The following is a 56661-nucleotide window of genomic DNA, read 5'->3' on the forward strand; positions in this document are numbered from 1 at the left end:
AACTAAACGGCAAACTCAGTGGCCAGAGCCATGATGAGTTACACCACTTCCTGGGACACGATCAACACGAGAGCATGACAATTGGTTCTACACACAACCACCCCGCCGATCTGACCATCGACCCATCACTGCCGATGCAGCCGTGGGCCGCGCGTTTCCCTAATCCCCCAGATCTCTGCTTTGACTACCGCCGCCTGATCGAACAAGAGGGAGGCGTTGCACGGGCCACACAGCCCGAACATCGCATTTGTATTGTCGGTGCCGGCGTTACCGGATTGACTGCGGCCCGGGAATTATTGCGCTGTGGTTTTAGCCGTATCACCTTGATCGAGCAGTCCCGGCGTGTAGGCGGGCGACACCTGACAGTCGTGAACAGCTCTGCAAGCGGATGATGCAACGAAATTGGCAGCCTTCTCTGATGAGGAGTTGGCGACCAAGTGCCTGAAGGAGCTCGATAGGATCCTTCTGCGGTGCACCAATGTGGGTGAGGCGATATCGCCCTACATCGATACTCGAAACATTCGCATACAGCGTTGGAGCACAGACCGAAATGCGCTCGGGTGTGCGAAATTGTATAGGGCAGGTACCTACTTTGATGCGGTAAACCTGATGAAATACAACCGGGATCTGAGCGCGAGCTCAGGGTTGTATCTGGCTGGAGAGTCCTTCTCAGTTGACGCCGGGTGGACAGAGCCGTGTTTGCGCACGGCAATTGATACGGTCATCAACCTCTGCAACAACACTTCAGCGCAATTCAATGGTGGCTTTACCCTTGAGCACTACCCACATTATCAGGTTGGGAAATAGCGGCGTACGGGGCATTTTGTAGGGGGAGTCCTACTGCGATCATGTGATTTTCCTTCGGTCCCATAGGACCCCCCTGACTGTCCCTCCCAGGCCCAACATCGCTTTACTGGCGTCCTTCCAAAACAACCACAAAAAGGAAGCCGCCATGTCTGAAACCTGTTCCCCCGTCAGCCCTGTACGTATCGCTGTCATCCAGTACGATCCCCAGGTCGGTCTTGAGCATTGTGAGCGAAACCTGGATAGAGGGCTGGCACTGGCCCGGCGCGCAGTAGGCGAAGGCGCCAACCTGATAGTGTTGCCTGAGCTGGCCAATACCGGCTATGCCTTCAACTCCCGCGCCGAAGCCTATGCCCATGCAGAGACGCTGCAGGACGGCCCCAGTCTGAAAGCCTGGGCGGACTTCGCAAAGGAGTACCAAGTTTACCTGGCCGCCGGTTTTTCCGAGCGCGACGGGCTGAAGCTCTACGACAGCGCCGTACTGTTTGGCCCTGAAGGCCGGCTCGGGCACTACCGTAAGGCTCATCTCTGGAACCAGGAAAAACTCTGGTTCACCCCCGGCGATCTGGGATTCCCGGTATTCGAGACGCCGATCGGCCGTATCGGCCTGCTGATATGCTGGGACATCTGGTTCCCGGAAGTCCCGCGTCTGATGGCGGCGCAAGGCGCCGACATCATCTGCAGCCTCAACAACTGGGTATGGACCCCGCCACCATTGTTCGATGAAGCAGGGCGCTGCATGGCCTCGTACCTGACCATGACCGCAGCGCATGTCAACAACGTTTATATCGCCGCCGCGAACCGTGTCGGGAGCGAGCGGGGCGGGCGCTTCCTGGGGTGCTCGCTGATCGCCGGTACCAATGGCTGGCCGATTGGCGAAGTGGGCAGTGCAGAGGCCGAAGAAATTCTCTATGCGGATGTAGATCTGAGCAGTGCACGCTCGGCGCCGATCTGGAACACCCTCAACGACCTGCCACGAGACCGGCGTACCGACCTCTACGATGCCAGTCTTGGCTACCGCTTGCACGGGCCCATGCCACGTTGAGGAGTCGTAAATGAACACGCTACTCTTCTCAGGACAGCAGCGTTGGCCTGTGTTGATTTTTGCCTGTGTGCTGCTGGTGCTCGCTGCGAGCCTTGCCCATGGCCAATGGCCGGATTATGCAGTTATGGTGGCGACGCTCGATCAGCCGCTGAGCCGCTTGCGCTGGATCGTCGGTGATATCAGCGAAGTGGCATTCTACAAGCACGAGCTGCCCGCACTGGGCTTGCTGCTTGGCGCTTGCCTGGCGCACTGGGGCCACGTGCGAGGGTATCGCTGGCAGGGCTTTGCCATTTGCTATGGCAGCGGACTATGGCCATGGGTGTTCACCAGTTCGTTCCTGGGCTTGGTGCTTAGCCACGCGTTGTGGGGGTGGACCTTGGCCAGTGGCAACTGGCAACCCACCTTCGTCGCCTTCGTGTCATTGCCGGCCGCTATGGTATTGCTGTTTGGTGCGGGCTGGCGGGTGACGATCACGGGGGCGGTACTGGGTGCTCTACTGGTAACACCGGCCAGCCTTCTGATAGTCAACTACCTGTGCTATCCCCTGCAGTTGCCCGTAGTAGTTGGCAACGTGAGCGGCATGGCGGTTGCCAGTGTCGTGGCCTTCAGCCTGTGCAAGCGCTTTCCTTCATGGGTACGCCAAAGCCGTGTGGCCACCGCAGTGGCGCCGGTCGTCAACCTGCCAGACTACGGTGTGGTCTGGACGTTGCGTCGGGTCCTGGCCGATTTCAGCGAAGCGCCATTTTTCGGTAATGAGCTGGCCAGCCTCGGGCTACTGCTGGGGGTGTTGCTGGCTTACCTGTTAGCTCCGGCTGCACCGTCCTACGGTTCAATGCTGGTGATGCAGATAGTGGCCGGCCAGGCCTTGGCATCGTTGGTTGGGGTCGTGTTCTGGCGTGGACAGTGGAAAGCCCGGGGGTGGTACCCTACCTACATTCCGATTGTCTCGATCGTTCCGGCCGCAGTGCTGACGCATGGCGGCAGCTGGCAGGTGGTGGTGGCCAGCGCAGTGCTGGGGGCGCTGGTGGCTCCGCCGCTGGCAATGGCGATCACCCAGCGGTTGCCGGCTTATGTGCATGGCTACGTCGGCAACGTGATGTCGATGGCCATCAGCACCCTGGGGATCGTGCCTCTGATCGGCTTACTTGCGGGGGGAAAAGCATGATTGAACATTCGAGCCTGCCCAGGCTGTCGATCGCTAGCCTGGGGGGCACGGTCAGTATGCAGGCCCAGGCTGTTGGGTGTGGTGTGACGCCAACCCTTGACTGCGAGCAGCAACTGCTTCAGGTGCCACAGTTACGCCAGATGGCGCAATTGAATGTTGCTTCATTGTGCCTGGTCCCTAGTGCATCGCTGGACTTCGCGACGTTGCTGGATGTGCTGGCATGGGCCCGGTGCGAGGTGGAGCGCGGAGCCCAGGCCTTGGTAGTGAGCCAAGGGACCGATAGCCTGGAGGAATCGGCTTATTTCCTGGATCTGCTGTGGCCATTCGATGCGCCATTGGTGATGACCGGTGCCATGCGCTCGGCCAGCCAGCCGGGCAATGATGGGCCGGCCAACTTGTTGGCTGCGGCTCAGGTTGCATTGGCACCAGACAGCTGCGGGCGAGGTGTGCTTGTGGTGATGAATGACCAGGTCCACCGCGCGGCAAGGGTGCGCAAGACGGCCAGCATGGCGATAGCCGCGTTCGAGTCGCCGGGATGTGGCCCATTGGGCGAAGTGGTAGAGGGGGAAGTGGTCTATCGTCATCCGCCAGCACGACGGGAAGTGCTGCCCATACCGCATCGCACCGACCAGCGCGTTGCCCTGCTGGAAGCCTGCGTGGACGCAGACACGGCGCTGCTGCAGGCTGTGGCTACATTGGGTTATGAAGGATTGGTCATTGCCGGCTTCGGCGCTGGGCATGTTGCTGCTAGTTGGTCCGAGGTGCTGGAACACCTGGCGCCCACCTTGCCAGTAGTGGTTGCCACGCGCACAGGTAATGGGCCAACCGCGCGGACAACCTATGGGTTTGCTGGTGCAGAAATCGACCTGCAGAAAAAAGGCGTATACATGGCAGGGCAGCTCTGCCCGCGCAAATGCCGAATCTTGCTGTGGCTGTTGATTGGCACCGATAGGCGACATGAGTTGCGGGACTGGTTGTTGCACTACTGAACCATCTGCCCGCGCGGTAGTTCACGCGGGCAGCCCTTCCGGCGTTGCTGTGCTAGGGTGCACACACTTTTGCTTCCCAGGATTCTCACCCATGCTCCCCGTACTCAGCGAAAAAGAACTCGACCGTCTCGAAGACCTGTTGATCACCTACGGCAACGACTATTCCGTGCTGAACCTGGCCGAGCTCAATGGCTTTTTCACCGCGCTGGCCAGTTCGCCGGTCGCTGTCTTCCCGGAGCAATGGCTGCCCGCAGTGGCCGGTGGCAAGGTGCCGAAGTTCAAGAAGCCAGCGCATGAAGAAGCGTACACCGCGTTGATGTTGCGCTATGCGAATCAGGTGAAAGAGGCATTGACTGATGACGTCGACCACTTCGAGCCGCTGTTCGAGGAAAGCGAGGGCGAGGTGGGCACTGTCATCGTCATGGAGGAGTGGTGCTTCGGCTACATGCGCGGCACCCAGATTGCCGGGTGGGGTGAGTTGCCGCAGGAGCAGGACCAACTGTTGAAGGTCATTTCCCTGCATGGGCTTGAAGATAACTTCGAGCTGCTTGATCAGATGTCCGAGCAAGATATTCAGGCGTGCGTGCCGAAAGTGATTGAGGCAGCACGCACGATTTTCCGTTTCCACCGGCTGCAAAACTGAAATTTATGAGTAAGGCGATCACTGACCAAGAGTTGGACGAACTGGGTGAGCTGCTTTTCAAGTATGGCAATGATGACGCCATACTTGATATCAGCGAACTCGACGGTTTTATGAATGCCTTGTGTAGCTCGCCGCGCCTGGTGCCCCCGAGTGAGTGGCTGCCTGAGGTTTCCGGTGGCAAGCTGCCTGCGTTCAAAACGCAAGCACAGGCTCGACGCTACACGGACTTGATCATCAAGTTCTACAACACTGTAGCGGTCATGCTCAGCGAAGCCACGGATGAGCTGAACCTGCTCTTTGAGGTCAGAGACACGGAGCAGGGCGAAATCGTGGTGCTTGAAGAGTGGTGCTTCGGGTATATGCGCGGCGTTCGTTTGGGAAAATGGACAGCGTTACCTGTCTCACTTCGAAAACATCTCGACGCTATTGCCCTGCATGGTCAGGAGGAGGGTTTTGCCATTCTCGACACAATGAGCCTGGAGGAACATCAGGCCACCGTTCCGCAGGTGGTTGAGGCAGTGCATGTCCTTTACCTCTACCAACGCCAGCAGCGATTTGGCTGAGTGTTCGCATAGCGCCAGATGTGCTGCCTGGGCGGTAGCGCGTTTGGTGTGGGGCCGCTTTACGGTCGGCTCGGCACCTGGCAAGGCAGCCCCACGTAATAGCTGCCGGCCTTGAATGTGTCATTATTGCGCCCCGCGAAATTATGGTTTCCCTTACGCACTGATTCTGCTGCCTGCTGATCCAGTGCAGCATAGGCTCCACCAGCCCATCCCGGTGCTGATCAGGAGCCAAACCCATGTCGAACCCGATCAAGCTCTACAACTTCCCCAAGTCTGGCCACGCCCATCGCATCGAATTGATGCTGTCGCTGCTCAACCTGCCCACCGAGCTGGTGTTCGTCGACCTGGCCAAAGGCGCGCACAAGCAGCCGGATTTTCTGGCCCTCAACCCGTTCGGCCAGGTCCCGGTTATCGATGACAACGGCACGGTGATCGCCGATTCCAATGCCATCCTCGTCTATCTGGCCAAAAAGTATGACAACGGCACCTGGTTACCCGAAGAGCCCGCTGCCGCCGCCCGTGTGCAGCGCTGGTTGTCGGTGGCTGCCGGCCCGCTGGCCTTTGGCCCCGCTGCTGCGCGCCTGGTGACCGTGTTCGGCGCTGCGTTCAACACAGACGAAGTCATCGCCCGTGCCCATACCCTGCTCAAGGTGATCGACGCCGAGCTGGCCAAGGCGCCATTCCTGGCGGGCAGCACGCCCACCATCGCCGACATCGCCAACTACTCGTATATCGCCCACGCGCCAGAAGGCAACGTGTCGCTGGAGCCCTATGCCAACGTGCGCAGTTGGCTGGCACGGATCGAGTCGCTGCCGGGCTTCGTGGCCATGCCGCGCACTGTGATCGGGCTGCAGACCAGCGCCTGATACCTCGCCTTCGAGAGGAACGCCACCATGCAACAGCCCCCGGACCACCGCCCCTCGCCCTGGCATGCGGGCGAGAAAACCCTGCAGGAAAAGGTCGGTGTAGCAGAACGCATGGAGGCGTTCGGGCAAAAGGTCATTCGTGACTACATGCCCGACCAGCACCGTAGTTTCTATCACCAGTTGCCGTTCATGGTGGCCGCCAGTGTGGACGTTCTTGGCCGGCCTTGGGCCACCCTGCTGGAAGGGCCGGAAGGGTTCGTCAGCTCGCCCGACCCTCGCGTGCTGACGATCGACACCACGCTGCCAGCAGATGACCCCGCCACCCCGGGGCTGGTAGCCGGGCAGGCGGTCGGCCTGCTGGGTATCGAACTGCACAGCCGTCGGCGCAATCGCATCAACGGGCAGATCCGCCAGGCTGCAGAAGGACAACTGCAGGTTAGGGTGGAGCAGTCGTTCGGCAACTGCCCGCAGTATATCCAGTTGCGTGACTACACCCGCGTTGCCGAGCCCGCCCAGGCGCGTGTCGATGCGACCACACTGGATGCCACATGTGTCAGCCTGATCCAGGCTGCCGACACGTTCTTCGTCGCCAGCTATGTCGAGCAAGGTGACGGCCAGCGCGCTGTGGATGTTTCTCACCGTGGCGGCCGGCCAGGGTTCGTCAAGGTCGAGGGCAATCGGCTGATCATTCCGGACTACGCGGGCAACCTGCACTTCAACACCTTGGGAAACTTGTTGGTGAACCCGCGGGCCGGCTTGCTGTTCATCGATTTCCGCAACGGCAACGTGCTGCAGCTGTGCGGGCGTGCCGAGGTGCTGCTGGACAGCCCGGCCATCCAGGATTTCGAAGGCGCCGAGCGGCTGTGGACGCTGGAGGTGGAGCAGGTAGTGTGGCGCCCGGCTGCGGTTTCCCTGCGCTGGGCGTTCAAGGAATACGCACCGACCAGCCTGATGACTGGCACCTGGGCCGAGGCCGACGCACGCCTGCAGCAACGCCAGCGACAGCGCCAATGGCAAGCCTGGCGTGTGCTGCGGGTGGAGCAGGAGAGCCGCGATATCCGCTCGTTCTACCTTGAACCGCCCAGCGATAGCCGCGTGGTCTTTGCGCCAGGGCAACACATTCCGGTACAGGTTCAGATCGATGGTGAGGCCGCGATGATCCGGACCTACAGCTTGTCGAGCGCACCGTCCGATGGCTACCTGCGTATCAGCGTAAAAGCGCAGGGCCCCGCCTCTCGGCACCTGCATGAGCGCGTCAAGCCAGGGGATGTGCTGGATGTGCGCTCGCCTATGGGCAGTTTCACGCTGGATGAGCAGAGTACCCGCCCGCTTGTGCTGATTGGCGCCGGCGTAGGTATAACGCCGTTGCTGGCCATGCTGCGTGAGCAGCTGAGTAAAGGGCAGGCACGGCGCATCCATTTATTCCATGGCGCTCGCACCCTGGCCGACCTGCCATTCGGGCAGGAGCTGGCAAGCTTGCGGCAACAGGCTGGCGGCTTGCTGCACGTTCATCGCGCCCTGAGCCAGCCAGAAGACCATGCCGTGGCCGGGCAGGATTATGAGTTTACCGGCCGGCTGGGCATCGAGCAGGTCAAGGCGACGCTGGCGCTGGATGACTACGATTTCTACCTGTGCGGCCCGGGCAGCTTCACTCAGGACCTGTATGAAGGGCTGCGCACGGTGCATGTGCCGGATGCGCGCATTCACGCTGAAGCCTTTGGCCCGTCAACGCTGCGGCGCCACACGGATGCCGGCCAGCCCACCTTGCAACAGCCGCCTGCGGCCAGCGAGCCAGTACCTGTGTACTTCGCGGCGTCGGCCAAGGAGGCGCGCTGGGCACCAGGCAGCGGCACCCTGTTGGAACTGGCCGAGGCGCGTGGGTTGGCGCCGGATTTCAGTTGCCGGGGTGGGTCGTGCGGTACCTGCAAGACCAGGCTGGTGAGCGGCCAGGTGCATTACCCGAACCCACCGGCAGAGCTCCCGGAGGCGGGGTCGGTGCTGATCTGTTGTGCGGTGCCGGCGCAGGTTGAGGAGGGGATACAAGCGCTGGTGCTGGATATCTGATATCCCTGTCCTGGCCTCTTCGCCGGCAAGCCAGCTCCCACAGGGATCGCACATACCTTGAGTTCAATGCGGTCGAGGTGGGAGCTGGCTTGCCGGCGATGAGGCCAAGGCAGGCAGCACAAAGCGCCCGGATAACCGATAATCCCGGCACCCCCAATTACCCAGGAGCCCGCATGGACCAGATCCACCTGATGAAGGTGTTCGTCGCGGTAGGTGAGCTGGAGAGCTTCGCCGCCGCCGCGCGCCGCCTGGACATTTCCCCGGCCGCCGTCACCCGCGCCGTTAGCGCCCTGGAAGACCAGCTTGGCGTGAAGCTGCTGCTGCGCACCACCCGCAGCGTGCGCCTTACCGAAGCCGGTGGCCGCTACCTGGAGGACACCCGGCACATCCTGGCCAGCATCCACGAGGCCAACGAGGCGGCCGCTGGCATCAACGCCACCCCCAAAGGCGACCTGGCAGTTACCGCCCCGATCCTGTTCGGCAAGAAGTTCGTCATGCCCTGTATCGTCCGCTACCTGCAGCAGTACCCGGACGTCGATGTTTCCGCCTACTTCCTCGACCGTGTGGTGAACATGGTCGAGGAGGGCATGGACGTGGCCGTGCGCATCGGCCCGTTGCCCGACTCCGGGTTGAAGGCGTTGCGGGTCGGCAGGGTACGGCGCATGTTGTGTGCGTCCCCCGACTATCTGGCGCGGCATGGCGTGCCGAAGCATCCCTCCGACCTGGCCGGGCATTCGGTGATCGGCACCACCAACCTGTCGCCCCGTGCCGGCTGGCGCTTTGGGGTGACAGAAGAGCCAACCCTGGTGCGTATGAAGCCGCGCCTGACGGTGACCAGCAATGACGGGGCGATCGCTGCCGCCAGCGGCGGGCTGGGGATTGCCCGCCTGTTGTCGTACCAAGTGGCCGATGAGCTGGCCAGTGGGCAGTTGCAGGTGATCCTGGCGGAGTACGAGGAGGCGCCCTGGCCGATTCATGTGTTGCATCGCGAGAGCAAGTACGGCTCTGCCAAGGTCAGGGCCTTCATCGACATGCTGGCGCAGGCGCTGCGGGCCCAGCAGCTGGACTGAGATCGTACAACGCAGGGTGAAACATTAAGAAATAATAAGTGTTGTACGATGACCTATGACGTGGCACTCTTTCGCCTGAAACAATTTGTCGCAAATGCCTCTGCCGGTGTTCGCGCCAATCGCTCGCCACACTAAAAACAAGAAATTCAGGTGAACCATGAAGATGAAAGGCATGCGTTGGTGGATGGTCAGCCTTGTCACGGCTGGGCTCGTCGTCAACTACCTCGCCCGCAACACCCTCTCGGTGGCCGCCCCCACCTTGATGACCGACCTCTCCATCAGTACCGAGCAATACGCCAAGATCGTTGCCAGCTGGCAGGTGTGCTACGCCCTCATGCAGCCGGTAGCCGGCTGGTTCATCGATTTCATCGGCACCAAGCTGGGCTTTGCCGTGTTTGCCATGGCCTGGTCGCTGGCGTGTGCTGGCGCGGCCTTGGCCACCGGTTGGCAGAGCATGGCGTTCATGCGCGGGCTGCTGGGCATGACCGAAGCCGCTGGCTTGCCGGCCGGGGTCAAGGCTACCACTGAGTGGTTCCCGGCCAAGGAGCGCTCGGTGGCGATCGGCTGGTTCAACATCGGCTCGTCGCTTGGCGCCTTGCTGGCGCCGCCGCTGGTGGTGTGGGCGATCCTGCACAGTGGCTGGCAGCTGGCGTTTGTGATCGTTGGCGCCTCGGGCATTGTCTGGACCCTGCTGTGGATGCTGTTGTACAAGCACCCGCGTGACCAGAAGCGCCTGAGTGATGAGGAGCGCGACTACATCCTGGCCGGGCAGGAAGCGCACTTCAAACAGGACAGCCGCGAGAAGGGCGCTTGGAAGCGCATCTTCAAGGCCCGCAACTTCTACGCCATCGCTTCGGCGCGGATCCTCTCCGAGCCGGCCTGGCAAACCTTCAACGCCTGGATTCCGCTGTACCTGATGACCGAGCGGCACATGAACATCAAGGAAGTGGCGATGTTCGCCTGGCTGCCATTCCTGGCTGCCGATATCGGCTGTGTGCTGGGCGGGTATCTGAGCCCGCTGTTCCACCGCTACTTCAAGGTGTCGCTGTTCACCTCGCGCAAGATGGTGCTGGTGTTCGGTGCCAGCTGCATGATCGGCCCGGCCTGCATCGGCCTGGTGGAAAGCCCGTATACGGCGATCCTGCTGCTGTGCATTGGCGGGTTTGCCCACCAGACGCTGTCAGGGGCGTTGTACTCCATCACCTCCGACTCGTTCAGCAAGGACCAGGTGGCCACGGCGACCGGCATGGGCGGCATGTGCGGTTACCTGGGGGCAGCAGCGTTTACCCTGGTGTTCGGCATTCTGGTCACGCAGATCGGTTACAGCCCGCTGTTCGTGGTGCTGGCGGCGTTCGATATCGTGGCAGCAGTGCTGGTGTGGAAGGTAGCGCGGGAGGTGCGTGGCGAGCCTTCGGTCACGCCGATGGCGAACCCGACCGGGGCATTGGCATAAGGCTTGAAATTCAGGGGCCGCTTTGCGGCCCATCGCCGGCAAGCCAGGCTCCCACAGGTACTGCACAAGGCTTGAGGTCTATACGATCAAGTGGGAGCTGGCTTGCCGGAGATGGGCTGCGCAGCAGCCCACATCAAGGCAACACAATCAAAGGGGTCGATACTGCATCCTGAACCCCAGGCTCATCCCTTCCCCCTGCTGCAACAACCGCAACCCAGGCCGCCCTGGCAGGTGATGCGCATTGACCGGGTGGCTTACCGGTTCAAAGCAGAAAAAACCTTGCCCCTGCGGGCAAAACAGCAAAAAGTGTTCAGCCCCGCTGGCACTGCACGCCAGTCGATAACCCGCGCTTGGCTGTTCGATCACACACTCTCCCGGCCAGCCACTGAAGGCGTGATCGACCACCGTGTCGGGCAACCGGCCCAAGGCATTGAAGCACCACTGCTCGGGCACCTCGGCCTGGTACGACGGCAACCGCCCATGCTCGGCCAGCCACACTTTGCGCGCCGCGGCATACAGCTGGGTATCGGGGTATCGCGGAAAGTAAGGATGCAACCCCAACCCATACCAGGTAGCCGGCCCATCCAGGTGGGTTACATGCAGGTCCAGGTTCAGGCACCCCTCATGCAAGTGCACATCCAGCGTTGCCTGGTAGGCAAACGGCACTTCACTGTGCAGCCTCAGGCGCGCGCGTCGCTCGCTGTGGTGCTCCACCTGCCAGGCCTGCTGCCAGGCGCTGCCATGAATCGGGTAGGGGTCGTGCCCGGTATTGGGCGTTAGCGCCTGCCAGCCATCCCGGCGAGCGAAGCCACCCCCGGCAATGCGGTTGGACCATGGCGCCAGCGGGTAACAGGCCAGGCGTCGCGGGGTGCCACTGGCCAGCGCGGCCGGGTCAGAATGGCGCAGCAGCGCTTGCCCGGTCGCTTTCACTTCCCAGTTGACCAGGCTGGCGCCCAGCTCCGGCGCCAGGCTCAGGCGGGTCAGGCGGTCCTGCAGGTGCAGTTCGGTCACAGCCATTCAAGGCTCCTTTCACATGAACAATCAACTGGCCCGACGGTAGGTGAGCAGCACGATGCCGCACACCACCACGGCGCCGCCGAGTAATTGCAGGTTGCCGAGCTGCTGGTCGAGCAACGCCCAGCCCAGCAACAGCGTGGCGATGGGTTCGACGTTCATCACCGGCGCGTTCTGCGCCATGTTCAGCCTTGGCACACACACGAATAGCAAGGTAAAGGCCAGGCCATACAGCACCACCAGGCTGGCCAAGGCCACCCAGCCGGCGCTGCTGCCAGGTAGTGACAAGCCGGACGGCATCACGCCGCTTGCGCCTGCAACCAGCATGCTGGAGAACACGATCAGCAAGGTCAGCAGGCTGCGCACAGGGCCGCGCACGCTGGCCAGCTTGTGGTCGGTGATCCACAAGGCGCAGGCAAAGGCACAGGCGGCGCCGAAGGCCAGGCCGACCCCTAGCGCCCAGTGCGGGTTGGCCGTGCCGCTGTCGGCAAGGCGTGCCGGCACATCCAGCGCCAGCACCAGGCCGCACAGGATCAGGCCCATGAACAGCACGGTGCGGCCGGTGGGGCGTGCGCCACCCAGCGCCCAGGTGAGCAGCGCCAGCAGCATCGGGAAGGTGTTGCCCACCAGCAGCGCCAGGGCTACCGGAATGCGCGCCACCGCCGAGTACAGGCACAGGCTTTGGGTGGCGATCAGCAGGCCCAGCAGCAGCTGCCAGTGCCGCGTGCCTGCCGGCAGGCCCAGCGCCTGGCGTTGCCACAACAGCAGGCAGGCCAGTACCAGCAAGGTGATGCCTGAGCGGCAGAGAATCGCCAGCAGCACGCCGGTGCCGTCATCGAAGGCGATGCGCGCGGCGATGTGGTTGCCTGCGAATGAACAGGCCAGCAGGGCGAGCAGGGCGATGGCCAATTTGCGCGGGAATAGAGGTACTGCCGAGGAGGGAACAGCCATGTGCAGGATCCATTTGCAGAAAGAACCAGAGGGCTGCTTTGCAGCCCATCCCCGGCAAGCCAGCTCCCACAGGGGGTGCGCAGGGCTGGAAGGCTGCACAATCCTGTGGGAGCTGGCTTGCCGGCGATGGGGCGCAGAGCGGCCCCGATTACAGTTACAGCACCACGCTAGGCAGCCACAGGGAGATGGCGGGAATGTAAGTCACCGCCATCAGCACCAGGAACAGCGCCAGGTAGAACGGCAGCAGCGCCTTCACCGTCGACTCGATGCTCACCTTGCCGATGGCCGAGCCCACGAACAGCACGGCGCCCACCGGTGGCGTTATCAGCCCGATCCCCAGGTTCACCAGCATGATCATGCCGAAGTGCACCGGGTCTACACCAATACCGGTAATCACCGGCAGCAGGATCGGCGTGAGGATCAGGATCAACGGCGCCATGTCCATCACCGTACCCAGCAGCAACAGCATGAAGTTGATGCACATCAGGATCACGTAGCGGTTGTCCGACAGGGTCAGGAACGCCGTGGTGATCTTCGACGGGATCTGCATCAGCGTCATCACGTAGCCGAAGCTGGCGGCAAAGCCGATCAGGATCATCACGATGGAGATGGTCCGTACCGTGCGGTGCATCAGCTTGGGCAGGTCGCGCCACTTGTAGTCGCGGTAGATGAACATGGTCACGAAGAATGACCACACCACTGCCACGGCTGCCGATTCGGTCGCGGTGAACACGCCCGACAGGATGCCGCCGAGGATGATGACCATGGCCATCAGGCCCCACAGCGCCTCACCGGCAATTTTCAACGCCTGGCGCAGCGGGATCACTTCGCCCTTGGGGTAGTTGCGCTTCTTCGCGAAGATCAGGCACAGGCCCATCATCACCGCGCTCAGCAGCAAGCCGGGCATAACCCCCGCCATGAACAGCGAGGCAATGGATACCGTGCCGCCCGCCGCCAGCGAGTACAACACCGAGTTATGGCTGGGTGGGGTCAGCAGCGCCTGCACCGAGCCACTGACGGTCACGGCGGTGGAAAATTCACGCGGGTAGCCTTTGCGCTCCATCTCCGGGATCAGCACCGAGCCCACCGAGGCGGTGTCGGCCACCGACGAGCCGGAAATCGCACCGAAGAAGGTCGAGGCCATGATGTTGACCAGCGACAGGCCGCCACGCACGAAGCCCACCAGCACCCCGGCAAAGGCCACCAGCCGCCGTGACATGCCGCCTTCGGCCATGATCGCGCCGGCCAGCACGAAGAATGGAATGGCCAGCAGCGAGAACTTGTTAACCCCACTGGCCACCTGGATCATCATCGCCTGCAGCGGGATGTCGATCCACCAGGCGCCGATCAGGGCCGACAGGCCCAAGGCGTACGCTACCGGCATGCCGATCAGAATCAGCACGATGAAACTGCCCAACAGAATGAACGCTTCCATTTACGCAGCTCCTTCGTTTTCTTCGACCAGATCAAAGCGCACGACCTTGCGGTTGCTCTGATCGCCCAGCAGGAGTTTTTCCAGCACGAACACCAGCGTCAGCACGCCGCCGACCGGGATCGGCGCGTAGGTCATGCCCACCCGCACGCCGGGCAGCGAGGCCAGCGACTGGTTCCAGGTGGTGATGCACAGCCGGGTGCCGTAATAGGTCATGAACACGCACACCACGATCATCAGCAGTTGTACCAGCAGGGCGACCAGCTGGCGCTGCAGCGGCGGCAAGCGGTCGGTAATCATCCCCACCGCCATATGCGCGCCAGCGCGATAGCTGGCGGCGGCACCAACAAAGGTGAACACCACCATTAGCAGGATCGAGACTGGCTCTGGCCAACTGGAGCCGGTGCCCAGCACGTAGCGGGCGAAGATGCCCCACGGGATGATCAGCGTCATGGCCAGGATCGACAGGCCCGCGATCCAGATGCAACTGCGGTACAGCGTGTCGTTCACGCTCAGGAAAAGCGATTTCATAGGCATCACCAAAGCGGCAGGGCGGCGGGCGCCGCACTGCCGAGGTCGTCTTGGAAGGGGCTGGTATTACTGGACGGCGTCGATACGCTTCATCAGGTCGGCGTACGGCGCGCCGTACTTCTCGCGTACCGAAGCGGTGGCGTCATAGAACGGCTTCTTGTCCACGGTAATGAACTCGACACCAGCGGCCTTGAGTTTCTCTTCGCTGGCGGCGGACTTGGCGTCCCACAGTGCACGCTCTTCCATCTGCGCCTCACGCGCGACCTTCTTCACCAGTGCCTGCTGCTCGGGGCTGAGCTTGTTCCAGGTGGTCTTGGACATCACTACAGGTTCCGGCAGGATCAGGTGGCCGGTCAGGGTGTAGTACTTGGCGCTCTGGAAGTGGTTGTGCTCAAGGAGGGTAGGCGGGTTGTTCTCGGCGCCATCGATCACCCCTGTCTGCAAGGCGCTGAAAATTTCCCCGGTGTCCATGGCGATGCCGTTGCCGCCCATGGCGTTCATCATGTCGATGAACAGCGGGTTGCCCTGCACGCGAATCTTCATGCCCTTGAGGTCTTCCAGGCTGCGTACCGGTTTTTTCGTATAGATGCTGCGCGAGCCACCGTCCATCCAGGCCAGGGCCACCAGGTTGAAATCGGAGTTGGTGATCTTGTCGAGGATTTCCTGGCCGATCTCGCCGTCGATGATCTTGCGCATGTGATCATGGTCACGGAACACGAACGGCATGTTGAACACGTTCACATCCGGTACTACCGGGCCGACGATCCCTAAGCTGACACGGGTCATCTGCACGGCGCCGATCTGTGCCTGTTCGATCACTTCCTTTTCCGAGCCCAGCACACCGCCGGCGAACATCTTGAAGGTGATGTCGCCATTGCTGGCCTGTTCCAGCTTTTTACCCATGTTCTGTTCGGCGACCACGGTCGGGTAGCCGGCTGGGTGAATTTCGGCGAACTTGATGTCCAGTGCCGAAGCAGGCATGGCCACGCTGAAGGCGAAGGGGAGGACGGCAAGGAGCAGCTTGCGTTTGAACGTCATGATGAAACTCCGTGGTTTTTATTATCCGGTTTCGGGCGTGCAAGTGTGGGTGTGGCAGTGGGGCTCAGCCCCGGTAGGCAGGTTCCTCCAGGCCCTTGGTGCCAGGGTTGAGCGCAAATACCCCGCCAGCCAGGGGCTGGTCGCTGAGGTCTGTGCCTGCGGGGCGGATGGAGGTGACGTACAGGGTGTCGAGGTTGGCGCCGCCAAAGGCGCACATTGCCGGCTTTTTCACCGGCACGCTCAGTGAGCGGTCAAGGCGGCCGTCAGGGGTGAAGCGATGGATCTGCCCGGCGTCATTACCGCAGATCCAGTAGCAGCCATCCTGGTCGATAGCGGCGCCGTCGGGGCGCCCGGGGTAGCCGCGCATGTCGACGAACAGCCGCTTGTTGTAAGGCGTGCCGCTGTCGATGTCGTAGTCGAAAGCCCAGACCTTCTGCACGTTTGGGTGCGAGTCGGACAGGTACATGCGCGTGCCGTCGGGGCTGAAGGCCAGTCCGTTGGGTACGATCATGCCGTCTTGCTGCAGGTGCAGCTGGCCCTCTCCATCATGGCGGTACAGTGCACCCACGTGAGCACCTTGCTGCATGTCCAGCAGCATGGTGCCGGCCCAGAAGCGGCCCTGGCGATCGCAGCGGCCATCGTTGAAACGCATGCCGGCCTGGGCGTGCGGCACGGTGCTGAGCAGGCGGCTATCAAGGCTGCCGTCGGCCTTGGGCTGGAGCTGGAAGATGCCGCTTTCCATGCCGGCCACCCAGCCCTGGCCGCTGCGGGCGATGCAGGCCAGCATCTCGTCGCCCTGCCAGACCTGGTGCTTGCCATCAGTCGCCTGCCAGCGGTGCAGCTGGCGGGCAGGAATGTCGACCCAATACAGGGCCTGTTCGCTGGCGTGCCACACGGGGCTTTCGCCGGTGCCGTTGCGGGCGTCGACAATCAGTTCGCAGTTCATGGCCGTGCCTCCTGGCGTGCGTGGGTTTAGTTGAACGGGCCGGCCACGGCGAAGGCGCCGCCCTGGTAGACCATGCTCGGGTCATCCGCGGCGGGCGCCGGCTGGGCTTCCACAGCGGCGCGGAAGCGCTCGGAGCTGTCCTTGGGCTCATAGCCAAGGTGCTCGGCATAGCGGTTGTCCCACCACACGGTGCGGTTATCGGAGGCGCCGTAGACGATGGTGTGGCCAACGTCGGGCGTGAACAACCCTCGCTCGATAAGCTGCACCAGGTCGTCGTAGCTCAGCCAGGTGCAGAGCATGCGCGGGTTTTGCGGTTGCGGGAACGAAGAGCCGATGCGAATGCTGACGGTCTCGATGCCGTAGCGATCGAAGTAGAAACTGGCTACATCCTCGCCGTAGCACTTGGACAGCCCGTAGTAGCTGTCGGGGCGGCGCGGCGAGTGGGCGTCGATGCGCTCGTCCTGGCGGTAGAAGCCAATGGTGTGGTTGGAGCTGGCGAAGATGATGCGCTTCACGCCATGCTTGCGTGCGGCCTCGTAAACATGGAACACGCCGCAGATGTTTGGCCCGAGGATGTCTTCGAAGGAATGCTCGGTGGACACACCGCCGAAGTGGATGATGGCATCAACGCCGTCAACCAGCGCATGTACCGCAGCCTTGTCGGCCAGGTCGCAGGTAATCACCTCTTCATGCGGGCCTGAAGCAGGTGCCATCGGGCTGATATCGGAAAGGCGCAGGACCTCGGCGTAGCCTTGCAGGCGTTCGCGAAGGACCTTGCCCAGGCCGCCTGCGGCTCCGGTGAGCAGCAGGCGATTGAGGGGGGTAGTGGTCATGGCCGGCTCTTGTTGTTAATTGTTGTAGGTTGTCGTATGACTTTGCTAATTATTGGCGGTGGGTTCGATTGTTGTCAATGAGGCCTGCATCTCTTTATGGCCTGTCAGGGCTCTATCGCCGGCAAGCCAGCTCCCACAGGTACTCCACTTGGCTGGAAATTACCGCGGCCTGGTGGGAGCTGGCTTGCCGGCGATGGGGCGCAAAGCGGCCCTAATTTCAATCAGTGCCGGGCTTCTCGGTTACAAGAGCGATAACGGGTAATTGAAGATCAACCGGTTCTCATCGAACTCGTTATTGCTGTAATCCCGCCGAATCGACGAATTTCGCCACTTCACACTCAAATCCTTGAACGCCCCGCTCTGGATCACGTACGCCAGCTCGGTCTCACGCACCCATTCCTTACCATCGGTCACCACCCCGCTGTGCACGTCGCGCCCGCTGATATAGCGGTTCATCAAGGTCAGCCCCGGCACCCCGACGGTGACAAAGTTGAAGTCATGCCGCACCTGCCACGAACGCTCGTTGGCATTGTCGAAGCTGGAGTTGTAACTGTCGTTGGCCAAGGTCCCGCCACTGGTGCCGTTGACCCGCATCCAGGTATCGCCATCGACTTTCTGCAGCCCCACCCAGAACGTGCTGCCGCCGTACTTGGCCGAGAACATCCCCGAGTAGGTTTTATTGTCCAGTTCGCCAGCGCGTTCGGAGCCGTCCTCATCGCCATGGAAGTAGCCCAGGTTGGCACCCAGGGTCCAGTCACCCACCGGCTGGCTGTGGCTCAGTTGCAGGTACTGTTGCTGGTACACGTCCTTCAGCACCGCATTCCACAGGCCCACCAGCGTGCGGTCCTGGTTGAACTTGTACTCGCCGCCGACGAAGTTGAACCGGTCCGACACGCCAGCGCCGTAGCTCATGTCTTCCATGCTGGCGTCGTTACGCGGGCTGTTGCCGCGGAACTGGCCGCCGTACAGGGTCAGCCCTGCGATTTCATTGGAGGTGACCTGCCCGCCACGGAATGTCTGCGGTAACGAGCGACCGTCGTCCGAGCGAAGAATCGGCAGCACTGGCATCCACTCACCAATCTTCAGCTCGGTCTTGGAAATACGCGCCTTGCCCGCCACCGCCAGGCGCCCGTAGTCGTCTGCCGGCTTGCCATCGTCATGGCGGGGCAGCAACGCCGTGCCGTAGGTCCCGCCGCCGCCGTCGAGCTTGACCGACCACAGCCCCAAGACATCCACGCCGAACCCGACCGGCCCCTCGGTGAACCCCGAACGGGCATCGAGAATGAAGCTTTGCGTCCACTCCTCGGCCTTGCTTTGCGGGTTGCTGGGGTTGGTGAAGTTACGGTTGATGTAGAAGTTGCGCAGCCCGAGGGTGGCCTTGCTGTCCTCGACAAAGCCCGCAGCCAGGCTGGTGCCCGGCAGGCCGGCGATGACCCCGGCGCCGAGCAGGGCGAAAGGAAGGGTATGGCAGATTCTCATTATTGTTGTGCTCCCGAAGGGTATGGCAGCCCGTCCACCGGGCACGCACAAGCGGCCTGCGGCAGGGGGCGGGTAGTTAACGAGCCGGTCAGGGCCAGGGGTGAATGCGCGGTAACCCGTCGCTACGTACTGGCAGGTGTACGCGAGCTGGCCGGGCGAAGAGGGGTATGCAACAGACGTGGGTGGAGCGGGATGGGTGTCGACATGGGATCGTCCACTGATTGTTGTTTTTGTTATGTGTTGTCGTACAACTGTGGGCGATTATTAGCAAGGGGGAGGCGGGCTGTCAACGGCTGATAGCTGAGCCGGGAGGGTCCCGGTTGCTGCATTCCACGCCCCATACGCGGGACATGGTTTACAAATCAAATCCGATTGGCTGTGGACCCTGCCGCTAGCCTGCGCTATCTTCAGATCTGGCCCCGCCCTCGACCACCTAGACTGGCATGTCCAGTCCCGGCATCCTAGTTGGTGCCGTACCCCTCCTGTCGGCGTGGGCGGGGCCTCTTCCTTTTTCGCAATGCTCCCCGGCTAATATCGAGCGTCGGTGGGAGCGGGCATGCCCGCGAAGAGGCCAGCACAGGCGAAACCGTCCGCTGACATGCTATGCTTCCTCTACCAATAAAAAAGGCTGCCAAACGGCAGCCTCCTCGATGTTCAGCCCGGACAATCAGTCCCAGCTCAAAGCACCACCCGTCTGATACTCAATCACACGGGTCTCAAAGAAGTTTTTCTCTTTCTTCAAGTCCATGATCTCGCTCATCCATGGGAACGGGTTGGTAGTCCCTGGATACTCTTCCTTCAGGCCGATCTGTGTCAGGCGACGGTTGGCAATGAACTTGAGGTAATCCTCCATCATCGCCGCGTTCATGCCCAGCACTCCGCGTGGCATGGTGTCTCGGGCGTATTCGATCTCCAGCTGGGTCCCTTGCAGGATCATCTGGGTCGCTTCTTCCTTCATCGCCGCATCCCACAGGTGCGGGTTCTCGATCTTGATCTGGTTGATCACGTCGATACCGAAGTTCAGGTGCATCGACTCGTCACGCAGGATGTACTGGAACTGCTCGGCAACGCCGGTCATCTTGTTGCGGCGGCCCATGGACAGGATCTGGGTGAAGCCGCAGTAGAAGAAGATGCCTTCCAGTACGCAGTAGTAGGCGATCAGGTTGCGCAGCAGCTCTTTGTCGGTTTCGACGGTGCCGGTGTTGAATTCCGGGTCGGAGATGGCGCGGGTGTACTTCAGGCCCCAGGCGGCTTTTTTAGCGACCGACGGGATCTCGTGGTACATGTTGAAGATCTCGCCTTCATCCATGCCCAGCGACTCGATGCAGTACTGGTAGGCGTGGGTATGGATCGCCTCTTCAAAGGCCTGGCGCAGGATGTACTGGCGGCACTCCGGGTTGGTGATCAGGCGGTACACAGCCAGGGCCAGGTTGTTGGCAACAAGCGAGTCGGCGGTGGAGAAGAAGCCCAGGTTACGCATGACGATGCGGCGCTCGTCTTCGGTCAGGCCGTCCTGGCTCTTCCACAGGGCGATGTCGGCGGTCATGTTGACCTCTTGCGGCATCCAGTGGTTGGCGCAGCCGTCCAGGTACTTCTGCCAGGCCCAGTCATACTTGAACGGCACCAGCTGGTTCAGGTCGGCGCGGCAGTTGATCATGCGCTTTTCGTCTACCGCGACACGGGCCGATGAACCTTCCAGCTCGGCCAGGCCTTCGGCCACGTCGAGGGCGTCGAGGGCAGCTTTGGCACGTTTGACGGCTTCGGAGTCAGACGCGGTAGCAGCGCGAGCTTCCAGAGCGGCGGCACCACCGGCGCTGTCGAGCTTGTCGAGGGTGGCGGCGGCAGCGGCCTGCGCAGGGGTGTTGCCTTTAGCGGCTACTTCGCCGTCTTCGTTATCGAATTCGTCCCAGCTCAGCATGGTTTGGCTCCTGCTTGAGGGTCGCCCTGGGGCAACCGGTTGGATTTTAAAAAATGTGATGCCTGACGCAAGGCCGGTAACGGCGAATGGACAGCTCGAGAGGCTGACTCTCGTTTACATCTGAATGTGTTCTGGCTTGTACCTGGCCAGGCCTCGGGGAGGGGCCAGGACAATTGAATGGCGCTCTTTTCAGAGGGCGCAAAGTATACCGGAATTCACCTTCGATCGGGGCGCATGTCTTGCGGGCGAGGGTAACTTTTTCGACCGGTTTTGCGTGCATCCGTTCACGAAATGGCTGTGTTCTTCTACGGGGGGAGAGTGTAGCGCCAACCTATATCTTGTGCCAGTTTAAATTTTGAGACACACCATATAGTGTTTTATGACGGGTTGTTTTGTGTGCCCGGGCCTGATCATCGGCAAGCCAGCTCCCACAGGCACCGCGCCTGACCGCAGGGCGATGCAGTACCTGTAGGAGCTGGCTTGCCGGCGATGAGGCCCGGGCACACAACACTAGCAGCGGTGGCTGCGCAGCGTTTCGACGACATGCGTCTTGGGTTGTTTGCGTGCTACTTCTACCGAGGTAAAACGGCCGGTTTCAGCATTACGACCAATCTTGCGAGTTGCCACTTTTTTCCGTGCCATGGGCTTGCGTCCTGTTTTGAGAGGTCCTGTTCTTTTACCGAGCCGCGCGAGCGGTGGGCAAAGGGCAGGGTTTCTCTGAGGCACGGATACAAAAATGCCGCGCGGGGCACCCGTAGGCACCCCGCGCGGCATTCAGGCCTTACTGGCAGGCTTCGCAGTCAGGCTCGTCGATCGCGCAGGCTTTCGGCACTGGCGCCGGGCCGGCTGCCTGGACCGGGGCGCTGTCGCCACCGCTGGAAACGGCGTTGAGCTTGCCGGTGTTGATGGTCGACTTCTCGGTGCTGGTCGCAGCCAGGGCACGGAGGTAGTAGGTGGTTTTCAGGCCACGGTACCAGGCCATGCGGTAGGTAACGTCCAGCTTCTTGCCCGATGCACCCGCGATGTACAGGTTCAGCGACTGAGCCTGGTCGATCCACTTCTGGCGACGGGAAGCAGCGTCGACAATCCACTTGGTCTCGACTTCGAACGCGGTGGCGTACAGGTCTTTCAGCTCTTGCGGGATACGCTCGATCTGCTGCACCGAACCGTCGTAGTACTTCAGGTCGTTGATCATGACCGAGTCCCACAGGCCGCGGGCCTTCAGGTCACGGACCAGGTACGGGTTGATCACGGTGAACTCGCCCGACAGGTTCGATTTCACGTACAGGTTCTGGTAGGTCGGCTCGATCGACTGCGACACGCCGGTGATGTTGGCGATGGTCGCGGTTGGCGCGATGGCCATGATGTTCGAGTTACGAATACCTTTTTGTACGCGAGCACGCACCGGTGCCCAGTCCAGGGTCTCGTTCAGGTCGACGTCGATGTACTTCTGGCCACGGGCCTCGATCAGGATCTGTTGCGAATCCAGCGGCAGGATGCCTTTGGACCACAGCGAACCCTGGAAGGTCTCGTAGGCACCACGCTCGTCGGCCAGGTCGCAGGACGCCTGGATCGCGAAGTAGCTGACCGCTTCCATCGACTTGTCGGCGAACTCGACGGCAGCGTCGGAGCCGTAGGCGATGTGCTGCAGGTACAGTGCGTCCTGGAAGCCCATGATGCCCAGGCCGACCGGGCGGTGCTTGAGGTTCGAGTTACGCGCTTGCGGCACCGAGTAGTAGTTGATGTCGATCACGTTGTCGAGCATGCGCACGGCAGTGTTCACGGTGCGTTGCAGCTTAACGGTGTCCAGCTTGCCGTCGACGATGTGGTTCGGCAGGTTGATCGAGCCCAGGTTGCAGACCGCGATCTCGTCCTTGTTGGTGTTCAAGGTGATCTCGGTGCACAGGTTCGAGCTGTGGACCACGCCTACGTGCTGCTGCGGCGAACGCAGGTTGCACGGGTCCTTGAAGGTCAGCCACGGGTGGCCGGTCTCGAACAGCATCGACAGCATCTTGCGCCACAGGTCTTTGGCCTGGATGGTCTTGAACACCTTGATCTTGTTGTACTCGGTCAGGGCTTCGTAGTACTCGTAGCGCTCTTCGAAGGCCTTGCCGGTCAGGTCGTGCAGGTCTGGCACTTCCGAAGGCGAGAACAGGGTCCACTTGCCGTCATCGAAGACACGCTTCATGAACAGGTCAGGGATCCAGTTGGCGGTGTTCATGTCGTGGGTACGACGGCGGTCATCACCGGTGTTCTTGCGCAGCTCGATGAACTCTTCGATGTCCAGGTGCCAGGTTTCCAGGTAGGCACACACGGCCCCCTTGCGCTTGCCACCCTGGTTGACGGCAACGGCTGTGTCGTTGACCACTTTCAGGAACGGTACGACGCCCTGGGACTTGCCGTTGGTGCCCTTGATGTAGGAGCCCAGTGCACGCACAGGGGTCCAGTCGTTGCCCAGGCCGCCAGCGAATTTCGACAGCATGGCGTTGTCGTGGATCGCGTGGTAGATGCCCGACAGGTCGTCTGGCACGGTGGTCAGGTAGCAGCTGGACAGCTGCGGGCGCAGGGTACCGGCGTTGAACAGGGTCGGGGTCGAGGCCATGTAGTCGAAGGACGACAACAGGTTGTAGAACTCGATCGCACGGGCTTCCTTGTCTTTCTCTTCCAGCGCCAGGCCCATGGCCACACGCATGAAGAATACCTGCGGCAGCTCGAAGCGCACGCCATCCTTGTGGATGAAGTAGCGGTCGTAAAGGGTCTGCAGGCCCAGATAGGTGAACTGCTGGTCGCGCTCGTGGTTGATCGCCTTGCCCAGTTTTTCCAGGTCGAAGTCGGCCAGGGCCGGGTTCAGCAGCTCGAACTCGATACCTTTGGCGATGTAGGCCGGCAGGGCCTTGGCGTACAGGTCAGCCATCTCGTGGTGGGTGGCGCTGTCGGCTACATTCAGGAAGCCCAGGCCTTCGGCGCGCAGGGTGTCCATCAGCAGGCGGGCGGTAACGAACGAGTAGTTCGGCTCGCGCTCTACCAGGGTACGGGCGGTCATCACCAGGGCGGTGTTGACGTCCTTGATGGCAACGCCGTCGTACAGGTTTTTCAGGGTTTCGCGCTGGATCAGGTCGCCATCCACTTCAGCCAGGCCTTCGCAGGCTTCGCTGATGATGGTGTTCAGGCGGGCCATGTCGAGCGGCGCCAGGCTGCCGTCGGCCAGGGTGATGCGGATGCTCGGGTGCGGCTCGACCACCGCGTCGGTGTTGGCGCGGGTGGCACGCTCCTTGGCGCGCTGGTCGCGGTAGATCACGTAGTCGCGGGCAACTTTCTGCTCGCCAGCGCGCATCAGGGCCAGTTCTACCTGGTCCTGGATTTCTTCGATGTGGATGGTGCCACCCGATGGCATGCGACGTTTGAACGTGGCGGTAACCTGTTCGGTCAGGCGCGCGACGGTGTCGTGGATGCGCGACGAAGCGGCGGCGGTGCCGCCTTCAACTGCAAGGAACGCCTTGGTGATGGCAACGGTGATCTTGTCGTCGGTGTAGGGGACGACAGTACCGTTACGCTTGATCACGCGCAGTTGGCCAGGGGCGGTGGCGGCCAGATCCTGGTTGGAATCGGCGGCCTGCGGCACCTTGGCCTGCGGGTTCTCGCGAGTTGTGTCGGTTTGCATGGGTGGGTGTCTCCACAGTTTCTATATTGTTCAGGCGCCTTTTGGGCGCCCACCGTTCCGTCCACTTGCTCGATGACCCGGCGGGGATGCGCAGTGCATGCGCATCCGCCCGCACGGGCGTACCGACTTCGGGACAGACTCAGGAATAAGGGGCAATAGCTTGCCGCTCCCTGGCCGAAGTCAAAGGTTCTGGGTACATCCCAAAAACCGGTGCTGATGAGTGCCAGGCGTTGCCTGCAACACTCATACCCGAACAACGCCCTGAAAGGGCTTGCCTCGGTCGCCTCCGCAGGAGCGGTTTGGCTGCTGAAATCACCTGAAGTTCAGCCCGGAAAATCGCTTGATTTTGCGGGTTGACTTTTGTGTGTGATTTTGCACGAACCCCTATATGTAGTGGTTCGCTGCGTTCGGGATACAAGATAATGCGGTATTGGGGGCTTTGCAAGGCGAGCGCCTGTGGATAACGTGTGCGTACTTTGTGAGTGAATGGTGGGTATTCGCTGTAGGCCTTGTGCCAAGTGGTTTGCAGTATTTTTCTGCACCTTGCTGCCCCAGGGCAGTTTTTTTCGGGCGCGAACCCTATCACAAAAAACGGTTCAGTCGAGGGGGCGGCGGGCGGTTTGGCAGCGCCGGAGGTGCTACTGAGTATCCAGAGGGGATGTTGCCTTTTGGTTAAAGGGTTATGTTCTTTGTATCGGCGCCTTCGCAGCACAAGGCTGCTCCTACAGAAGAGCGCCGTATCCTGCAGGAGCAGCCTTGTGCTGCGAAGAGGCCGGTACAGCTAATAAAACAACAAGCAAAGGCAGAGGCCATGGACCACCCCGTACCCCGCATCCTCATTGTCGAAGACGACCAGCGCCTGGCCGAGCTCACCGCCGAGTACCTGCAGGCCAACGGATTCGAGGTCGCGGTGGAGGGGGATGGCGCCCGTGCCGCGCGGCGTATCGTCGACAGCCAGCCCGACCTGGTCATCCTCGACCTCATGCTGCCTGGCGAGGACGGCCTGAGCATCTGCCGCCGGGTGCGCAGCCAGTACCCCGGGCCGATCCTCATGCTCACCGCACGCAGCGACGAACTCGACCAGGTCCAGGGCCTGGACCTGGGTGCCGACGACTACGTCTGCAAACCGGTACGCCCACGCCTGCTGCTGGCGCGTATCCAGGCCCTGCTGCGGCGCAGCGAAGCCGTGGACAGCAAGCGCCAGGAGGTGACCTTTGGCGAACTGCGTATCGACAACCGACTGCGCGAGGCGCGCCTGGGCGAACAGCTGATCGAGCTGACCGGCGCCGAATTCGACCTGCTCTGGCTGCTGGCCAGCAACGCCGGCCGGGTACTGACCCGCGAACAGATCTTCACCGCTTTGCGTGGCGTGGGCTACGACGGCCAGGACCGCTCCATCGACATCCGTATCTCGAAAATCCGCCCCAAGATCGGCGATGACCCGCTTCAGCCACGGCTGATCAAGACCCTGCGCAGCAAGGGGTACCTGTTTGTCGGCGAAGCGCCATGAACAACTCGATCTTTCTGCGTATCTACGGTGGCATGCTGGCTGTGCTGGTGTTGGTGGCGCTGCTCGGCGTGCTCACCCTGCACCTGGTCAACGAAGTGCGCGCCGCCCAGCACCGCGAGGGCCTGGCCCAAGGCACGTTCAGCCTGATGGCTGACAACCTGGCGCAGCAGAATGCAACCGAACGCAAGCGCTCGCTGCTGATCTGGGAGCGATTGCTCGGTGTGCCGCTGGCGCTGCAGCCGATGACTGCGCGCAGCCTCGACGGCGGCCAGCGGGCGCGCCTGTATCGCGGCCTGGTGGTGGTCGAGAAGACGGGCCCGCATGCGGCGCAAGTGCTGCGCAAGGTCGGCCAGGAAGACCTGATGCTGGTGGCGCAGATCAAACAGATAAGCGAGCAACTGGCGCGGGCCACGCTGTATCTGTTGGCTGACGAACTGGTGCGCTACCCGATCACCGAGCAGCAGCAGCGGCTGGCCCAGATCAAGCAGGAGAAGGGCTTTGGCTTTGGCGTCGCGCTGCAGCGCATCGAGCGGGTAAGCCTGGACGATGACCAGCGGCGTCGGGTCGAGGAGGGCGACACGGTCATGGCGCTGGGCAAGGATGGCGACTCGATCCGTGTGTTTGCCGGGCTGGCTGGCTCGCCCTGGGTGCTGGAAATAGGCCCGTTGTACCAGCTCAACCCATATCCGCCGCAGTTGCTGATCCTGATTGCCTTCCTTGGCCTGTGCCTGATCGGCCTGGTGGTCTACCTGCTGGTGCGCCAGCTGGAGCGCCGCGTGTCGGGCCTGGAGATTGCCGCCACACGCATCGCCCAGGGCAGCCTGGACACCCGCGTGCCCGCAGGCGACGCCGACTCGGTAGGGCGGCTGGCCGCCGCCTTCAACGGCATGGCCGAGCACCTGCAGCGCTCGCTGAGCATGCAGCGCGAGCTGGTGCGGGCGGTGTCCCACGAGTTGCGTACGCCGGTTGCGCGCCTGCGCTTTGGCCTGGAGATGATCGAAAGTGCCACCACCGAACAGGCACGGGCCAAGCATCTGGCCGGCATGGACGGGGATATCCAGGACCTCGACAAGCTGGTCGACGAAATGCTGACCTACGCCCGCCTGGAGCAAGGCGCGCCGGCCTTGAAGTTCCAGCGGGTCGACCTGGACGCCTTGCTCGCGCGGGTGATCGAAGAGCTGGCACCGTTGCGTGCCGAGGTGCGGGTAGTGCGCGGCGACTGCCAGGGCGCGGATGCCGAAGGCGCCTGGGTCGAGGCCGAGCCGCGGTACTTGCACCGGGCACTGCAGAACCTGGTCGGCAACGCCATGCGCCATGCCGGTTCTGAGGTGCGCGTGAGTTACCAGTTGGGGCAGCAGCGGTGCCGCATTGATGTCGAAGATGACGGCCCCGGCATCCCCGAGGGCTTCTGGGACCGTATCTTCACCCCGTTCACCCGCCTGGACGACAGCCGCACCCGTGCTTCGGGTGGGCACGGCCTGGGCCTGTCGATCGTGCGGCGAATCATTTACTGGCACACGGGCCGGGCGACGGTGGGGCGCAGCGAAGCGTTGGGTGGCGCCTGCTTCAGCCTGAACTGGCCACGCCAGCAAGCGCCACAGTAAAGGTCAGACGCTGACCAGGCTGAGCAGGTGGCCGTCCTGCAGGCAGAACTGGCCTTGCAACTCGGCGCCTTGGCGCCACTGCGGCGACAGGTCGGTGAGCAGGCGCAGGCGGGCCAGGCCTTCGGTGGACCAGTCCAGCACTTCGGCGTGTTCGAAATAGAAGCGCTGGCGGGTCAGCGGGTAGAGGGTCTTGAACAGGCTTTCCTTCAGCGAGAAGGTCAGGGTGACCGTCAGGCCGAGTTGACGGGGGTCCAGGCGTTCGAACTCGGGCGGGGTGAGGATTTCGGCCATCAGCCGTTCGGCGCGTTCGTCATCCAGCAAGGCCTCCTGATCCAGGCCCAGGCCCTGGCAACTGCCCTCGGCGGCGACTACGGCGGCGGCCCAGCCTTTGCCGTGGGTGATCGAGCCGCGAACGCCCGCCGGCCAGATCGGCGAGCGGTCCTCATGGGTGCCGGGCACGTAGTCGCGACCGTCCAGGCGCTGCAGCGCCGCGCGCGCGCATACGCGACCGGCCAGGTACTCAGCCTGGCGCTTGGCCACCGAGCGCTGCAGGCTGGCACTGGGCACGACGCCAGCGCGCTGGAAGTCGTCGGGTGCCAGGTGGGCAGGGTCGAAGGCGCAACTGACCAGCACCGCGCCGGGCAGCGGGCGAGGCAAGGGCCAGTGGTGCTGGAGCGGGGCGCAGCAGGCGGGGAGAGTGTTCATGGCGCTATTGTGCCAGCCGCAGCGGCGGTGTGGGAGGTGGGATTGCTGGGGCTGCGTTGCAGCCCATCGCCGGCAAGCCAGCTCCCACAGGTGTTGCGCAGGGCTTGAGGTTTGCGCTGTGCTTGTGGGGGCTGGCTTGTCGGTGATGGGCCGCACAGCGGCCCCCGACAATCCTTATTTGAACACCTGCTTGAAGAACGCCTGCATATCCGCCCAGGAACTCTCGTCCGCCGCCTTGTTATAGCCAATGTCCGGCCCCCCATGTTCGCCATGGCTCAGCCGGTCAGCATCGGGGTTGGTAAACCCATGCTTGGCGCCGTCAATGCTGACGAACTGATAGTTGACCTTGGCCGCATCCATTTCCGCCTTGAACGCGTCCACCTGCTGCGGGGTGACCATGCTGTCCGCAGCGCCATGTTCAACCAGGATGTCCGCACGTACTACGCCAGGCTTGGCCGGCGTCTGGGTGGCCAGCGCGCCATGGAAGCTCACCACGCCGTCCAGCTTCTCGCCCCTGCGTGCGGCATCAAGCACCACCTTGCCGCCAAAGCAGTAGCCCACAGCGCCCAGTTGGTGCTTGTTGACGTTCGGCTGCTTTTTCAGCAACTCCAGGCCCGCGTCGAAGCGCGCTGCTGCCGCGGCCGGGTCCTTCATCGCTTCGGCCATGAAAGCCTGGGCATCCTGCGGATGCTCGGTGTGCTTGCCATCGCCATACATGTCGATGGCCAGCGCTTTGTAGCCCAGGGCCGCGAGGTCTCGTGCACGGCGCTTGGCATAGTCGTTCAGGCCCCACCATTCATGCACCACGACGATGCCTGGGCGTTTGTCGTCCAACGCATCGTCGTAGGCGTAGTAGCCGACCAGGCGGTTGCCGTCGGCGTCCTGATAGGGAATTTCACGGGTCACGACCGCCGCTTGGGCGAGGGCGGCGCTGCACATCAGGGTCAGGGCCAGCAGGGCACGCATCTTTACTACTCCTTGTCTTGCAGACAGTTCGTTCAGCCGAGGTTCAGCCAGGGTTCAGTCGCGGTTCAGGGTGCCCTCCTTACTCTAGCTTCCAGACCGAAACAGCGCACCCAACTGGAGTTACCAGCCATGAAAACCTTCAACACCCTGCTTGCCGCCATGGCCGTCTGTGCCGCTGGCATCACCACTGCCCAGGCCGCCGACGACAACTTCGCCAGCCTCACCTACGGCCAGACCAGCGACAAGGTTCGCAAGTCCGGCCTGCTGCAACGCAACACCGACCAGCTCAACGCCGATGGCATCATCGGCAAGGACGACACCTGGGGTGTACGTGTGGGCAAGATCAACGATCAGGGCCGCTACTACATGACCTACGACAACGTCTCGGGTGACCACAGTGGCCTGAAGTTGCGCCAGGAAAACCTGCTGGGCAGCTACGACCTGTTCCTGCCGGTGGGCGATACCACCAAACTGTTCGGCGGTGGCAGCCTGGGCATGACCAAGCTCACCCAGGACTCGCCAGGCGCCAGCCGGGATACCGACTACGGTTATGCCTACGGCCTGCAGGCCGGTGTGATCCAGGACATCACCGACAAGGCTTCGGTGGAACTGGGCTACCGTTACCTGCGCACCAATGCCGCGACCGAAGTGGGCGCGCATGGCGGGCCGAAGGACGGCACCCTGCGTCTGACCAGCAGCGCGCAGACCTATCTGGCAGCGAGCTACAAGTTCTGACCAGCGAGCCGCGTTATCCTGTACCGGCCTCTTCGCGGGCACGCCCGCTCCCACAGGGACTGCACAAACCTCGGAAACCGTGCAGTACCTGTGGCTTCTGCAGGTGCTGCACAATTTTCAGAAACTGTGCAGTCTCTGTGGGAGCGGGCGTGCCCGCGAAAGGGCCGGTACAGGCATTACATACAAGGAGCTGCACATGAAACTGCTGGTGGTCGAGGACGAAGCCCTGCTTCGCCATCACCTCTACACCCGCCTGGGCGAAAGCGGCCATGTGGTCGAGGCGGTCGCCGATGCCGAGGAGGCGCTGTACCAGGCCGGGCAGTACCACTTCGACCTCGCCATCATCGACCTGGGCCTGCCCGGTATCAGTGGCCTGGAACTGATCACGCGCCTGCGCAGCCAGGACAAGACTTTCCCCATTCTCATCCTCACCGCCCGCGGCAACTGGCAGGACAAGGTCGAGGGCCTGGCCGCCGGTGCCGACGACTATCTGGTCAAACCGTTCCAGTTCGAAGAGCTCGAAGCGCGGCTGAATGCCCTGTTGCGCCGCTCCAGCGGCTTCACCCAGTCGACCATCGCCGCAGGCCCCTTGGTACTCGACCTCAACCGCAAGCAGGCCACCCTCGACGACCAGCCCCTGGCGCTGACCGCCTACGAGTACCGCATTCTGGAATACCTGATGCGCCATCATCAGCAGGTGGTGGCCAAGGATCGCCTGATGGAGCAGCTGTACCCAGGCGACGAGGAGCGCGACCCCAATGTCATCGAAGTACTGGTCGGCCGCCTGCGCCGCAAGCTTGAGGGCGAGCACGGCTTCAAACCCATCGACACCGTGCGCGGCCTGGGCTACCTGTTCACCGAGCGCTGCCGATGATCCGCTCGCTGCGGGTACGCCTGATGCTGGCCGCAGCAGTACTGGCCTTGCTGTTCATGCTGGCGCTGCTGCCGGCCTTGCAGAAGGCCTTCAGCCTGGCGCTGCAGGAGTCGATCGAGCAGCGCCTGGCTTCGGATGTGACCACGCTGATTTCCGCCGCGCGCATCGAGCATGGTCAGTTGCAGATGCCGGCCCTGCTGCCGGACGAGCGCTATAACCTGCCGTACACGGGCCTGCTCGGTTATATCTTCGACCGCGACGGCAACCTGGTCTGGCAGTCGCGGGCCACCGCCGACCGGCACATCAACTACCGCCCGCGCTACGACGGGCGTGGCAATGAGTTCGCCCGTATTCATCAAGCAGATGGCGAAGAGTTCTTTGTCTACGACGTCGAGGTAAAGCTGCTGGGGGGCCAGAGTGCCGCCTACAGCATTGTCGCCCTGCAGCCGGTGAGCGAGTACAAGGCCACCCTCAACGGCCTGCGCGAGAAGCTCTACCTGGGCTTCGGTGCTGCCTTGCTGGCGCTGATGGTGCTGCTATGGGCTGGCCTGACCTGGGGCCTGCGCTCGTTGCGCCGGCTTAGCCACGAGCTGGATGAAGTGGAGTCGGGCGCGCGCGATGGCCTGAGCGGCGAGCACCCGCGCGAGCTGCTGCGCCTCACCCGTTCGCTCAACCGCCTGTTGCGCAGTGAACGTGAGCAGCGCACGCGCTACCGCGACTCGCTGGACGACCTGGCGCACAGTCTGAAGACGCCGCTGGCGGTGTTGCAAGGCGTGGGCGAAAGCCTGCAGCAGCGCAGCGGTGAGCGCGAGCAGGCGCGGGTGCTGCAAAGCCAGATCGAGCGCATGAGCCAGCAGATCGACTATCAGCTGCAACGCGCCAGCCTGCGCAAGAGCGGCCTGGTGCGCCACAGCGTGAGGCTGCGGCCGTTGCTCGACAGCCTGTGCAGCACCTTGGCCAAGGTGTACCGGGACAAGCGGGTGAACGTGACGCTGGAACTGCCCGATGCGGCGCAGGTGCCGATGGAGCAGGGCGCCTTGCTGGAAATGCTCGGCAACCTGCTGGAAAACGCCTACCGCCTGAGCCTGGGCCAGGTGCGGGTGAGCCTTGAGCAGGCGCCCGGGCAGCTGGCCTTATGTATCGAAGACGATGGGCCGGGGGTGCCGGCCGACCAGCGTGAGCGCATTCTGGAGCGCGGCGAGCGGCTCGACAGCCAGCACCCCGGGCAGGGGATCGGGCTGGCGGTGGTCAAGGACATTGTCGACAGCTATGACGCCGAGCTCAGCCTGGGGGATTCGCCCTTGGGTGGCGCGGCGTTCAGGATCACTTTCCACCTGGACTGATTTGTAGCCTGTACCGGCCCATTCGCGGGTAAACCTGCTCCCACAGGGATCGCCCAGCCTTCGAATGCTGGGCGGATTCCCGCCATCCCCCCTGTACAAAACCCGCCACCGGGCGGAAATCCGCCAGCCTTCCTCAGGCAAATCGCCCTGTCGTTGGGCATTTATCCCTAGCAAACAGGGCCCTTGCACCCTTCATGGGCATTTTGGCACCACCCTTGCTATTGATCTTCGCAGAGGCCTGCCCAGGCAGCTCGAACACAACGACAAATCCCTCCAAGTGCAGGAGGGTTAGCGATTCAGGTGCCCCATCACCCTGGGAAGGGTGAACCGGCACACTTGAGGAAAATGAGCCATGACGACACGTCAGCCGCTGTACAAATCCCTGTATGTCCAGGTGATCGTTGCCATCACCATCGGCATCCTGCTCGGCCACTACTACCCGGAAACGGGCGTCGCCCTCAAACCCTTGGGTGACGGCTTCGTCAAACTGATCAAGATGGTCATTGCCCCGATCATCTTCTGCACCGTGGTCAGCGGCATCGCCGGCATGCAGAGCATGAAGTCGGTCGGCAAGACTGGCGGCTACGCGCTGCTGTACTTTGAAATCGTCTCCACCATCGCCCTGATCATCGGCCTCGTCGTCGTCAACGTGGTCAAGCCGGGCGCTGGCATGCACATCGACGTCAGCACCCTGAACGCCAGCAGCGTGGCCGCCTACGCCGCCGCCGGCGCCCAGCAGACCACCGTCGGCTTCCTGCTCAATGTCATCCCCAACACCGTGGTGGGTGCCTTCGCCAACGGCGACATCCTGCAGGTGCTGATGTTCTCGGTGCTGTTCGGCTTTGCCCTGCACCGCCTGGGCAGCTACGGCAAGCCGTTGCTGGACATGATCGACCGCTTCGCCCATGTCATGTTCAACATCATCAACATGATCATGAAGCTGGCCCCGATCGGTGCTTTCGGCGCCATGGCCTTCACCATCGGCCAGTACGGCGTGGGTTCGCTGGTGCAACTGGGCTACCTGATGGCGTGCTTCTACATCACCTGCCTGCTGTTCGTGCTGGTGGTGCTGGGCGGTATCTGCCGCGCCCACGGCTTCAGCGTGCTCAAGCTGATCCGCTATATCCGTGAAGAGCTGCTGATCGTGCTGGGTACTTCCTCCTCGGAATCGGCCCTGCCACGCATGCTGGCCAAGATGGAGCGCCTGGGCGCGAAGAAGTCGGTCGTCGGCCTGGTTATTCCGACCGGTTACTCGTTCAACCTGGACGGCACCTCGATCTACCTGACCATGGCTGCGGTGTTCATCGCCCAGGCCACCGACACCACCATGGACATCACCCACCAGATCACCCTGCTGCTGGTGCTGCTGGTGGCTTCCAAAGGTGCTGCCGGCGTCACCGGTTCGGGCTTCATCGTGCTGGCCGCCACCCTGTCGGCTGTTGGCCACCTGCCGGTAGCTGGCCTGGCGCTGATCCTCGGCATCGACCGCTTCATGTCCGAGGCCCGCGCACTGACCAATCTTGTGGGCAACGCCGTTGCCACCGTGGTCGTGGCCAAGTGGGTCAAGGAAATGGACAACGACAAGCTGGCCTCGGAGCTCGCCTCCGGTGGTGCACCGCTGGTCGATACCCGTCCGACCGATGACCTGGGCGTGGCCGAAGGCCCGGCTCGCTGATCGCGCGGCTATAGAACGAAAGAGGCGACCCTAGGGTCGCCTTTTTCATGTGCGCTATTCGCGTCGGTGCGTGGTCAGGCCAGCACCACCTCCAACACCCGGATCACTTCCGGCTGAGGGTAATGCCACCTCACCTGCACATCCCAGAACTTCACCCCGTACACCCGCTCGGCTGGTGGTACCTGGTAGGCCGGGCGCGGGTCTTGCGCCAGGCATTGTTCGATCAGTTCCACCAGCGGTTCAGCCAGCCGCAGTGCATGCTCGCGGGCCTGGGGCAGGGCGTTTTCGCCCCACTGCACGGCAATCGCGGCGGGCGCTGCGTTGGCCATCTGGTTGCTGGCGTCTGTAATGCAGTCGGCGTACGGCACATACGGCTTGATGTCCAGCACCGGCGTGCCATCGAGCAGGTCGATCCCGGACAGCAACAGGCGCCCGGGCTCCACGCCCTCCAGGCGCACTACCGACTGGCCGATGCCGTTTGGCCGGTGGGTGGCACGGGTGGCGAACACCCCCATGCTCTTGTTGCCGCCCAGACGCGGTGGCCGCACTTTCAGGCGCGGCTTGTCCTCGAGGGCCTGGTGAAACAGGAACAGCAGCCAGACATGGCTGACCTGCTCCAGGCCTTCGACCGCATCACCTTGGTCGAACGGCGGCAGCAGTTCGAGCACGCCCCGCGCAGCAGGCGCCAGTTGGGGCTGGCGCGGGATGGCGAATTTCTCCTTGAAGCAGGAGCGGACGATGCCGACGGGTGCAACCGTATGCTGCATGGCCACTTAGCCGCGCACGCGCTGGGTCAGGCCTTTGAGGAAGTTGCGCAGCAACTGGTCGCCGCACGGGCGGTAGTTTTCGTGGCCGGCCTTGCGGAACAGCGCGCTCAGTTCAGGCTTGCTGACCGGGAAATTGACCGACTTGAGGATCACGTGCAGGTCGTCTTCCTTGAGCTCGAAGGCCACCCGCAGCTTCTTGAGGATGAGGTTGTTGGTCACAGGCAGCTCGACCGGCAGTGGCGGGCGGCTGTCGTCCTTGCCACGGCGGTGGATTACCAGGCCATCGAGGAAGTGCGCCATCACCCGATCAGGGCAACGGACGAAGCCTTCCTCTTCTTCTTTCTTCAGGTAAGTGGCCAATACCAAAGGGTTCACCTCGAGGCCGGAAAGCCCGATGATCTCGGCCATCTTGGCGTCGTTCACCTTGAGCATGTAGCGCAGGCTGCGCAGGACGTCGTTGTGGTTCATTGCTGCAGAATCCTGTTCAGGTGCCACGCTTGTGCGTGGCGTATTGCTTAGAAACGTTCGGTAGTTGCCACGTAGCGCCATTGGCCGAGGGGCAACTTGCCCATCGACACACCACCCAGGCGAATGCGTCGCATGCTTACCAGTTCCAGGCGCAGGTAGGCGCACAGCTCGGCGATCTGCCCGGGTTGGGGGTTTTTCAGCACCATGCGCAGGTGGGTCTCGTTCTGCCAACTGGCCTTGGCCTTGGGAAGCTCGCGGTCATTGCGCGTGGCGCCGCGCGCCAGGCGTTCCAGCGCCTGAGGTGTGGTCTCGCCGCGCACTTCGACAATGAACTCCTGCTCCAGGCGACGCAGGTCGGCCTCGATCTTGCGGCTTACCCGCCAGTCCTGGGTGAATACCTGCAGGCCGCTGGCGCCGCGCTCGAGCGGTGCCACGCAGGCCTGGCGGTTAAAGTGCCCATGCAGGGCGCGCACGCCTTCGCGGTGCGCCTCGCTGAGGGTGGCCATGTTCATGCTGGCGCGGGCGCTTTCGCTGTCCATGCCGGCCGCCTGGTTGAGCAGCAGGGTTACCGGCTCCAGCGCTTCGACGCGGGCACCCGGGAGCAGCTCGACGCGCTGGTCCTCTACCTTGAACTGCGGCTGCTCGACCACCACGCCGTCGACCGTGACCCAGCCACCTTCGATATAGAGCTCGGCATCGCGGCGAGAGCAGCCAAGTTGCTCGATAAGGCGTTTGGACAGGCGGACGGGTTCGGACATGACGGCAATTCGCAAAGGCAGGGAAAGGCCAGCATTGTACCTGCCTGAGCGGCAGAGGGGCTGGGAATCTGTGTCATTTACGCCGTTTTGCCAAGGCGCATGTGCAGGAGGGGGTAGGGCTGCCCCAGGCCGTCGGTTTCCGATCGGCCAATTACTTCGAAGCCTTCGTGCAGGTAAAAGCCCAAGGCCTGAGGGTTTTGCTCGTTGACGTCCAGTCGCTCGGCGTTCAGCTCGTCGATGGCATAGTGCAGCAGGCGCTTGCCCACCCCTTTGCCACGGTAGTCCGGTGCAACAAACAGCATGTCCACGCGCCCGTTGGCGACCCCGGCAAAGCCACAGATGCGCTGCCGGTCCCTGCAGCAGATCAGCATCACTGCGTCGAGGTAGCGGCGCAGTACCTGTTCGCGCAGTAAAACAATGTAGCCCTCTGGCAGGAAATCGTGAGTGGCACGTACCGAGTCCTCCCACACCTGCACAAGCTCGCCGTAGTCGCGCAAGTGCGGGGTTTGTAGCGTCAGTAGCGATGGCATGCCGGTGGTCCTCCATGGCGATCAGGAAAACATAGCAGGCCAACCACCGGTCGGCTTGTTCGCGCGCCGCTTGAAGCGCGGGGCGCAGGGGTCTATTAGTTAAGCGTGGGAAAAAATCCCACGCAAAGAACAGAAAACACTGAAAACAAGATTTCTGCTGATTTGGCGTTCTCGTGGCGACGACCTGGAGACGGACTATGCAAATCCACCTGCTGTTCAAGAAGGCTTTACTGGCGGTTGCCGTGGCTGGCGTGCTGTCGACTTCCATTGTTTTGATCCCTGACTCGATTTCTCATGGCTCCAGCGCCTACGCCAAAGATGGTGGTGGTGGTGGTGGTGGTGGTGGTGGTGGCCACGGCGGAGGCGGCGGAAGCGGCGGCGGTGGTGGCGGCCACGGTGGTGGTGGCGGAAGCGGCGGCGGTGGTGGCGGCCACGGTGGCGGCGGCGGAAGCGGTGGTGGAAGTGGCGGCGGTGGTGGCCACGGCAGTGGCGGTGACGGCGGCGGCCATGCCGGCAACAGTGGTAGCGGCCATGGCAACTCCGGCCTGGGCCACGCCGGTGATTCAAACGCTGGGCGCAGCGGCAACCATGCTGAAGCGGGTGACGATCATGGCAATCACGTGGGTGGTGAGCCCGGTGACGATCACGGCAATCACGTTGGCGGTGAGCCCGGTGACGATCATGGCAACCATGTTGGCGGTGAGCCCGGGGATGATCATGGTAATCATGTCGGCGGCGAGCCTGGCGATGATCACGGCAATCACGTTGGTGGTGAACCTGGTGATGATCACGGCAACCATGTGGGTGGCGAACCGGGTGATGACAACAGCAGGAGCTGACAGGCGTTGATCAGCCCAACTCTGCCCCCTTCGATGTTAAGCGCACTGCGGCGTGTCATGCGACCGCTGGTGCGCTTGATGTTGCGCAAAGGGGTTACCTACACGATGTTCGCCGACCTGCTCAAGGAGGTGTTCGTCGACGTGGCCCATCGTGAGTTTCGTCTGGACGGCACCCCGCCCACTGACAGCCGCGTCAGCCTGCTTACAGGCGTGCATCGCAAGGATGTCCGGCGGCTGCGCAGCGAAGGTGGCATGGAACTCGAGGCCTTGCCGGCGAACATCACCCTGGGCGCACAGTTGGTCAATGCATGGACCACCCGCCCGCCGTTCTGCTCGGCACCTGGCCAGGCACTGGCACTGCCGCGTTTGGCAAGTGTGGGTGGCGAGGGCTCATTCGATGCCCTGGTGGCCACGGTCAGCACTGATATCCGCGGGCGTGTGGTGCTGGATGAGTGGTTGCGCCTTGGCATCGTCCGGCTTGATGAGCAGGATCGTGTGCACCTGCAAGCCCAGGCGTTCGTGCCGCAGACAGGTTTCGATGAAAAAGCCGCGTACTTCGGCCACAACCTGCATGACCATGCCAGCGCAGCGGTGCACAACCTCAGTGGCCAAGGCCTGCCGTTCTTCGAGCGCAGTGTGCACTATGATGCTTTGAGCCCGGCCAGCGTCGAGCACGTGCGTGAAGTGGTTGCCAAAGATGGCATGCAGACGCTGCTGGCCTTCAGCCGGCTCGCAGCAGAGCTGGAAAACGTTGATGGGCCCAGCGCGGAGCAACGTCAGCGCATCACTGTCGGGCTTTATTTCTACACTGAAGCTACCGACCCCGAATTGTCCAAGACGCCAGGCCCATGACGCCCCTCACGCGCTGCCTCCGTGCCGTTGCCGTTGCCCTGGTCCTGGGGTTGAACCTGGCGTCGCCTACCGAGGTGGTTGCAGCACCGGTTTGTGTCAGCCGCGACGAAGTGGGCATGGCCGGTGCCACAGGCCTGCAGTTTCCGGGGGGGACAGGCGGTACCGGTGCACGCAGTGAAAACGGTGGTGTCGGCGGCACTGGCGCGCCTCTCCCGCAACGCCCTGGCGGCACCGGCGGCACTGGCGCGGTGGCCGAAGGTGTGGACGGCACCTACTTTGATCACGGTAACGGCGGGGTAGGTGGTACCGGTGCGCCGATCCTGCGCCCAGGCGGTACCGGTGGTACCGGCATCGTCGGCACCATCACCGGGTTTGCTTCGATCTGCGTCAATGGCATGGAAGTGCACTATGGCAAAGACGTGCCGGTGAGTGAAAACGGTGCACCCGCCAGCAGTGCTCACCTGGCGATCGGGCAGGTTGTAGCGGTGGAGGCAATTGCCACCCAGCGTGGTCTCCAGGCAGGGCGTATCTCGATCCTCAACGTCTACGAAGGGCCGCTGACGGCGCTCCCCAATGCATCGGCCCCCCTGCGGGTGATGGGCCAGCCTGTGCGGCTCGCCGCAGGCGCGCGGGTGGCTGAAGGGCTGCGTGCAGGCGAGCCGGTCCGGGTCAGTGGTCTGCGCGATGCCACGGGCGAAGTGGTGGCAACCCGTATCGAACGGGCGCCGGGCCTCAGAGAGGCCAGTGCCATTGGTGCAATCGACCGCCCAGGCAGCCTGCAAGGGTTGACGCTGGGCACCCGCGTAGCCCCCGCGCGCGAAGTGCTGGTGCGCGGTCAGTGGACCGGGCGCCAGCTGGAAGTGGCACAAACCCGTCCAGACCCGAGCCTGCCGTTTGCTGGCCGCGTCCAGCAGGCGGTGGTCGAAGGGTTGGTGCAGCGCGTGCAGGCACGGCAACTGGTGGTCGCGGGCATCAATGTGACGCTGGGGCAGGGCACCGTGGTTGTCGGCAGGCAGCCTGCAGTGTTGGCGCTCGATCAACGCGTTCGGGTCAGCGGCGTGCTCAGTGGTACTCACGAGTTACGGGCCACCCGTGTGGAACTCCAGGATGACCGTGCTGACAACCCGGACCGAGGCCATTCGGGGCACGGCGGCGAGCACGGCAGCAGTGAGTCAGGCGGCTCCGACAATAGCGGCCATGGAACAAGCGAGGCGATCAGTGTTCGCAGCGAAAGCAGTGATGATCACAGTGGGCGCAGTAACGTTGAAGACGCCAGCGGTCACGGCAGGTCTGAAAGCGTGGACAAGTCTGGCAAGTCAGAGCATGTCGAAACCGTGGAGCAGCCCGAGAGCAGCAACAGTGGGAAGGGTGATCGGGTAGAGAAGGTTGAAGTCGAGAAAGTGGAAAAGGTTGAGAAGGCCGAAAAGCCTGAAAAGGTCGAGAAAGTCGAGAAAGTCGAGAAAGTTGAGAAGGTCGAAAAAGTCGAAAAGCCTGAAAAGATCGAAAAGGTCGAAAAGGTCGAAAAGGTCGAAAAGGTCGAAAAGGTCGAAAAGGTCGAAAAGGTCGAAAAAGTCGAAAAAGTCGAAAAAGTCGAAAAAGTCGAAAAAGTCGAAAAAGTCGAAAAGGTAGAGAAAGTAGAAAAGCCTGAAAAGGTCGAGAAGGTGGAAAAAGTCGAGAAAATCGAAACCATCGAAAGGCCGGAAAAGGTAGAGACCGTCGAAAAAGTAGAGCATCCGGAGCGGTCCGGGCGTTAGGCAACTAGGCTGGGGAAGTCCGACCACACTTCCCGAATGGGTACTGAGGTGCAGATGAGACCCGCGCTCCCTCTTTTTGCCTGCCTGCTGTCATGCACCAGTGCGTCGACCATGGCCGATACCTTCAGCACCGCCATCGGCATGGACTATTCAAGTGGCGACTATGGCACAGGTACCACTTCGGAAATCTGGTACGTCCCTGTGGTCGGCAAATATGAAACCGGCCCCATGACCTACAAGGTCACCGTGCCCTGGTTGCGTATTACCAACCCGGAAGTAGGCCCCAATGGTGACCCCCTGCCCGGAGGTTGCCGGGATGAGGAAAGCGGGCTGGGTGACACGGTCGCCAGCGCCGGGTATGCCTTGCTGGATGGCAGTGACGGCGGCCTGATGCTCGACCTGATCGGCAAGGTCAAATTCCCCACCGCCGATGAAGACCAGTGCCTTGGCACCGGTGAATACGACTACACCGCCCAGGTCGACATCACCAAGGGCTTTGGCCCGGTCACCGGCTTCGCGACGTTGGGCTGGAAGAAGTTCGGCGACCCGCCCGACAGCGACTTTGACGACCCGGTATTTATCAGCCTTGGCTTCGCCCTGCCTGTGGCTGCAGGTACTTCCGCGGGCGCCTCCTACGACTGGCGGCAGAAAGTGGTCTCGACTGGTTCGCAGATCAAGGAACTCACCCTGTTCCTGACCCACAAGCTCAACCAGCAATGGAAAGTCCAGCTCTATGCGGTCAAAGGCTTCTCTGATGTCAGCCCGGATGCAGAGGGTGGCCTGATGCTGTTTCACACGTTTTAACGAAAAAAGCCCCTGCGCCGGTCATTCTCGCGGGGAATGCCAGGGCAGGGGCTTTTCAGGTTTCAGCCGTTTTAGATGGGCTCTGCCCACATGTCGTATTCGTCGGCATCCACTACACGGCAACGCACTTTGTCGCCTGGCTTGAAGCCATGGTCGCCATCGATGAACACGCTGCCGTCGATTTCCGGGGCATCGAAGAAGCTGCGGCCAACCGAACCCTGTTCCTCGACTTCGTCGATCAGCACTTCGATTTCCTTGCCGATGCGCAGTTGCAGGCGGGCGGTGCTGATGGCCTGCTGGTGGGCCATGAAGCGGTCCCAGCGCGCTTGCTTGATGTCGTCCGGCACTTCTTCCAGGCCCAGGTCGTTGGCCGGGGCGCCTTCTACAGGCGAGTACTGGAAGCAGCCCACACGGTCGAGCTGGGCTTCGGTCAGCCAGTCCAGCAGGTACTGGAAGTCTTCCTCGGTCTCGCCTGGGAAGCCGACAATGAAGGTGGAGCGGATCACCAGCTCAGGGCACTGTTCGCGCCAGTTCTTGATGCGCGCCAGGGTGCGGTCTTCGAAGGCAGGGCGCTTCATCGACTTGAGAACCTTCGGGCTGGCGTGCTGGAACGGGATGTCCAGGTACGGCAGGATCTTGCCGGCGGCCATCAGCGGGATCACGTCGTCGACGTTCGGGTACGGGTACACATAGTGCAGGCGTACCCAGGCACCCAGGCTGCTCAGGGCCTCGCACAGTTCGAGCATGCGGGTCTTGACCGGGCGACCGTTCCAGAAGTCGGTCTTGTACTTGACGTCGACGCCGTAGGCGCTGGTGTCCTGGGAAATCACCAGGATCTCCTTGACCCCGGCCTTGACCAGGCGCTCGGCCTCGCTCAGCACTTCACCCACCGGGCGGCTGACCAGCTTGCCGCGCATCGACGGGATGATGCAGAAGCTGCAGCTGTGGTTGCAGCCTTCGGAAATCTTCAGGTACGCATAGTGGCGCGGGGTCAGCTTGATGCCCTGTGGCGGCACCAGGTCGATCAGTGGGTTGTGGTCCTGGCGTGGCGGTACCACTTCGTGCACGGCGTTGACCACCTGCTCGTACTGCTGTGGGCCGGTGACCGACAGCACGCTGGGGTGCACGTCACGGATGCTGCCTTCCTCGACACCCATGCAGCCGGTGACGATGACCTTGCCGTTTTCCTTGATCGCTTCGCCGATCACTTCCAGCGACTCGGCCTTGGCGCTGTCGATGAAGCCGCAGGTGTTGACCACCACCACGTCGGCGTCCTCGTAGGTGGGCACGACTTCATAGCCTTCCATGCGCAGCTGGGTGAGGATGCGCTCGGAATCGACCAGGGCTTTTGGGCAACCCAGGCTTACGAAACCTACCTTGGGGGTGGCGGGCGTGGTGGACATGACTAACCTCGGTATTGAATGCAGGTCGCCCGGCCGGAATCGCGGGCGATCTTGACGGGCGCTTTTTGGCGCCTCTGATCAAAAAGTGCGCAATTCTAGCGAGCGCAAGGTCGCTTGACCAGCAGAAATACGACGAACGCTGCGCTATGCTTCGCGCCGTTGCGTGAAGGTGCCTTCGGGGGCCTGGCGCGCGAGTGAATACTAAAGGCCGAGATGGCCGTCTGCGGGAGTGGTCGATGGTTCAGGCAAGCAGTCACGCCGAGGGCGGGCACGCGGGGAAGCAGGGGGCGGCGCGGTCGCTGGGCCTGCTCGTGGCGGCGGTCGGGGTGGTTTATGGCGATATTGGCACCAGCCCGTTGTATACCCTCAAGGAAGTCTTCACCGGCGGCTACGGGGTGCCGGTCAACCATGATGGCGTGCTGGGGATCCTGTCGCTGATCCTGTGGTCGCTGTTGTGGGTGGTGTCGTTCAAGTATGTGATGTTCATCCTGCGCGCCGACAACCAGGGCGAGGGTGGCACCATGGCGCTGACCGCGCTGGCGCGGCGGGCTACGGCCGCCTACCCGCGGTTGCGTACGCTGATGGTGATCTGCGGTTTGATCGGCGCTTCGCTGTTCTATGGCGACAGCATGATCACCCCGGCGGTATCGGTGCTCTCGGCCGTGGAGGGCATGGGCCTGGCGTTTGACGGAATCGACCACTGGGTGGTGCCGATTTCGCTGGTGGTGCTGGTGGCGCTGTTCCTGGTGCAGAAGCACGGCACCGAGAAAATCGGCAAGCTGTTCGGCCCGATCATGGTCACCTGGTTCGTGGTGCTGGGCGCATTGGGCGTGCACGGTATCTCACAGAGCCCGGAAGTGCTCAAGGCCTTCAACCCGGGCTGGGCGGTGAACTTCTTCGTGGTTCACCCAGGCATGGGCGTCGCCATCCTCGGTGCCGTGGTGCTGGCGCTGACCGGTGCCGAGGCGCTCTATGCCGACATGGGCCATTTTGGCCGCAAGCCGATCGCCCGGGCCTGGTTCATCCTGGTGCTGCCCGCGTTGGTGCTCAACTATTTCGGCCAGGGTGCACTGCTGCTGCAAAACCCGGAGGCGGCCCGCAACCCCTTCTATCTGCTGGCGCCGAGCTGGGCGCTGCTGCCGTTGGTCGGGTTGGCCACAATGGCCACTGTGATCGCCTCGCAGGCGGTCATTTCCGGGGCCTTTTCCCTGACCCGCCAGGCCATCCAGCTGGGTTACATTCCGCGCATGCAGATCCAGCACACCTCCAGCGACGAGCAGGGGCAGATCTACATTGGCGCCGTGAACTGGACGCTGATGGTGGGCGTGGTGCTGCTGGTGATCGGCTTCGAGTCGTCCGGCGCCCTGGCGGCGGCCTACGGCGTGGCGGTAACCGGCACCATGCTGATGACCACCATTCTGGTGTCGGCGGTGATGCTGCTGTTGTGGAAGTGGCCGCCGGTGCTGGCAGTACCGATCCTGGTGGGCTTCCTGTTTGTGGATGGGCTGTTCTTCGCCGCCAACGTGCCGAAAATCGTCCAGGGCGGTGCCTTCCCGGTGCTGGCTGGCGGTGTGCTGTTCCTGCTGATGAGCACCTGGAAGCGCGGCAAGCAGATTCTGGTGGAGCGCATTGACGAAGGTGCGCTGCCATTGCCCCTGTTCATCAGCAGTATCCGCATTCAGCCGCCGCACCGGGTCGAAGGGACGGCGGTGTTCCTCACTGCCCGGTCGGATGCCGTGCCCCACGCCTTGTTGCACAACATGCTGCATAACCAGGTGCTGCACAGCCAGGTGGTGTTGCTGACTGTGGTCAGCGAGGACCGGCCGCGTGTACCGGAGCAGGAGCGCTTCGAGGTGGAGGCTTATGGTGACGGGTTCTTCCGAGTGCTGTTGCACTTTGGCTTCATGGACGAGCCCGACGTGCCGGCGGCATTGAAGCTGTGCCATCTGGACGATCTGGACTTCACCCCGATGCGCACCACTTACTTCCTCAGCCGCGAGACGGTAATCGCGTCGCGGCTGGAGGGGATGTCGCGCTGGCGGGGCAACCTGTTCGCGTTCTTGCTGAAGAATGCCAACGGGAATCTGCGCTTCTTCAACCTGCCGCTGAACCGGGTGATCGAACTGGGGACCCAGGTCGAGATCTGATTGCCAAGGGCTGCTATGCAGCCCATCGCCGGCAAGCCAGGCTCCCACAGGGAGAGCACAATGGTGGAGATGTGCGCAGTAGATGTGGGAGCCTGGCTTGCCGGCGATGGGCCGCAAAGCGGCCCCAATCATTATCAGTTCTGTTCGGCGACGCTGGACTTGCCCTGGCGTGTCTCGATCTCACCAATCAAGCGCTTGGCCAGCGCCGGGTAGTTCTCATCAAAGTGGTGCCCCCCAGGCAGCTTCAGGCGCTCACCCACCGCGGTCTTTTCGGTGCAACCGCTTTCGTCGGTCTCTTCCACGCCATACACGCACACCACCTTGGCGGCCGGCAGCCTGGCCATTTCCGGACCGGTTGGGGCCTCCTGGCCTTCCTTGCCCAGCCAGCCCTCGACCTCGATCTCGAAGCTGCCGCTGCGGGCAAAGGCCAGCAGCATCACCGCGTCGATGCGTTGCTGGTCCTCCACCGGCAGGCGGTTGTAGATTGCCGGCAGCACATCGGCACCGAACGAATAGCCAGTCAGTACAAAGCGCTTGGTACCCCACTTCTGCCGGTAATGTTGCATCAGCTCGGACAGGTCGGCCGCACTTTGCTCCGGGGTCTTGTGCTGCCAGTAATAGCGCAGGGTGTCGATACCCACCACCGGGTAGCCCAGCTTGGCCATTTCCCCGGCGACATCGCGGTCCAGGTCACGCCAGCCGCCGTCACCGGAGAGGAACAGGGTGACTGTGTCGGTTGTCTGCCCGGCCGGCACTTCTACCACGGGGATAGCCAGGGCGTTGCCATCGTGGCCTACCAGCGCTTGGGTCAGCTGGGCCTTGAGCACTTGTGGCAAGTGGATGTCGTAGTCACTGATGCTGGTTTCGGCATTGGCCTGGTCGCGTACGAACGCGGCACTGGCGTCATCCGGGTTGTCGTTCCAGGCGACGTTCCAGTGGCCATGGGCAGCCGCTTTGGGCAGCGGTGCCTGGCAGCCGGGTTGCTCGACGGTGAAGTCCACGGAAATTGCCCGGGCCTTGTCGTCGTTCTGGCTGGCCAGCCAGCGCCAGGCCTGGGCGGCGCCAGGGCCGATACCAGCGACCAATGTCGGCTTGTCGGACAGCTCGGCCAGGGCCTGGTCCATGACCTGTTGCTGCTTGCTGCAGTCGTTAGGCGGCAAAACCACCTGCACCAGCTGGGCTTCACCGGCCTGGCTCAGGTCGAGCAACTGCTTGTCCGTCAGCGCCTGATCCTGTGGCACACCGATGGCCACTCGGGCCTTGGGGTGCACGCCCGGGGTCACGCGGGTGATGCTGGCGCCATTGCTGCTCAATTGCTCCAGGCGCGCCTCGGGGGCCGGGCGCGTCCACAGCCAGAATGCCAGCACCCCTCCCAGGGCGGCCAGCAGCAGAGGAACCAGCAGGTACAGCCAAAAGCGTCGGGTCATCAACGTTTCACCAATCCAGTCAGGCCGCCTGCAATCAGGGCGGCAGTATCGGCCAGTGCCACAAGCGGGTCGAGCCCGGCCGGCACGGCCATGTAGCGGGGTTCCCAATCCGGTTGGAATTTGTCCTTGAAGCGTCGAAGCCCCTGGAAGTTGTAAAGCTGTTCGCCACGGCGGAACACCATCGAGCCCAGGCGCTGGGTCAGGGGCGCGCCACGCCGCGGCTGCAGGCCTGAAAGCGGCACCATGCCCAGGCTGAAGCGGGAATACTCATGGCTTTTGTAGTGCAGGATCAGGCCGATCATCATGAACTCCATGGTCAGCTTCGGTGCCTCGGGGTGTGCACGCATCAGGTCGAGGCTGGCCAGCTCGTTGCTGTGGGTCTCCAGCAGATTGGCGAACGCCACCGGCCGGCCCTGGAAGCGGATCAGGGCGATGCGGAAATGCTGCAGGTACTCCGGGCTAAAGCGCCCCAGCGAAAAGCCTTTTTCGCGCACGTTTTTACCGTCGAGCCAGGCATCGGAAATTTCCTTCAGCTCTGCCAGCGGGGCGTGGCCAGGTTCGTGAATTTCCAGGCTCAGGCCGTCGCGGCCACCGCGGTTCCACGTGTAGCGCAGGTCCTTCATCTCTTTGCCCTTGGCTTCGAGGTCGAAGCGGCGCAAGTCCACCCGGGCTTCTTCGCCCAGCTTCAGTGCGGTCAGGCCAATGTCCATATAGAACGGCAGGTTTTCGGCGCGCACCTGGTAGAACACTGGCCGGGCGTGGTGCAGGTCGCACAGGTCACGGAACTGCCAGATCATTTCGGCGCGTTCCTGGGCCGGGCCGATCGGGTCGTACAGGGCCACCAGGCTACGGCCGCGACGGGCGTACATAAGGAAGGCATTGTCGCGTGGGTGAAACAGCAACGCCTTGTCGCCGGTCAGGGCCAGGCCGCCGTCGGGCTGGTCGGAGGCCAGCAGGATACGGTTGGCGCGCTGCAGTTCTTCGTCGTCGGGCAGGTGGATCACCGGCGGCGCGGTGCGCAGCAGCCAGGTCAGCGCCAAGGCAGCCAGCAGCAAGGCGCTGCCCATGGCGGCGCGCAGGCCGCGCGGGGCATCAGCGTCGAGGGTGAACTGCCACCACAGCTGATGGCTGTAGGGCACATCCTGGTAGGCAAACAACAACAGCCACACCGATGCGCCGACCGCACAGGCACTGGCCACCAGGAACACTGGCGAAAATGGCAGCTCCAGCAGGCGGCTGGGGCGGTAGAACGAGCGACGGAACAGGGCTAGCAGGGCCGCGGTGAAGGTCAGCAGGCAAGCCTCTTCCCAGTCAAAGCCCTTGAGCAGCGACAGCAGGGCACCGACCAGGAGCAGCACGGTGGTCAGCAGCCAGGCCGCGGACAGCCGCCGGCGCAGGCCTTGGGCCAGCAACAGGCACAGCACGCCGATCAGGCTCGCGCCAAAGTGCGAGGCATCGATCAGCCGGTGCGGCACCAGGAAGCCCATGTGCTCGAGGCGCGTGTCGATCTCGGGCGTGACGCCGGAAAACAGCAGCACCACCCCAGACAGGAATACCATTATCGACAGGATGGGGGCGGCCATCCCGGAGGCGGCCTTGATGGCCTGCTGGGCGAACAGCAGGCGCCGGGCTTCATTGGCCAGCAGCAGTACGCAGGCCAGCAGCAGGGGCAGCACCACATAGATCAGCCGGTACAGCAGCAGGGCGGCCGCCAGCGGCGCGGCACCCAGCTGGTCGGCAAAGGCCGCCAGCAGGATGGCTTCGAACACCCCGACGCCGCCCGGTACGTGGCTGAGCACGCCTGCGGCCAGGGCCAGCAGGTACACCAGCACAAACGCGCCAAAGGGTGGTGCTTCAGGCAGCAGCAGATACAGTACGGTGGCGGCCGCTGCCACATCCAGCGCGGTAATCAGCAATTGCAGGGCGGCCAGGCGCCCGCCCGGCAGCCGCAGTGTACGGCGGCCCAGTTGCACCAGCAGGTTATTGGCCAGCGGTTGTTCGGCCAAGCGCCGGCGGTACAGGCCGAACACCAGCAGGGCGGACGCCACCAGCACGGCGGCGGCGATACCTGCCAGCAGGCCAGGCGCCAACCCCAGTGCGGTCGAGGCTGCCGGCAGGTCGCTCAAGGTTGCCAAGGCGGCGAGGGGGGGCAGCGCGCAGCCCAGCGACAGGCTGGCAAACACGGTCATGCGTGCGACTTCGCCAGCGCCCAGCCCCTGGCGTGCATACAGGCGGTAGCGCACCGAGCCACCCGAAAGCATCGACAGCCCGATGGCGTTGCCAATGGCAAAGGCGCTGAAGCCGCCAAGCACCAGGCTGCGTGCCGGCAGTTTCACGCCGGCATAGCGGCTGGCCGACCACTCGTAACCCAGCAGGATCACGAAGCCGATTACGGTCGCCAGCAATGCACCCAGCACTGACTGGGCCGGTACGCTGAGCATGGCATCGTGCAAGGCATAGATGTCCAGCTCGCTCAGCAGGTGGCGGCAGGCAATCAACGCCATGGTGAACAGCACCAGGGTCACTGCCAGGCCGATGGGCTGGCGGTAGCGGCTCACGCGTTCGAGCAAGGGCAGACGCTGCACGGCACCGGGTAGCGCCGAGGCCAGTGGCACCGGAGGTTCGGGGTTGTGAGAAGTCATGGGTTGCCTCGGGCATGCAGCGCGAGGTTGAGGGGAGGTACGGCCAAGTTAAAGTCCCTTAAGAAAACGTATCCAATGTTACTCCGGCCTCAGGCGCTTTCAGCGGCTTGGCAGGGTTAAAGATAGTTCATCCTGGGCACGATGCCTCAAGCCTGCGTGTTGGCTGGAGGGCGGGGAAAATTGATGCGACGAAAAGCAGGAAGGGCAGAAGCAACAAACCCCGCGCTGCTGTTAAACAGGCGGGGTTTGTTCTGACGAATATGGTTGCGGGAGCCGGATTTGAACCGACGACCTTCGGGTTATGAGCCCGACGAGCTACCAGGCTGCTCCATCCCGCGTCAGTGGGGCGGATTCTACAGCGTGTGGTTTGTATGTCAAGCGCTAAGCTTTGATTTGTCGATGTTTTTCCGATGGCAGTTTCAGTGGACAAAGAAAAAGGCCACTGCGTTAACAGTGGCCTTTTCTTGAACTTGGTTGCGGGAGCCGGATTTGAACCGACGACCTTCGGGTTATGAGCCCGACGAGCTACCAGACTGCTCCATCCCGCGTCTGTGGGGCGCATTCTACAGTTTGCTGAGGGTGTGTCAAGCGCTAAGCTCTGATTTATCAAAGGTTTTTCGGTTTTACTTTTTCGAAGGCAAAGAAAAAGGCCACTGTATGAACAGTGGCCTTTTCTTGAATCTGGTTGCGGGAGCCGGATTTGAACCGACGACCTTCGGGTTATGAGCCCGACGAGCTACCAGGCTGCTCCATCCCGCGCCTGTGAGATCGAATTCTACGGATTTACGCCACAGTGTCAAGCAGTTTCATTGAAAAACCCTTTTTTGTTCAAACCCTTAGCGCTCGTCAGCAGCAAGCGGCTCAGGCGTGACGGGGCTTTCAGGCAGATTGTCGGGTGATGCAGCGGGTGAGGTGTTTCAGGCAGGTCGCATGCGATACTATCTGTATGAATTTACAGTGCTGACGGCCATCCATGTCCTTGCGCAAGATCATCCACGTCGACTGCGATTGCTTCTACGCCGCGATCGAGATGCGTGACGACCCCCGCTTGGCCGGGCGGCCCATGGCGGTTGGGGGCTCGCCTGAGCACCGTGGGGTGATCGCTACCTGCAACTATGAAGCGCGTGCCTATGGTGTGCGCTCGGCCATGTCGTCACGGCATGCACTGAAGCTGTGCCCCGACCTGTTGATCGTCAAGCCGCGCTTCGAGGCCTACCGTGAGGCCTCGCGGGAAATCCATGCGATCTTCCGCGACTACACCGAGCTGATCGAGCCTTTATCGCTGGACGAAGCCTACCTGGATGTAAGTGACAGCCAGTGGTATTCGGGCAGTGCCACGCGCATCGCCGAGGATATCCGCCGGCGTGTCGCCCGCACACTGCATATCACCGTGTCGGCGGGCGTTGCGCCAAACAAGTTCCTGGCCAAGATTGCCAGTGACTGGCGCAAGCCCAACGGGCTGTTCGTGATTACCCCGGGCGAGGTCGAGGCCTTTGTCGCCGCCTTGCCGGTGGCCAGGCTGCATGGGGTGGGCAAGGTGACGGCAGATAAACTGACGCGGCTGGGCATCGAAACCTGCCTTGACCTGCGTGAATGGTCGCGCCTGGCACTGGTGCGTGAGTTTGGCAGCTTTGGCGAGCGTTTGTGGGGGCTGGCGCGGGGTGTAGATGAGCGTGCAGTACACAATGACAGCCGCAGGCAGTCGGTCAGTGTGGAAAACACTTACGACACCGACCTGCCGGACCTGGCCAGTTGCCTGGCGCGGTTACCCGAGCTGCTGGAGAGCCTGAACGAGCGCATCGCCCGTATGGACAGCAGTTATCGGCCGGACAAGCCGTTCGTCAAGGTCAAGTTCCATGACTTCAGCCAGACCACGATGGAGCAGGCAGGGGCCGGGCGGGACCTTGAAAGTTATCGACAGCTTCTGGGGCAGGCGTTCGCCCGGGGTGGCAAGCCGGTGCGCTTGCTGGGGGTAGGGGTGAGGTTGCGCGATTTGCGCGGAGCGCATGAGCAGTTGGAGCTGTTTACGCCTGAATGAAAAGGGGCCGCATAGCGGCCCCTTCTTTTACTGCACGCCCGGATCTGCCACCAACCGGCCAGTGGCCTTGGTCAGCGATTGCAGAAATTCCTGCTGCAGCTCCGGATCGTTGCGAGTCAGCTCGATCAGGCTTTGTTCCATTTCACTGGCTTCTTCTTCAAGGCCCAGCTCCGACAGACGCTTCACCCGATGTACCCACTGGCCGACATCATCATCTTCGAGGTCGTCGAAGATCAGCTCATGGGCTTCGAGCAGCTTGTTGCGCAAGGTGGCGCTGACCAGCAGGCTGGCATCACCCCGCACCGCGTTGTCCTCGTCGAGTACCTGAAGGTGCAGGGTGCCGACGTGGTTGAGATTCTGCTCGGAGAACGGGCTGTCGAGCAGGTTCAGGCGCAGCACGCCGTTCCTGTCGGTGGTCAGCTCGTGGGTCATCTTGCCGGCCTTGACCTCGACCAGGCGTTCGCTCCAGGGCACGCTGGTCGATTCCTCGCGCTTGCCTTTCTGCACTTCGCTGATCCCGGCCAGGTTCTGCTGGGCACGCCCGTTGGACGGCACGTTCATGAACGGGTTGAGTCCGTCCACGCCATAGCTCAGCCAGTCATGGGTGATGCTTTCCGGCAGGTTGCCCAAAGCGAAGACGTTGACCACGTTGGCGCCGACGCCCGCTACCACGGCCACTGCACCCAGCGGGATCTCGTAGACCTCCCGCCAGGGCTGGTAAGGCGTGTAGCGGTCATAGCGACGGGTGACTTCGAACTCGGTGACTTCGAAGCGCTTTTGCTCATGCACGCGCACACGTCGTTGCGGCAGCTCCATCACCTTCGGCTCGCCGACATCGATCTGCAGGGTGTGCTCGAGCAATTTGCGCTCGACGCGCTCCTCGTGGTCACTGCGCTGGGACATCTGGTTGGCGCAGCCGCTGACGAGCAGGGCGCCGCACAGTGCGGCGCCCCCCAGGGTAAAGGTACTTCGCTTGAACATGATCACTCGTGCATTGGTTATCAGCGGCGAACGCGGGCCTGCAGGAAGCTCAGCACTTCATTGAGCGGCAACGCCTGGGCGTCCTGCTCGGTGCGGTGCTTGTACTCCAGGTTGCCTTCGGCCAGGCCGCGATCGCTGACGACGATGCGGTGTGGGATGCCGATCAGCTCCATGTCGGCAAACTTGATGCCTGGGCTGGTCTTTTTATCGCGGTCGTCCAGCAGCACTTCGAAGCCGGCGGCGGTCAGTTCGGCGTACAGCTTGTCGGTTGCCTCGCGAACCACCTCGGTTTCGTAGCGCAGCGGTACCAGAGCGATCTGGAACGGGGCCAGGGCATCGTTCCAGATGATGCCCTTGTCGTCATAGCTCTGCTCGATGGCAGCGGCGACGACGCGGGACACACCGATACCGTAGCAGCCCATCGACAGAACCACCGGCTTGCCGTTCTCTCCCAGTACCTGGCACTTCAGCGCTTCGCTGTACTTGGTGCCCAGCTGGAAGATGTGGCCCACTTCAATGCCGCGCTTGATCACCAGGGTGCCCTGGCCGTCCGGGCTTGGGTCGCCTTCGACCACGTTACGCAGGTCGGCGACCTGTGGAACCGGCAGGTCGCGCTCCCAGTTCACGCCGAAGTAGTGTTTGTCGTCGATGTTGGCGCCGATGCCGAAGTCGCTCATCAGGGCAACCGAACGGTCGATGATGCATTCCAGCGGCAGGTTCAGCGGGCCGAGCGAGCCGGCACCGGCGCCAATGGCGTCGCGCAGTTCGGCTTCGGTGGCCATGACCAGAGGGTCGGCAACCTGTTCCAGCTTGGTGGCCTTGATTTCGTTCAGCTCGTGGTCGCCGCGAACGATCAGGGCAATCAGCTTGCCTTCTTCAGCGCCGCGCACGATCAGGGTCTTGACGGTCTTCTCGATCGCCAGGCCGTGGTTTTCAACCAGTTGTGCAATGGTCTTGGCCTCTGGCGTGTCGACCAGGCGCAGCTCCTCGGTAGGGGCAGGGCGCACGGTTTCACGCGGGATGGCCTCGGCCTTCTCGATGTTGGCGGCGTAGTCGGAGCTGTCGCTGAAGATCACGTCGTCTTCGCCGGATTCTGCCAGCACGTGGAATTCGTGCGAGTAGCTGCCACCGATCGAGCCGGTGTCGGCCTGCACTGGGCGGAAGTCCAGGCCCAGGCGGGTGAATACGTTGCTGTACGCCTGGTGCATGCGGTCGTAGGTTTCCTGCAGGGAAGCCTGGTCGGCATGGAACGAGTAGGCGTCCTTCATGATGAACTCGCGGCCGCGCATCAGGCCGAAGCGCGGGCGGATCTCGTCACGGAACTTGGTCTGGATCTGGTACATGTTGAGCGGCAGCTGTTTATAGCTGGACAGCTCGTTACGGGCCAGGTCGGTGATGACTTCTTCGTGGGTCGGGCCAACGCAGAAGTCGCGCTGGTGGCGGTCCTTCAGGCGCAGCAGCTCAGGGCCGTACTGTTCCCAGCGACCGGACTCCTGCCACAGCTCGGCAGGCTGGATGCTTGGCATCAGCACTTCCAGGGCGCCGGCGGCGTTCATTTCCTCACGCACCACGGCCTCGACCTTGCGCATTACCCGCAGGCCCATCGGCAGCCAGGTGTACAGGCCGGAGGCCAGTTTGCGGATCATGCCGGCACGCAGCATGAGCTGATGGCTGATGACCACTGCGTCGGCAGGGGTTTCTTTCTGGGTGGCGAGCAAATATTGACTGGTGCGCATGGTTAGCCGTGTCGATTGCCTAAGACGTTGAAATAGCCCCGCATTGTACGGGGGCGAAACGAAGGCGTACAGGATGCCCCAGGGCGGGCCGCTTGTCAGCCAAGAAAAAGCCCGGCGAGATCGCCGGGCTTTTTCAGGTGCGGGGCACTGCAAGCCAGGCTTACAGGATGCTCAGCGGGTACTCCACGATCAGACGCAGTTCGTCGATCGAGCTCGAACCGTAGTAAACGCCGTCGCTGGAGCGGTAGGTGGCTTGACGCACGCGCAAGCTCAGGTCTTTGGCCGGGCCGCTCTGCAGTACGTACTTGACGTCTACGTCGCGTTCCCATTCCTTGCCGTTGTTGGTGCTTTCGGTAGTGGCACCCGAGCCGCGAACATAACGGGTCATGAAGGTCAGGCCAGGTACGCCGTATTCGGCGAAGTTCAGGTCGTAGCGCGCCTGCCAGGACTTCTCGTCTTCGGCGTTGAAGTCGGAACGGGCAACGGAGTTGGCCAGGAAGATGGTGCCGCCACCGTCGACGCCGTAAGCGTAGTCGCCGTCGCCGCTGACCTTCTGGTAAGCCAGGGTGAAGGTGTGGGCGCCAATGTTGTAGGCTGCCGAGAGGCTGGCTGCAATGTTGTCCAGTTCGTTGCTGCCGTCAGCCTTGCTGACGAATGCGCCGGTCAGGTTGTCGCCGATGGACTTGGTGTCATAGATGTTGAAGTCGAACACCAGGCCTTGCTTGTCGCTGATCGGCAGCGCCCAGTTGATGTTGCCGTACCACTTGCGGAAGTGGTCTTCAATGCGCGAGTAGTAGACGCTGGTGCTGAGGTTGTCGTTGATGGCATAGGTGCCACCGAAGACGTTGGCCTCGGTCAGGCGCAGGCTGTCGTGGTAAGTCTGAGCCTGGGCGTTCAGCGCGGTGAAGTGACCGGCGTGCAGGGTGAGGCCATCGATTTCGTTGCTGGTGATCAGGCCACCTTCAGCGACCTCTGGCAGCAGTCGGCTATCGTCGGTGGCCAGTACCGGCAGGGCGGTGAACTGGTCGCCAAACTTCAGCACGGTATTGGACACGCGCAGTTTTACTGCACCGCCGCCTTCGGAGTAGTCATCTTGCGAACGGCCATCGGAGGCAGTCGGGAACAGGCCGGTGCCGGCGCGGCCTTTGCCGCTGTCCAGTTTCAGGCCCAGCATGCCGATGGCGTCAACGCCGAAGCCTACGGTGCCCTGGGTGAAGCCCGATTCGAAGGTGCCCAGGAAGCCCAGGCCGGTTTCTTCGACGCGGCTCTTGCCGCTGTCGTTGTTACGGAAGTCACGGCTGAAGTACAGCATGCGGGTTTTTACGTTCAGCTTGCTGTCTTCGAGGAAACCTTTGGACTCGTCTTGTGCCGAGGCCATTGCCAACTGCGAGGTCCCTGCCGCAACGGCCAGGGCGATCATGCTCCACTTCATCACGCGCATCGTGATTTGCTCCTTTGGTTTTTAGGAAGAGTACCGCCGCGCCCAAGTGTTTTAGTTATAGGGTGCAGCTCTTTCTTGTTATGTCGGCGAAAATGTATAGCACGCTGACTGTTGTTGGCGATATGGCTATATAGACTCTTTGCGGAACTTTTTTGCCATGTCGCTTTTAGGTATTTCCATGTCGCAAATCACGCCCCGGTTTATGGGCCGTATAACGCCAGCGCTGTTCCTGTCACCGTAACGAATCTGTAATTACTGATTCTGGTTGAGGAAACTCCCTGGTAACCAATGCCGCTGTTGTTATTTGTCGCGTACACCTGCCACTGCAGATGTCGTGCCGACTTGGCGTGAAGTGAATGCAACAAGCGTGCTCAAAATTCGCAACACTTCATGAAATTTTCACAAAATCTGCTACCGAGGGTCGGAAAGTGCCGTAAACACGGGGCGAAGGCTGCCTCAGGGCATGATGGAGTCGAGAATCATTAAAATTTAAAAAGCTGCCATGAAAGTCAATGTGTTACCGCAACTTGTTCATCCAGAGTCGTTTGTGGGGTGACAAGTGTGGTGGCGGCGCGCAGGCGGCCTCATTTTGGTGCGAAAAGTAGCGCTGTGTTACCGGGAATGTGCAAGGTATCCTTGCAGGCCTGTTTTCCGCTTGAAAGCGGGTTGTTTTTGCCTGAAGGAGATATGCCGTGTTCGTCCTGGATTCGCGTTTGCAGCAGGATTCCCTGGTGCTGGGGGAGTTTGCGTTGTGCCAGCTGTTGCTGAGCAAGGATGCCAACTACCCATGGTTCATCCTGGTGCCCAAGCGCGCCGGCATCAGCGAGCTGTTCGAGCTGGAAGCGGCAGAGCAGCAGCAGTTGTGGCAGGAAACCACCCTGCTGGCTGAAGCACTGAAGGCCAGCTACGGCGCCGACAAGATGAACGTGGCCACCCTGGGCAATGTGGTCAGTCAGTTGCACATGCACGTGATCGTGCGCCAGCGTGACGATGCCGCCTGGCCAGCACCGGTGTGGGGCAAGTGCCCGGCCGTGGCCTACCGCGACGACCAGTTGCAAGCCGTTCGCCAGCGCGTGCGTGGGCTGCAGCTTGCTGGCTATCAGGAGGCCTGACATGTCGCTGGAATTGCGAATCGTCGAACTGGAAACCCGCCAGGCGTTCCAGGATGACACCCTGCAGGCGTTGAATGATGTGGTGGTCGAGCAGGCGCAGGTGATCGAGCGGCTGAAATTACAGGTGGCCGAACTGATCAAGCGTCATGAAGAGATGGTCGGCCAGTACGGCACCGAAGGTGAAGAGGCACCGCCGCCTCATTACTGATCACACGAATCCTGGTGGGCGCGGGCATGGCCGCGCCCACCAGGAGCGCTATCGCAAGACAATCAGCGGCGGGTAACTGCCACCACATCTTCGGCCTGCAGACCCTTGTCGCGGTGCATCACCGAAAACTCCACGCGCTGGCCTTCGACCAGGATGCGGTGGCCTTCGCCGCGTATGGCACGAAAGTGCACGAAGATGTCATCACCCGAATCGCGGGAGATGAAACCAAAGCCTTTCGAGGTGTTGAACCACTTCACCGTACCGGTATCACGGTTGCCAGCATCCTGGGCGGCATGCTGGCTGCTGCGTGCCTTGCGCGGGCTGCGGGCAAAGCCCACCGCCAGGTGCAGGGCCACGGCCAGTGCCACACAGACCAGCGCCGCGAGGTTGCCCATTTCCGGGCGAGCCAGCAGCGTCAGGGTCTGCAGCACCACCGCCACCACCAGTAGGGCGCAGGCAAGGTGCTGCAACTGCTGACGGGCGCCGCGGTAGTACAGCGGCACGACCGGGGCCAGGACCAGGTTGAGCAGGCCGAGCAGGGCAAGGTAAACCGCGTCGGGTTGTTGCAGGAAGGGTGTTGCATCGGTTTTCAGGCTGGGTATGAGCGATAGCAGCAAGGCTGCCACGCCCGTCACCAGATGGACGATCTTGAACATGGGGTTGGCTCACAGTTGATAAGGCCGATCACAGGAAGAGCTGGCAGCACGGTGCGCATGAGGTGTTGGGCGCGAACACGTGACAAGCCAGCCTATGCACCCGGCAATGACAGTCCGCACGGGTGGCACGGTGCCTATTTAACAGCAAAGGCGAAGGCTACTCAAACCGCAGGCCTCAGTGGGCGATGTGTTGCGCCATGTCACAGGCAGTGTGGGTCAAG

At 62.4% G+C, this 56661-nt stretch carries 47 protein-coding genes, 3 tRNA genes and 1 pseudogene; 25 read left to right on the forward strand and 26 right to left on the reverse strand.

Annotated elements, in window-relative coordinates; translation table 11 throughout:
• Positions 1-134: 134 nt before the first annotated feature.
• The 11 genes and pseudogenes from WF331_RS29410 (at position 135) to WF331_RS25120 (ending at position 10662) form a co-directional block, all read left to right on the forward strand.
• Entirely contained in the window at positions 135-392 is a 258-nt protein-coding gene (locus WF331_RS29410; RefSeq protein WP_229610134.1) for an FAD-dependent oxidoreductase, read from the forward strand.
• Positions 388-807 (forward strand): annotated as a pseudogene (locus tag WF331_RS29415) (FAD-dependent oxidoreductase); the annotation flags it as partial. The gene WF331_RS29410 and the pseudogene WF331_RS29415, both read left to right, overlap by 5 nt.
• A gap of 145 nt (positions 808-952) precedes the next feature.
• On the forward strand, positions 953-1849 hold the full coding sequence (locus WF331_RS25080; protein WP_340623382.1) for a nitrilase family protein: 897 nt from the start codon (positions 953-955) through the stop codon (positions 1847-1849).
• Between the two features lie 10 nt (positions 1850-1859).
• Positions 1860-3014: a hypothetical protein gene (locus WF331_RS25085; protein ID WP_016498280.1), complete on the forward strand. Its 1155-nt coding sequence runs from the start codon at positions 1860-1862 to the stop codon at positions 3012-3014.
• Positions 3011-4003 (forward strand): asparaginase, encoded by a 993-nt coding sequence (locus tag WF331_RS25090; RefSeq protein ID WP_016498281.1) that lies wholly within the window; start codon positions 3011-3013, stop codon positions 4001-4003. Before WF331_RS25085 ends, WF331_RS25090 begins: the two co-directional genes overlap by 4 nt.
• A gap of 91 nt (positions 4004-4094) precedes the next feature.
• On the forward strand, positions 4095-4646 hold the full coding sequence (locus WF331_RS25095; RefSeq protein WP_016498282.1) for a UPF0149 family protein: 552 nt from the start codon (positions 4095-4097) through the stop codon (positions 4644-4646).
• Between the two features lie 5 nt (positions 4647-4651).
• Positions 4652-5209: a UPF0149 family protein gene (locus tag WF331_RS25100; RefSeq protein ID WP_016498283.1), complete on the forward strand. Its 558-nt coding sequence runs from the start codon at positions 4652-4654 to the stop codon at positions 5207-5209.
• 236 nt (positions 5210-5445) lie between these two features.
• Complete coding sequence (locus tag WF331_RS25105) at positions 5446-6075, forward strand: glutathione S-transferase family protein (RefSeq protein WP_016498284.1); 630 nt, start codon at positions 5446-5448, stop codon at positions 6073-6075.
• Positions 6076-6102: 27 nt separating this feature from the next.
• Positions 6103-8139 (forward strand): pyridoxamine 5'-phosphate oxidase family protein, encoded by a 2037-nt coding sequence (locus WF331_RS25110; RefSeq protein ID WP_016498285.1) that lies wholly within the window; start codon positions 6103-6105, stop codon positions 8137-8139.
• Between the two features lie 173 nt (positions 8140-8312).
• Complete coding sequence (locus tag WF331_RS25115; protein WP_016498286.1) at positions 8313-9209, forward strand: LysR family transcriptional regulator; 897 nt, start codon at positions 8313-8315, stop codon at positions 9207-9209.
• Positions 9210-9366: 157 nt separating this feature from the next.
• Positions 9367-10662 carry an MFS transporter gene (locus WF331_RS25120; RefSeq protein WP_016498287.1) on the forward strand — a complete coding sequence of 432 codons (1296 nt, stop codon included), beginning with the start codon at positions 9367-9369 and terminating at the stop codon, positions 10660-10662.
• Positions 10663-10809: 147 nt separating this feature from the next.
• On the opposite strand, the gene WF331_RS25125 is transcribed toward WF331_RS25120, so the two are convergent.
• The 10 genes from WF331_RS25125 to WF331_RS25170 all read right to left on the reverse strand — a co-directional run bounded on the left by WF331_RS25125 (position 10810) and on the right by WF331_RS25170 (position 24465).
• Positions 10810-11679, reverse strand: coding sequence for an aldose 1-epimerase (locus tag WF331_RS25125; protein ID WP_016498288.1), 870 nt, complete (start codon positions 11677-11679; stop codon positions 10810-10812).
• 24 nt (positions 11680-11703) lie between these two features.
• The gene (locus WF331_RS25130) at positions 11704-12627 is read right to left on the reverse strand and encodes an EamA family transporter (RefSeq protein ID WP_016498289.1); all 924 of its coding nucleotides are present in this window, start codon (positions 12625-12627) and stop codon (positions 11704-11706) included.
• Positions 12628-12781: 154 nt separating this feature from the next.
• Positions 12782-14062 carry a TRAP transporter large permease gene (locus WF331_RS25135; RefSeq protein ID WP_016488692.1) on the reverse strand — a complete coding sequence of 427 codons (1281 nt, stop codon included), beginning with the start codon at positions 14060-14062 and terminating at the stop codon, positions 12782-12784.
• Positions 14063-14590, reverse strand: a complete 528-nt coding sequence (locus tag WF331_RS25140) for a TRAP transporter small permease (protein WP_003254832.1) — start codon at positions 14588-14590, stop codon at positions 14063-14065.
• A gap of 66 nt (positions 14591-14656) precedes the next feature.
• Positions 14657-15628, reverse strand: a complete 972-nt coding sequence (locus tag WF331_RS25145; RefSeq protein WP_016488691.1) for a TRAP transporter substrate-binding protein — start codon at positions 15626-15628, stop codon at positions 14657-14659.
• A 64-nt stretch (positions 15629-15692) separates the two neighbouring features.
• The gene (locus WF331_RS25150) at positions 15693-16574 is read right to left on the reverse strand and encodes a glucurono-1,5-lactonase (protein ID WP_016498290.1); all 882 of its coding nucleotides are present in this window, start codon (positions 16572-16574) and stop codon (positions 15693-15695) included.
• Positions 16575-16600: 26 nt separating this feature from the next.
• Positions 16601-17407: an NAD-dependent epimerase/dehydratase family protein gene (locus WF331_RS25155; RefSeq protein ID WP_016498291.1), complete on the reverse strand. Its 807-nt coding sequence runs from the start codon at positions 17405-17407 to the stop codon at positions 16601-16603.
• A gap of 240 nt (positions 17408-17647) precedes the next feature.
• Complete coding sequence (locus WF331_RS25160) at positions 17648-18886, reverse strand: OprD family porin (protein WP_016498292.1); 1239 nt, start codon at positions 18884-18886, stop codon at positions 17648-17650.
• Positions 18887-19553: 667 nt separating this feature from the next.
• Positions 19554-20804 carry a ribonucleotide-diphosphate reductase subunit beta gene (locus WF331_RS25165; protein WP_016498293.1) on the reverse strand — a complete coding sequence of 417 codons (1251 nt, stop codon included), beginning with the start codon at positions 20802-20804 and terminating at the stop codon, positions 19554-19556.
• Positions 20805-21585: 781 nt separating this feature from the next.
• Positions 21586-24465 carry a ribonucleoside-diphosphate reductase subunit alpha gene (locus WF331_RS25170; protein ID WP_016498294.1) on the reverse strand — a complete coding sequence of 960 codons (2880 nt, stop codon included), beginning with the start codon at positions 24463-24465 and terminating at the stop codon, positions 21586-21588.
• A gap of 811 nt (positions 24466-25276) precedes the next feature.
• On the opposite strand from WF331_RS25170, the gene WF331_RS25175 reads away from it, so the two are divergent.
• Together WF331_RS25175 and WF331_RS25180 are read left to right on the forward strand one after the other, a co-directional pair.
• Positions 25277-25975 carry a response regulator transcription factor gene (locus WF331_RS25175; protein WP_016498295.1) on the forward strand — a complete coding sequence of 233 codons (699 nt, stop codon included), beginning with the start codon at positions 25277-25279 and terminating at the stop codon, positions 25973-25975.
• Entirely contained in the window at positions 25972-27579 is a 1608-nt protein-coding gene (locus tag WF331_RS25180) for an ATP-binding protein (protein WP_016498296.1), read from the forward strand. The genes WF331_RS25175 and WF331_RS25180 overlap by 4 nt, the downstream gene beginning before the upstream one ends.
• Before the next feature lie 3 nt (positions 27580-27582).
• On the opposite strand, the gene WF331_RS25185 is transcribed toward WF331_RS25180, so the two are convergent.
• Both WF331_RS25185 and WF331_RS25190 read right to left on the reverse strand, forming a co-directional pair.
• Positions 27583-28284: a 4'-phosphopantetheinyl transferase family protein gene (locus tag WF331_RS25185; protein ID WP_340623383.1), complete on the reverse strand. Its 702-nt coding sequence runs from the start codon at positions 28282-28284 to the stop codon at positions 27583-27585.
• Positions 28285-28458: 174 nt separating this feature from the next.
• A complete protein-coding gene (locus tag WF331_RS25190) occupies positions 28459-29250 on the reverse strand; it encodes a dienelactone hydrolase family protein (RefSeq protein WP_016498298.1) in 792 nt (263 codons plus the stop codon).
• Between the two features lie 129 nt (positions 29251-29379).
• Between WF331_RS25190 and WF331_RS25195 the strand changes: the two genes are divergently transcribed.
• The 4 genes from WF331_RS25195 (at position 29380) to WF331_RS25210 (ending at position 33877) form a co-directional block, all read left to right on the forward strand.
• The gene (locus WF331_RS25195; RefSeq protein ID WP_016488681.1) at positions 29380-29985 is read left to right on the forward strand and encodes an outer membrane beta-barrel protein; all 606 of its coding nucleotides are present in this window, start codon (positions 29380-29382) and stop codon (positions 29983-29985) included.
• Positions 29986-30181: 196 nt separating this feature from the next.
• Complete coding sequence (locus WF331_RS25200) at positions 30182-30859, forward strand: response regulator (protein WP_016498299.1); 678 nt, start codon at positions 30182-30184, stop codon at positions 30857-30859.
• Entirely contained in the window at positions 30856-32202 is a 1347-nt protein-coding gene (locus tag WF331_RS25205; protein ID WP_016498300.1) for an ATP-binding protein, read from the forward strand. Before WF331_RS25200 ends, WF331_RS25205 begins: the two co-directional genes overlap by 4 nt.
• Positions 32203-32554: 352 nt before the next feature.
• Positions 32555-33877, forward strand: a complete 1323-nt coding sequence (locus WF331_RS25210) for a dicarboxylate/amino acid:cation symporter (protein ID WP_016488678.1) — start codon at positions 32555-32557, stop codon at positions 33875-33877.
• A gap of 74 nt (positions 33878-33951) precedes the next feature.
• Here the strand turns inward: WF331_RS25210 and tsaA are convergent, their stop codons facing one another.
• The 4 genes from tsaA to WF331_RS25230 all read right to left on the reverse strand — a co-directional run bounded on the left by tsaA (position 33952) and on the right by WF331_RS25230 (position 36400).
• Entirely contained in the window at positions 33952-34644 is a 693-nt protein-coding gene (tsaA, locus tag WF331_RS25215; protein WP_059394717.1) for a tRNA (N6-threonylcarbamoyladenosine(37)-N6)-methyltransferase TrmO, read from the reverse strand.
• A gap of 6 nt (positions 34645-34650) precedes the next feature.
• Entirely contained in the window at positions 34651-35112 is a 462-nt protein-coding gene (locus WF331_RS25220; protein WP_016498302.1) for a YehS family protein, read from the reverse strand.
• Between the two features lie 47 nt (positions 35113-35159).
• Positions 35160-35870 carry an rRNA pseudouridine synthase gene (locus tag WF331_RS25225; protein WP_016498303.1) on the reverse strand — a complete coding sequence of 237 codons (711 nt, stop codon included), beginning with the start codon at positions 35868-35870 and terminating at the stop codon, positions 35160-35162.
• A 77-nt stretch (positions 35871-35947) separates the two neighbouring features.
• Complete coding sequence (locus WF331_RS25230) at positions 35948-36400, reverse strand: GNAT family N-acetyltransferase (protein ID WP_016498304.1); 453 nt, start codon at positions 36398-36400, stop codon at positions 35948-35950.
• A gap of 197 nt (positions 36401-36597) precedes the next feature.
• Between WF331_RS25230 and WF331_RS25235 the strand changes: the two genes are divergently transcribed.
• Genes WF331_RS25235 through WF331_RS25250 form a run of 4 tightly spaced genes read left to right on the forward strand, consistent with a single transcriptional unit; the run spans position 36598 to position 40649 of the window.
• Entirely contained in the window at positions 36598-37239 is a 642-nt protein-coding gene (locus WF331_RS25235; RefSeq protein WP_445325225.1) for a hypothetical protein, read from the forward strand.
• A 57-nt stretch (positions 37240-37296) separates the two neighbouring features.
• Entirely contained in the window at positions 37297-38091 is a 795-nt protein-coding gene (locus WF331_RS25240) for a DUF6502 family protein (RefSeq protein WP_016498307.1), read from the forward strand.
• On the forward strand, positions 38088-39845 hold the full coding sequence (locus WF331_RS25245) for a DUF5666 domain-containing protein (RefSeq protein WP_340623384.1): 1758 nt from the start codon (positions 38088-38090) through the stop codon (positions 39843-39845). Before WF331_RS25240 ends, WF331_RS25245 begins: the two co-directional genes overlap by 4 nt.
• Positions 39846-39899: 54 nt before the next feature.
• Positions 39900-40649, forward strand: coding sequence for a hypothetical protein (locus WF331_RS25250; RefSeq protein WP_284398631.1), 750 nt, complete (start codon positions 39900-39902; stop codon positions 40647-40649).
• Positions 40650-40720: 71 nt separating this feature from the next.
• Here WF331_RS25250 and rimO read toward each other — a convergent pair whose 3' ends face one another.
• Positions 40721-42052 carry a 30S ribosomal protein S12 methylthiotransferase RimO gene (gene rimO / locus WF331_RS25255; RefSeq protein ID WP_059394723.1) on the reverse strand — a complete coding sequence of 444 codons (1332 nt, stop codon included), beginning with the start codon at positions 42050-42052 and terminating at the stop codon, positions 40721-40723.
• A 236-nt stretch (positions 42053-42288) separates the two neighbouring features.
• Between rimO and WF331_RS25260 the strand changes: the two genes are divergently transcribed.
• Positions 42289-44199 carry a potassium transporter Kup gene (locus WF331_RS25260; protein WP_234229488.1) on the forward strand — a complete coding sequence of 637 codons (1911 nt, stop codon included), beginning with the start codon at positions 42289-42291 and terminating at the stop codon, positions 44197-44199.
• Between the two features lie 134 nt (positions 44200-44333).
• Here WF331_RS25260 and WF331_RS25265 read toward each other — a convergent pair whose 3' ends face one another.
• From WF331_RS25265 to WF331_RS25285, 5 genes are all read right to left on the reverse strand, one after another.
• Positions 44334-45626 carry a virulence factor family protein gene (locus WF331_RS25265; protein ID WP_016498312.1) on the reverse strand — a complete coding sequence of 431 codons (1293 nt, stop codon included), beginning with the start codon at positions 45624-45626 and terminating at the stop codon, positions 44334-44336.
• Positions 45626-48268 carry a bifunctional lysylphosphatidylglycerol flippase/synthetase MprF gene (gene mprF / locus WF331_RS25270; RefSeq protein WP_016498313.1) on the reverse strand — a complete coding sequence of 881 codons (2643 nt, stop codon included), beginning with the start codon at positions 48266-48268 and terminating at the stop codon, positions 45626-45628. The genes WF331_RS25265 and mprF overlap by 1 nt, the downstream gene beginning before the upstream one ends.
• 261 nt (positions 48269-48529) lie before the next feature.
• A tRNA-Met gene (locus tag WF331_RS25275) sits at positions 48530-48606 on the reverse strand.
• Between the two features lie 133 nt (positions 48607-48739).
• Positions 48740-48816 (reverse strand) — tRNA-Met (locus tag WF331_RS25280).
• A gap of 134 nt (positions 48817-48950) precedes the next feature.
• Positions 48951-49027, reverse strand: a tRNA-Met gene (locus tag WF331_RS25285).
• A gap of 220 nt (positions 49028-49247) precedes the next feature.
• On the opposite strand from WF331_RS25285, the gene dinB reads away from it, so the two are divergent.
• On the forward strand, positions 49248-50306 hold the full coding sequence (gene dinB / locus WF331_RS25290; RefSeq protein WP_162471781.1) for a DNA polymerase IV: 1059 nt from the start codon (positions 49248-49250) through the stop codon (positions 50304-50306).
• Between the two features lie 27 nt (positions 50307-50333).
• On the opposite strand, the gene WF331_RS25295 is transcribed toward dinB, so the two are convergent.
• The 3 genes from WF331_RS25295 to WF331_RS25305 all read right to left on the reverse strand — a co-directional run bounded on the left by WF331_RS25295 (position 50334) and on the right by WF331_RS25305 (position 54464).
• Complete coding sequence (locus WF331_RS25295; RefSeq protein WP_016498315.1) at positions 50334-51287, reverse strand: hypothetical protein; 954 nt, start codon at positions 51285-51287, stop codon at positions 50334-50336.
• Between the two features lie 20 nt (positions 51288-51307).
• Entirely contained in the window at positions 51308-53023 is a 1716-nt protein-coding gene (locus WF331_RS25300) for a proline--tRNA ligase (RefSeq protein WP_016498316.1), read from the reverse strand.
• Positions 53024-53183: 160 nt separating this feature from the next.
• Complete coding sequence (locus WF331_RS25305) at positions 53184-54464, reverse strand: OprD family porin (protein WP_016488662.1); 1281 nt, start codon at positions 54462-54464, stop codon at positions 53184-53186.
• Between the two features lie 692 nt (positions 54465-55156).
• Here WF331_RS25305 and WF331_RS25310 point away from each other — a divergent pair.
• Both WF331_RS25310 and WF331_RS25315 read left to right on the forward strand, forming a co-directional pair.
• Complete coding sequence (locus WF331_RS25310; RefSeq protein WP_151325940.1) at positions 55157-55576, forward strand: HIT family protein; 420 nt, start codon at positions 55157-55159, stop codon at positions 55574-55576.
• A 1-nt stretch (position 55577) separates the two neighbouring features.
• The gene (locus WF331_RS25315; protein WP_016498318.1) at positions 55578-55784 is read left to right on the forward strand and encodes a SlyX family protein; all 207 of its coding nucleotides are present in this window, start codon (positions 55578-55580) and stop codon (positions 55782-55784) included.
• A gap of 62 nt (positions 55785-55846) precedes the next feature.
• Here the strand turns inward: WF331_RS25315 and WF331_RS25320 are convergent, their stop codons facing one another.
• Positions 55847-56440 (reverse strand): cold-shock protein, encoded by a 594-nt coding sequence (locus WF331_RS25320; RefSeq protein ID WP_049276753.1) that lies wholly within the window; start codon positions 56438-56440, stop codon positions 55847-55849.
• Positions 56441-56661 lie beyond the last annotated feature (221 nt).

This window comes from Pseudomonas sp. YNh (assembly GCF_037993085.1).
Classification (GTDB): Bacteria; Pseudomonadota; Gammaproteobacteria; order Pseudomonadales; family Pseudomonadaceae; genus Aquipseudomonas; species Aquipseudomonas putida.

What these genes read in the sequence shown, in the direction of transcription:
- WF331_RS29410 (WP_229610134.1), top strand. Translation starts at nt 135, where the DNA reads ATGCAGCCGTGGGCCGCGCGTTTCCCTAATCCCCCAGATCTCTGCTTT.
- WF331_RS25080 (WP_340623382.1), top strand. Translation starts at nt 953, where the DNA reads ATGTCTGAAACCTGTTCCCCCGTCAGCCCTGTACGTATCGCTGTCATC.
- WF331_RS25085 (WP_016498280.1), top strand. Translation starts at nt 1,860, where the DNA reads ATGAACACGCTACTCTTCTCAGGACAGCAGCGTTGGCCTGTGTTGATT.
- WF331_RS25090 (WP_016498281.1), top strand. Translation starts at nt 3,011, where the DNA reads ATGATTGAACATTCGAGCCTGCCCAGGCTGTCGATCGCTAGCCTGGGG.
- WF331_RS25095 (WP_016498282.1), top strand. Translation starts at nt 4,095, where the DNA reads ATGCTCCCCGTACTCAGCGAAAAAGAACTCGACCGTCTCGAAGACCTG.
- WF331_RS25100 (WP_016498283.1), top strand. Translation starts at nt 4,652, where the DNA reads ATGAGTAAGGCGATCACTGACCAAGAGTTGGACGAACTGGGTGAGCTG.
- WF331_RS25105 (WP_016498284.1), top strand. Translation starts at nt 5,446, where the DNA reads ATGTCGAACCCGATCAAGCTCTACAACTTCCCCAAGTCTGGCCACGCC.
- WF331_RS25110 (WP_016498285.1), top strand. Translation starts at nt 6,103, where the DNA reads ATGCAACAGCCCCCGGACCACCGCCCCTCGCCCTGGCATGCGGGCGAG.
- WF331_RS25115 (WP_016498286.1), top strand. Translation starts at nt 8,313, where the DNA reads ATGGACCAGATCCACCTGATGAAGGTGTTCGTCGCGGTAGGTGAGCTG.
- WF331_RS25120 (WP_016498287.1), top strand. Translation starts at nt 9,367, where the DNA reads ATGAAGATGAAAGGCATGCGTTGGTGGATGGTCAGCCTTGTCACGGCT.
- WF331_RS25125 (WP_016498288.1), bottom strand. Translation starts at nt 11,679, where the DNA reads ATGGCTGTGACCGAACTGCACCTGCAGGACCGCCTGACCCGCCTGAGC.
- WF331_RS25130 (WP_016498289.1), bottom strand. Translation starts at nt 12,627, where the DNA reads ATGGCTGTTCCCTCCTCGGCAGTACCTCTATTCCCGCGCAAATTGGCC.
- WF331_RS25135 (WP_016488692.1), bottom strand. Translation starts at nt 14,062, where the DNA reads ATGGAAGCGTTCATTCTGTTGGGCAGTTTCATCGTGCTGATTCTGATC.
- WF331_RS25140 (WP_003254832.1), bottom strand. Translation starts at nt 14,590, where the DNA reads ATGAAATCGCTTTTCCTGAGCGTGAACGACACGCTGTACCGCAGTTGC.
- WF331_RS25145 (WP_016488691.1), bottom strand. Translation starts at nt 15,628, where the DNA reads ATGACGTTCAAACGCAAGCTGCTCCTTGCCGTCCTCCCCTTCGCCTTC.
- WF331_RS25150 (WP_016498290.1), bottom strand. Translation starts at nt 16,574, where the DNA reads ATGAACTGCGAACTGATTGTCGACGCCCGCAACGGCACCGGCGAAAGC.
- WF331_RS25155 (WP_016498291.1), bottom strand. Translation starts at nt 17,407, where the DNA reads ATGACCACTACCCCCCTCAATCGCCTGCTGCTCACCGGAGCCGCAGGC.
- WF331_RS25160 (WP_016498292.1), bottom strand. Translation starts at nt 18,886, where the DNA reads ATGAGAATCTGCCATACCCTTCCTTTCGCCCTGCTCGGCGCCGGGGTC.
- WF331_RS25165 (WP_016498293.1), bottom strand. Translation starts at nt 20,804, where the DNA reads ATGCTGAGCTGGGACGAATTCGATAACGAAGACGGCGAAGTAGCCGCT.
- WF331_RS25170 (WP_016498294.1), bottom strand. Translation starts at nt 24,465, where the DNA reads ATGCAAACCGACACAACTCGCGAGAACCCGCAGGCCAAGGTGCCGCAG.
- WF331_RS25175 (WP_016498295.1), top strand. Translation starts at nt 25,277, where the DNA reads ATGGACCACCCCGTACCCCGCATCCTCATTGTCGAAGACGACCAGCGC.
- WF331_RS25180 (WP_016498296.1), top strand. Translation starts at nt 25,972, where the DNA reads ATGAACAACTCGATCTTTCTGCGTATCTACGGTGGCATGCTGGCTGTG.
- WF331_RS25185 (WP_340623383.1), bottom strand. Translation starts at nt 28,284, where the DNA reads ATGAACACTCTCCCCGCCTGCTGCGCCCCGCTCCAGCACCACTGGCCC.
- WF331_RS25190 (WP_016498298.1), bottom strand. Translation starts at nt 29,250, where the DNA reads ATGCGTGCCCTGCTGGCCCTGACCCTGATGTGCAGCGCCGCCCTCGCC.
- WF331_RS25195 (WP_016488681.1), top strand. Translation starts at nt 29,380, where the DNA reads ATGAAAACCTTCAACACCCTGCTTGCCGCCATGGCCGTCTGTGCCGCT.
- WF331_RS25200 (WP_016498299.1), top strand. Translation starts at nt 30,182, where the DNA reads ATGAAACTGCTGGTGGTCGAGGACGAAGCCCTGCTTCGCCATCACCTC.
- WF331_RS25205 (WP_016498300.1), top strand. Translation starts at nt 30,856, where the DNA reads ATGATCCGCTCGCTGCGGGTACGCCTGATGCTGGCCGCAGCAGTACTG.
- WF331_RS25210 (WP_016488678.1), top strand. Translation starts at nt 32,555, where the DNA reads ATGACGACACGTCAGCCGCTGTACAAATCCCTGTATGTCCAGGTGATC.
- tsaA (WP_059394717.1), bottom strand. Translation starts at nt 34,644, where the DNA reads ATGCAGCATACGGTTGCACCCGTCGGCATCGTCCGCTCCTGCTTCAAG.
- WF331_RS25220 (WP_016498302.1), bottom strand. Translation starts at nt 35,112, where the DNA reads ATGAACCACAACGACGTCCTGCGCAGCCTGCGCTACATGCTCAAGGTG.
- WF331_RS25225 (WP_016498303.1), bottom strand. Translation starts at nt 35,870, where the DNA reads ATGTCCGAACCCGTCCGCCTGTCCAAACGCCTTATCGAGCAACTTGGC.
- WF331_RS25230 (WP_016498304.1), bottom strand. Translation starts at nt 36,400, where the DNA reads ATGCCATCGCTACTGACGCTACAAACCCCGCACTTGCGCGACTACGGC.
- WF331_RS25235 (WP_445325225.1), top strand. Translation starts at nt 36,598, where the DNA reads ATGCAAATCCACCTGCTGTTCAAGAAGGCTTTACTGGCGGTTGCCGTG.
- WF331_RS25240 (WP_016498307.1), top strand. Translation starts at nt 37,297, where the DNA reads ATGCGACCGCTGGTGCGCTTGATGTTGCGCAAAGGGGTTACCTACACG.
- WF331_RS25245 (WP_340623384.1), top strand. Translation starts at nt 38,088, where the DNA reads ATGACGCCCCTCACGCGCTGCCTCCGTGCCGTTGCCGTTGCCCTGGTC.
- WF331_RS25250 (WP_284398631.1), top strand. Translation starts at nt 39,900, where the DNA reads ATGAGACCCGCGCTCCCTCTTTTTGCCTGCCTGCTGTCATGCACCAGT.
- rimO (WP_059394723.1), bottom strand. Translation starts at nt 42,052, where the DNA reads ATGTCCACCACGCCCGCCACCCCCAAGGTAGGTTTCGTAAGCCTGGGT.
- WF331_RS25260 (WP_234229488.1), top strand. Translation starts at nt 42,289, where the DNA reads ATGGTTCAGGCAAGCAGTCACGCCGAGGGCGGGCACGCGGGGAAGCAG.
- WF331_RS25265 (WP_016498312.1), bottom strand. Translation starts at nt 45,626, where the DNA reads ATGACCCGACGCTTTTGGCTGTACCTGCTGGTTCCTCTGCTGCTGGCC.
- mprF (WP_016498313.1), bottom strand. Translation starts at nt 48,268, where the DNA reads ATGACTTCTCACAACCCCGAACCTCCGGTGCCACTGGCCTCGGCGCTA.
- WF331_RS25295 (WP_016498315.1), bottom strand. Translation starts at nt 51,287, where the DNA reads ATGTTCAAGCGAAGTACCTTTACCCTGGGGGGCGCCGCACTGTGCGGC.
- WF331_RS25300 (WP_016498316.1), bottom strand. Translation starts at nt 53,023, where the DNA reads ATGCGCACCAGTCAATATTTGCTCGCCACCCAGAAAGAAACCCCTGCC.
- WF331_RS25305 (WP_016488662.1), bottom strand. Translation starts at nt 54,464, where the DNA reads ATGCGCGTGATGAAGTGGAGCATGATCGCCCTGGCCGTTGCGGCAGGG.
- WF331_RS25315 (WP_016498318.1), top strand. Translation starts at nt 55,578, where the DNA reads ATGTCGCTGGAATTGCGAATCGTCGAACTGGAAACCCGCCAGGCGTTC.
- WF331_RS25320 (WP_049276753.1), bottom strand. Translation starts at nt 56,440, where the DNA reads ATGTTCAAGATCGTCCATCTGGTGACGGGCGTGGCAGCCTTGCTGCTA.